Below are 56469 nucleotides of genomic sequence, written 5' to 3'. Positions count from 1 at the left end.
TTCGATGAAAAACGGTGGACATGGTGATCGGTTCCTGTGGTTGCGGCAAGCGCTTAGGCGCCGGCTTGTTCAGATGCCGTGCGGGCGATGAAGGTGTCGAATGCGCACTGCCCCTGCCGGTAAACTTTCATCGACACACCGGCGCCGCCGATGTCGAAGAGCACGGTGGCGAGTGTGTTTTCGTCGTCCGGATCGAGCGGGTCGTCGCGGTAGATCGGCAAGCCCGAAGGCGCGCGATCGTGCAATACGTCGAGCAAGGCGGCGGGTTGCAACGGGCGGGTGATCGCGGGCAACAAGGCATCCACGCGCAATTGACGGTCTCGCGAGGAATCCGTGACGATCTGCGCTTCGGCTTCGCAGCCGGGATGAATCATGTGGTTCGCGTGGCCGTAGAGGTGCGGCACCGTTCGCACGGAACATCGCTGCGCGCTCGCTTCGATGCTGAAGATGCGCGCGTCGCCCGCGCAGCCGAGCGTGTGATGAAAGCCGCTCGCGGCCGGCGTGTCGCGCAGGATATGCAACGCTTCGTCGAGCGAGGCGGCATCGAGTGCGGCACGCGCGAGGATCATGCGCGGCACGCCGGCAACGGGTGTGCGAATGCGCAAATTGTTGATCGCCTGCACGACGCCGGCGCGGCTCGCGGCGAAGGTGTGTCCCGGCAGCGATCCGGGGTAATAGAAGCTCACGAAGCCTGGCTTGCCGGCCGGCTGAACCTCGACCAGCGCGCAACGCTGGCGCAGAAACGGATCGCCGTCCTCGTTATGCGCGATGAAGCGCGTGTCGCCAACGGCCGCCGCCAACGTGGTGCACCCGTCCGGCGCGTTGTGAATCAGTTCGCCGCGGCAGTTCCAGAGAAACACGTCTTCCGCTGACCAGCCGAGGCCTGCCGCCATGCCGTCGAGCTCAGCCAACAACGCCGGGAAATGCGCCTGCGCCGCGTCGCGCAATTCCTGCACGAACGGAGCACCGCGCCAGCGCTGAACCGCCTGCCATGCGTTGCTCTGATTCATGTAATCGGCGAACACCGGCCGCGCGAATTCACCCAACCGGTAGCCGATGTCATACGGCTCGCCGCTTACCTGAAAAAGATTCAAACCCTGCTTCGACGCCACCATTCGCACCCACTCAACAATCGGTACGTATTTATACGTTAAAACAACATTTGTTGTCAAACGGTGCGATGCCGATCCAAATGGAGCGGAGCTGCGTCACGCACGAACTCCGCTCGATTCAGCCGGGAATATTCAAGGCACGTACGCGCCCTTCGCATGCAACGACTGCTCGGCGATGGCGAGCTGTTCGACCGCATCCGCGCCTTCCAGCGCAAGCAGATGCGCGACCAGCGATTCGGCCAGCGCCGTAGCCGCCACCAGCGAAGGAAAGAACGAAGGACTCTCGTGCGAAAAGATCAGCACCTTGTCGGCATTCAAGGCGATCGGCGACACGGCGCTGTCGGTAATGGCAATCAGCTTGCTGCCCTTCTCCAACGCGGCTTCAGCCACGCGCGCGGCTTCCACCGAATACGGCGCGAAGCTGATCACGATGGTCGCGCTATCGCGCTCGATCGTGCGCAGCTGCATTTCCAGCGTGCCGGCTTCGCCGTTGAGCAAGGACACCGATGAACGGAACAACCGGTAACCGTACACGAGGCCGAACGCCACCGCGTAACAGGAGCGGAAGCCGGCCACATGCACGTGCGGCACACGCCGCAACAGACGCGCCGCTTCGACGATCACGCGGCCGTTATGCGCGGCGGTGACCTCGAGATTGTGCTGCTGCGCAACGAGCAGATCGTTCGCCAGCGCGTCTTTGGATTTGACGAGCGAACGCGCGCGGCTCGTAAGCGGCTCGGGCCGCGTGCGCACGCGCGCGACGAACAGGTTGCGCAATTCGTTCCAGCCGGGGAAACCGAGTTGCTGCGACAGGCGCACCAGCGAAGCCGGTTGCACCTGCGCCCTTTCCGCCACTTTGCGCATGGACGAGACCGCGACCTCGTCGGGATGATCGAGCAGGAAACCCGCGCCCATCTGGAACTGCGGACTCAGTTCGGAAAAGCGCGCCCGGATCAGGGCGGCGAGCTGGTCGAAACTGTCTGGCATGCGGATGTACCGGGCGAACGGTCGATAAGGATGACAACAAATGTTACCACCCGGCACCTCGCATCCAACAGCAGTTCCAGCGTGCTCAGCGTACTTTTGACGCTTGTTTAAAGAAGCGCGATCACCCGCACGTCGCCCTGTTCCGCCGAGGCGACGACCTTATCGCCGATACGCCGGAACGTGATCGACACCGAGGCGTCGCCCACCCGCAAATCGCTCACTTCGAGCCAGTCGATGCCTTCGGGCAGCATCGGCTGTTCGATCAGCACTTCGCGCCGCTCGGCGTCGATCGTGATGCCCAGACACGCTTCGAGCATCATGAACGGCGAACCCGCTGCCCATGCCTGCGGCAGACAGGCGACCGGATAGGCGGTGGGCGGCTCGCCGCGCCGCCGTGGGAAACCGCAGAAGAGTTCGGGCAAGCGCATGTCGAAGTTGACCGCCGCCTGGAACAGCGCCTGCAAGAGCCGCACGGCCGCCGCCTTGCCGCCGTAGCGCGACAGGCCGCGCGCGCAGAGCGCGTTGTCGTGCGGCCAAACCGAGCCGTTGTGATACGCCATGGGGTTGAAACGCGACTGACTCGCCGCTAGCGTGCGCACGCCCCAGCCGGTGTGGAACAGCGTGGAGTCGAGCGCGCGCACCACCGATTCGCCGCGCTCGCGCGAAGGCAGACCGAAGGCCAGCAAGTGACCCGCGTTCGACGCCATCACGCGACACAGTTCGCCGTGGCCGTCGAGCGCAATGCCGTAGAAGCCGGCCTCTTTCATCCAGTACTTTTCTTCGACGCACTGACGGATTTTTTTCGCACGCTCGCTGTATTGCGCTGCCGCGTCATGCAGGCCGCGCAGCTTCGCGAAGTGAGCCATGGTGTCGAAGGCGGCGCTCGCATACGCCTGCACTTCGACGAGCGCAATCGGGCCGTCCGGGAAGCGGCCGTCAGCGTGAAAAACGGAATCGTGGCTGTCCTTCCAGCCTTGATTCGCCAGACCGCCGTCCGATTCGCGCTGATAGTCCAGCAGGCCAAAGCGGTTCTTGTCGCATACGCCCGCGACCCACTGCGCCGCGCGCTCGAGCGCCGGCCACAATTCGTCGATCAATGCGAGGTCGCCCGTGCGTGCTGCATACGCGCCGGCCAGCACCATGAACAACGGCGTGGTGTCGACGCCGCCGTAGTACAGCGCGAACGGCACTTCGCCGGTGGCGGCCATTTCGCCCTTGCGCATCTCATGCATGATCTTGCCGGGCGCGGCATCGCGAAACGGCGAGTTCTCGCGCGCCTGATGCTCGGCGAGAAAACGCAGCACGCCCGCGGCCAACTGCGGCTGCAGCCACAGCGTCTGCAGCGACGTGATGACGGCGTCACGGCCGAACGGCGTGGAGAACCACGGAATGCCGGCGTACGGATACGGACCGGTTACGAGGTCCGTGGTCAGCAGCCCAAGATCGGCGAGCGAGCGGTCGATCCATGCATTGAAAAGCGGATTGCTCGAACGCACGCGCGCGGTGGCGCGGCGGCGCTCGCGCATCACGAGGTGGGCGTCGACGAGCGCGGCGCGCACGGCAGCGCGGCCGACACGCGGACGCTCCGCGTCGATCTGCGACAGGTGCGCTTCGCTCAACGCATGCGTGGGCTGCGAGACGCCGGCAATCGGCTTGTCCGTCTGCGCGACGACCTGCACCGACACCGACAGATAAATCGACACACACGCCTGGGCCGGCAGCTTGACGGTGTAGTCGGCGCGGTCGGCGAAAAGTTTGTCCGGTTCCGGCGAGAAAGCGATCTGCACATTGCGCGCCACGTCATCGAGGCCCACATAGCCGAGCAGCACTTCCCGATTCTCGACGCGCGCCGGTTCGACACGGCCCTGCTTGTCGCGCTTCAGGCCGCGCACTTCGAACATGTCGCGGAAGTCGCTGGCGAACGAAATGGATAGCGGCACCACGGCGTCGCTGGTGCCGTAGTTGGTGAGTTCGATGGCTTCGTTGAGCACGGTGCCCGACAGCACCCGCACGCGCTCGACGTGGATCACGCCTTCGGGCGTGCTGTCGCCGCCGAGCGGCGGCAACGGACGGTTGGTCAGATGCGCGGTGAACGACGTGTTGTCGCTGCTGACGCTGCCTGATAACAGCGACGGCGCGCGTCCGCCGAAAGTGAGTCGCAGTTGCGAGAGAACACGTGTGTCGTTGACGAACAGGCCGTCGTCGTGGCCGGTAATATCGCCGAGCGGATCGTTGACGATGAAGGTGTCGCCCGACTTCAGCACGTGCTGAGTGGCGCTCGCGACATTGAGGTTTTCTGTCGGGATGAATACGCCGTCCGGCTCGGGTTCGCGGTGGTCGATTCCGCCCGAAAGGCCGCCGAGGGCTTCTGGCTGCTGCATCAGGGTCACTCCTATGGGTTCGCTTCTGCGTTCAGTGTCACATTCGGTTGGCGCGGGTGCTGCCCGGTCGCTTCCGATTGTAGAGGGTCTGTCCGCGTCAGACGAACTTATCACAGGGGAGTTTCGGATTTTTTCAGTGGCACAGGACGTGCAGAGGGTATCGCGCGGCGCTCCTCGTGAGAGCGCCGCGCGGGCGTCGGGCGGGTGGCCGCCGCGACGCTTTAGCGCTTCACCAGCGGCGCGGCTTCGCGTTGCGATTCGCCCACGAAAAGCTGACGCGGACGACCGATCTTCTGTTCCGGATCGGCGATCATTTCGTTCCACTGCGCAATCCAGCCGACCGTACGTGCCATCGCGAAGATGCACGTAAACATGGCCGTCGGAATGCCGAGCGCGCGCTGCACGATACCCGAGTAGAAGTCGACGTTCGGATAAAGCTTGCGCGACACGAAGTATTCATCTTCCAGTGCGATCTTTTCCAGCGCCATGGCGAGCTTGAACAGCGGGTCGTCGTGCAGGCCCAACTCTTCCAGCACTTCGTGGCAGGTTTCGCGCATCAGCTTCGCACGCGGGTCGTAGTTCTTGTAGACGCGGTGACCGAAACCCATCAGCTTCACGCCGGATTCCTTGTCCTTCACTTTCGCGATGAACTCGGGGATGTTGTCGACCGAGCCGATTTCTTCCAGCATGTTCAGTGCGGCTTCGTTCGCACCGCCGTGCGCCGGGCCCCACAGACACGCGATACCGGCTGCGATACATGCGAACGGATTCGCGCCCGACGAACCGGCGAGACGCACGGTCGAGGTCGACGCATTCTGCTCGTGATCCGCGTGCAGGATCAGGATACGGTCGAGTGCGCGCACCAGCACGTCGTTGACCTTGTACTCTTCCGCCGGGTTCGCGAACATCATGCGCATGAAATTCGCGCTGTACGACAGGTCGTTCTTTGGAAAAACGAACGGCTGACCCACGGTGTACTTGTACGCCATGGCCACCAGCGTCGGCAGCTTCGCGATCATGCGGATCGCGGAGATATCACGGTGCAGCGGATTATTGATGTCGAGCGAGTCGTGATAGAACGCCGACAGCGCGCCGACCGCGGCGACCAGAATCGCCATGGGGTGCGCATCGCGACGGAAACCGCGGAAGAAGAAATGCATCTGGTCGTGCACCATCGTATGCTGCGTGACGGTCTTGACGAACTCTTCCTTCTGCTTCGCATCCGGCAATTCGCCCTTCAGCAGCAGGTAGCAGGTTTCGAGGAAGTCGGCGTTCTGCGCCAGATTGTCGATCGGATAACCGCGGTACAGCAGCTCGCCCTTGTCGCCGTCGATATAGGTAATCTCGGAGTTGCATGCCGCCGTGGACATGAAACCCGGGTCATACGTGAACTTGCCGGTCTGGCCATACAGCTTGCGGATATCGATCACATCCGGTCCGAGCGTGCCCTGATAAATCGGCAGATCAATAGTCTGGTCGCTGTCGGAAAAGCTCAGCGTTGCGTGTGTCTTCGAGTTCATCTACACGTTCCTTTTACTTTCACATCGCACACGTGCCGGCATGCTCGATCGTCAAAGGGCGCGTTGGCATGCTCAGGCTCCGCCGTGCATTTTAAGGTCCTGCGGGCCCCGGATTGCGACGATTGACCGCAACAATGCATCTCGGCTGGCGCAACATTCGTTGCCGGCATTTCGTCTTACAAGGCTTGACGTCGCTGGGAAACTCGCAACGGCGCGGCGCGAGCAAGCCGGCCGCGCCCCGCCTGCACGCACTGCCAGCCAAATGAAAGTTGAGCACTTACTGCAACAATGTTTTGCTTCAGTCAAGCTGCGGAGGCACGGGTGCATCTGCGATACTGCATTCGTGTTTTGCTTCCCCTGCGAACACATCGCTGTGTTTGGCCCGCCGTCCTACGGCGGGCTTTTTTAATCAGCCAGAAGAACAGGAAGGACCACATGAACGCCTCGCTCGAAACGCTGTTTCCGGACCACGTCCACACTGACGAGAACATCGTCACCGCGCTGAATCACCAGGACATCGTCGTCGCGCTGTCGGCGGCGTTGAAGACGCAGGACGTGGCGGTGTTGCATATGCTCTACCCGCGCACGGACGCGCGCACGCATCGCAGCCTCGATACGCTCGTGAACGTGCTGCACGGCCACGGTCTGCATGAAGTCGCGGATCTGATCGCGCAGGAAGCGCACTATCTGCTGTTCAAAGATCCTGTGAAAGCGTGGAAAGCCTTCCACGAAATTCGCAACGACTCGCTCGCGATCGGCGTGCATCTGTACTATCACGGGCTAGTGGGCGAAGCGGCGGAACGCGCGCTCGACAAAGACGCGCATCGCAAGGCATGAGGTCGAGCATTTGAAGTGTCGCCGGGGTCGAGCCAGCCCGCGGATCATCGCCGCGAGCGCGAGCCACCCGGCACGGCGTCGTCGTGCATTCATTGCACGTTTATTACGCGCTCATTGCGCTCATTGCTCGCTCACTAAACGAATGAATTCGTCGACGTGGCGATTGAACGCCGACGGATGCGCGAGGTTCATTCCATGCGACGCGCCGCGCACCGTTTCGCGGCGCGCATCCGGCAACCAGTTTTGCAGCGCGGCTGCGGTACGGCGAAACATGTCCGGACTCTTTTCGCCGTCGATCAGCAGAACCGGGCAACGCACCTCGGCGGCTTCCTCGGGAACATAGGCGGGCAACGGATCGCGGAATTGACGCGCGAGCGTGTGCGCATTGTCGGTCGCCATCCGGCGAAAGCCCGGCGTGCTCATCGCCCAGAAACCGGGCCGGCTGACCGAGTCGACGAACAGTTGCAAGCCGGCCTCCACTTCCCCGCTTTCGATCAGTTGCGCCGCTTTCGCGCGCAACGCGTTGACCGGCTCCGGCAAACGCGCGGGCGGGCGTCCGGCAATCTGCAACGGACCGCCCGGGTCGGCTAGCGTCAACGTCCGCACTAGCTCAGGATGGCATCGCGCGAAATGAAACGCCACACAACCGCCGCGCGAATGTCCGACCACGTGCGCCGGTCCCACGCCGAAACGCTCGATGAATTCAGCCACTTCGTTGGCATGCTCGCTCCAGCTGAACGGCAGGCCGGGTTCGGTAGCCGCCGCCGGCCAATAGTGCGTAAGACTCACCGCGACACAGCGGTAGTGCTTCGACAGGCCCGCGAGTTGCGGTTGCCAGTAGCGGTAGTCGCACAACGAACCATGCACGAACAGCAGCAGTTCGCCCTCGCCGGCTTGCACGTAAGGCATGCGCAAACCGCTTCGCAGTTCGATGAAAGATGACGAAGATGACGAAGCGGAAACAGATTGATTCACGAGTGGTTCACGGACAGCGCGGCAACGCGCGAGTGCGGCGCTGCCGGCTTGAAATGGAATGAGGAGCGAAGGTACATCCCTGAATTTGGGACGCGAAGCCTATTGTCACATAGCCAGCCGATCAGCGTGGCGGCCTGCTTCAGCGAACGGACGCGACCGTTCAGACGGCGGCAGCAGCGCGGCAAGCCCCGCGCGAAATCATTCGTAAGCGAATTCGTCCAGCAGACCGGCTGTGGCAGCCGTGCCCGCGCCGCGCACCGCGCAGGTCAGCGGTTCATCGGCGACGCGCACGTCGAGGCCGATCTCGTTCGTCAGGCGGCGGCTCAGGTTGCCGAGCAGCGCACCGCCGCCCGTCAACACGATGCCGTTGTCGGCGATGTCGGTCACCAGTTCGGCCGGCGCCTCCTCGAGCCCGCGTTTCACCGCGCCGATCATCTGACGCAGCGGCCCCTCGATCGCATCGGCGATATCGTGGTTGCTCAGTTGAACGGTGCGCGGCAAGCCGTCGTCGACGCTGCGGCCGGTCGCGTTCATATGCTCGCGCGGCACGTCGCGCACGGCGGAGCCGATGCTCTTCTTGACGTGCTCAGCGGTCTGTTCGCCGAGCAGCACGCCGTACAGATTGCGCACGTAGCTCACGATCGCCATGTCGAAGCTGTCGCCGCCCACGCGGATCGAGCCGCTATAGGCCATGCCGCCGAGCGCGATCACGCCGACTTCCGTCGTGCCGCCGCCGATATCGACCACCATCGAACCGGTCGCCTCCGACACCGGCAGACCCGCGCCGACCGCCGACGCCAGCGATTCGCCGATCAGGCTCACCTTCCACGCGCCGGCCGCCACGGCCGCTTCCTTGATCGCGCGACGCTCGACCTGGGTCGCGCCGGCCGGCACGCACAACGTGAACGCGGCGCGACGGCTGAACAGCGGCCGAGGGCGCGCCATCTCGACGAATTGCTTGATCATGTGCTCGGCGGCGGAGAAGTTGGCGATCACGCCGTGGCGCATCGGCCGCACGGCTTCGAGGTTCGCCGGCGCACGACCCAGAAGCTGGCGCGCCTGGGTGCCGACGGCGGCGACGCGCTTCGGCCGGTCGGCGGCCTCTTTCTGGAAACACACGACGGACGGCTGGTTCAGCACGATGCCGCCGTCGTCGGTATAGATCAGGGTGTTGGCCGTGCCGAGGTCCACCGTCACGGATTGACGGAACAAGCGATCGAAAAGCGGGTAATGCGGCGTCGGTCTGGCCATAGGAAGGCTCTGATGTGTCGTTATCCGCCCATACCGGGCAGTCTGGAAAATGCGCCCCCGGTCACCCGAGCCGCTTGGGCCGCCCTGCTGGGCGTTCCGCGGTCCGCGCGGCGGGGGTGATTTTCATGCTTATGAGCAGTTAACGGCAAGCAGATCAGAATCTTTAGCGCCGCTTTTCGAGCAGAGCGTGTCAGTCGCGCGACAAAGCGCCCAGCGCGTGTTCCAGCGCCTCCTGGCCGAGCGCGACGCCGTCGGCGTTAATCGTGTGACCAATGCCCGGCAGCGCATAGGCGTCGACGGTATAGCCGGCATTGCTGAATGCGTCGGCGGCGTATTCGAGTTCCCGCACCGGGATCACTTCGTCGTCTTCGCCGTGGATCAGCGTGAGCGGCGTGCCGTTCTGCGCGACGATCACCGAGGCGAGCCGCCCCGAATACGCGACCACACCGGCCGCGCCTTCCGCGCTGGTCGCCACATGGTGCATCGCCATGATCGAGCCTTGCGAAAAACCGATCAGCGCAAGGCGCCCGAAAGAAACCTGCCAGTGCGCAAGCTCGGTTTCGAGCATGCGCCGCAACGCCGGATAGGCCGCGGCGACACGCGCCTCGCGATTGCCTTCGTTGACGTCGCGCAGACTGAACCACTGGCGCCCGCCGAAACCGCCGTCGAAGGCGTCGGTGCCGTCGAGCGAGGTGAAGGCCACATCGGGCAGGCTCTCGCTCCAGATGTCCGCGAGCGGCATCAGATCGCGCGCATTGCTGCCGACGCCGTGCATCAGCACCACCAACCCCTTGGCAGGCGCGTTCACCGGTGCGCGCCGCCAGCCGTGTTCGAATTGCTCCCAGGCCATATTCGTTCCTTCTATTTGTTGATTCGTGGATGGTCGTTCCGCACGCGCCGTGCCAGGCGCGGCGATGGATCGCGCCGTGCGGCCGTGTGCAGCCTCAGCCGCGAGCATACGCTGCCGGATTTGTTTTCGCCCTCGCCTTTGCACGCGCCGATGACGTCCAAACGTGAATACAGGTATGCTTTTGCGAGCATCAGCGGACCTGCGGCCCGGCGCATCGCGCGGGCACGAAATACAACACCCTCGCAGCATGTCCGCGGCACACCGATCCGGAGAACCGTTTGAGCCAGCCCACTTCCGCGCCTGCCTCGGCGCCACCCGCACCACCGCCGCCGCTGAAGGGCGGCCAACTGGTGCTGGCCACGATTGCCGTCGCGCTCGCCACCTTCATGAACGTGCTCGACACGTCGATCGCGAACGTTGCGATTCCAACCATTTCGGGCAACCTCGGCGTCTCGGTCGATGAAGGCACGTGGGTCATAACCGTGTTCGCCGCGGCCAATGCCGTGTCGATTCCTCTCACTGGCTGGCTCACGCAACGCATCGGCCAGGTGAAGCTGTTCGTCGGCGCGATCCTGATGTTCGTGCTGGCGTCGTGGTTGTGCGGCATTGCGCCGACGTTGCCGATCCTGCTGCTCGCGCGGATCTTCCAGGGCGCCGTGGCCGGCCCGCTGATTCCGCTGTCGCAAGCCATTCTGCTCGGCTCGTATCCGAAGGAGAAATCCTCGACCGCGCTCGCCTTATGGGCGATGACCGCGACCGTCGGCCCGATTGCGGGCCCGGCGCTCGGCGGCTGGATCACGGATAGTTACAGCTGGTCGTGGATCTTCTACATCAACATTCCGGTTGGCATTTTCGCGGCCGGCGTCACGTGGATGATCTACCGCACCCGCGAGTCGCCGACCCGCAAGCCGCCCATCGACGTGGTCGGACTGGGCCTCTTGATCACGTGGGTCGCCTCGCTGCAGATCATGCTCGACAAGGGCAAGGACCTCGACTGGTTTTCGTCGCCGGTGATCGTGATTCTCGGCATTACCGCGCTCGTCAGCTTCGCGTTTTTCCTCGTGTGGGAATTGACCGAGGAGAATCCGATCGTCGATTTGCGGCTCTTCCAGCAACGCAACTTTCTCGGCGGCACGATTGCGATTTCGGTCGCGTATGGCGTGTTCTTCGGCAACCTCGTGCTGCTGCCGCAATGGATGCAGGAATATCTGAATTACCGTTCCGTCGACGCCGGTCTCGTGACCGCGCCGCTCGGCATATTCGCGGTGATCCTCGCGCCGGTGATGGGCCGCGTGCTGCCACGCTCGGACGCGCGCGTGATCGCCACGCTGGCGTTTGTCGGCTTCGCGATCGTGTTTTACATGCGCTCGAAGTATGTGATCGAGATCGACACGTGGCATCTGGTGATACCAACGCTGCTGCAAGGCATTCCGATGGCGCTGTTCTTCGTGCCGCTGACCGCGATCATCCTGTCCGGCCAGCCGCCAGGCAAGATTCCCGCGGCGGCGGGTCTGTCTAATTTCGCCCGCGTATTTTGCGGCGCGGTGGGCACTTCGATCGCCGGCAACGAATGGAACAACCGCACAGTGCTGCATCACGCGCGGCTTACCGAGCAGGCCTCCATCAACAACCCGGCGTTCAATCAGCAGATCGATTCGACCCAGTCGCTGCTGCATCTGAATCCGCAATCCGCCCATGCGTTGTTCGATTTCACCGTGAACACGCAGGCGGCCATGATGGGACTGAACGATATCTTCTTCGTCTCGGCGGTCATCTTTATTCTGATCATTCCGCTGATCTGGATCACGCGGCCGAGCAAGGGCGGTGGTGGGCCGGATGCGGCGGGCGCGCATTGAGCGCGATGCCGATGGCGATGCGTCAGCGGAAATAACGTGCGGGCGTGTCGCCGAACGCGTCCCGAAACACCGCGATAAACGACGACACGTCGCTGTAGCCCACCTCGAGCGCCACCTGTGTGACGCTCGCGCCGGCGCCAAGGTGTTCCAGCGCCACCAGCAGGCGAAGTTGCTGGCGCCACTGTCCGAAGGTTTGCCCCGTTTCCTTGACGAACAGGCGCGCCGCCGTGCGGGCCGTCACGCCGGCGGCCGCGGCCAGGTCTTCGAGTACCGCGGCGTCGGCCGGGTTGGCGCTCAGTGCCTCGGCGATCCGTTCGGCACGCGGGTCGCGCGGCCAGTTCAACCCTAACGGCGCTGTGCGCAGACCCGGCAGACGGTCCAGCAGCACTTGCACGAGACGCGCAGCGGGTTCGTCGAACGGTTGGTCGTGCGGCAGATCGGCCGCGGCGCTCAGCAACGCAGCCACCAATGAGTCGGGCACGACGGCGCAGGTGTGCGGTGGGAGCGGCGCGGCGTCCATGCCGACATGGAGCGAATGAAACTCGACGGGACTGGCGGCGGACAAGCGGTGCAGCACACCCGCGGGCATCCACACCGCGTGACCCGGCGGCACGACCCAGCGCTCGGTCTCGGTGCGCACGATCAGCACCCCGGCGCTCACGTGGATCAGCCGCGCGCGACGATAGGCGCCCAACGGTTCGTCCAGCGTCTCGTACCGCTCCCCGGTCACGAAGACAGGTTGCTCGACGCCGTCTGGATCAAAAGTCTCCATCGTGGAGTCCGTTTTGGCCGGTTGTTGCCAGAAAGGCAGCAAGATTAGCATAGCCGGTCAAAGACGCTCGCTGAACGCCGCTCGTGCTAGGTCCCGACGCACGGCGACGTGCCGCACGAACAATTCGCTCCGGCTTGCCAGTGGAATCGCGAAGGGCCGGAAGCCGGCGGGAAAACGACAGACACGGCGACCATCAGTTGTGGTCGGCATCGAAATCGTCCGCGCCGCAGATGATTTCCAGCGCACGCGAGCGACCGGCCAGAGCGGAGAGCCATTCGGTTGCGCCGCCGCCGGGGACCACCGCCACGACTCGCTAACGCGTCGTGCGATGCGCCCTCGCTTGCTTCGCGACACCGTATGACAGCGCTGTATCGATGAAGCCCCGCACGCAAGGTGAATGCTCGCGAACGCGGTATGCGACCGCGAGTTCGACGTGATCTTCAAAGTCACTCAAAGGTTTGAACACGACGCCGGGTTGCGCGAATGCGCCGATGGACTGAGGCACGAGTGCCACGCCGTAGCCCGCCGAAGCCATGCTGACCGCCGTGATGAAATCGTTGACACGGTACTCCGGCTGCGCATCGAATCCACCGATGCGACCGAGTCTGGCGAGATCCTCGGCGAAACCGGCCGCCTCGTTGAACTGCGGCGCAATGAACGGCAGCTCCCGCAGCTGGGAAGTCTTCACGGACTTCACGCGCGCGAGCGGGCTGTCCGCCGGCAGAGCGATCAGCAGACGTTCGCTCTGAATGACCTTGGCGGTGACCCCGTCGGGATAGTGCGCCCGGGGCCGAATGAAACCGACATCGATGGTCCCATCCGACAAGCGCTCCAATTGGGTCGGCGTTTCCATCGCGACGACGTGCATGCGAACATCCGGACTCGCTGTCCGGAATGCTCTGAGCGTATCCGGCAACAGACCGGTTGTAACGGCCGAGCCTATATAGCCAAGCGCAACGTGACCTGCCTGGCCTCTAGCGGCCAGGCGCCCGATGCGGTCGGCGCGCTCCAGTTGTCGCAGCGCGGCCCTGGCTTCGACCAGAAAGACGCCGCCTGCGTCGGTCAGCGTGATCGCCGCGCGTTTATTGCGGTTGAGCAACCTCACGCCGAGATCGGATTCGAGCCTTTTGATCTGCTGGCTGAGCACCGATTGTGCGATTTCGAGCCGGTCGGCCGTCCGCGCGAAATGCAGGTCGTCGGCCAACGCGACAAACAGTTTGAGCTGCCGGCTGTCGATCATCTTTAATCTCGATTCGCGAATAAAAATTCAGTTTATACGTGTTTAACCAATCACAGATAAGAAGTCCAATAACTGCACTTTCTTCCAAGGGGACACCTTCATGAGCACCGTCACAGCGTTACCGTTGGCCGCAACGGCCGACACGCAACCGAGATTTTCGATCGACCGCCATCCACATCACGAACGCCTGCGTCATATCACGGTGCAGCATGACGCGTTGCGAAAGTTCTTCTCATCGGTCAAAGACATCGAACTCCAGAACCTCGAGTACGTACCGTTCATGCGCTTCATGGTCGCGAACGCGCTCGAGCGCGCGGTCGGCGACGGCTTTGCTGCCACGCTTCGACAACTCGTGCGGGACCGCTCCACCGGAGGATTCACGCTCGGCGTCCAGGACGCGACTGCGGATCATCGCGATTTCGTCCGCTTCGGAACGGCGGTCGGCTATCTTCTCGGACCGGCGAATCACGATGCCATGTCGGGTACGTACTACGCCCGCTTTCTCGTGAAAGATACGGACAACAGCGACTCGTATCTGCGTCAGGCATACCGTCTTTTCACGCTGCACACCGACGGAACCTTCGTCGACGAGCCGACCGAGTGGCTGCTCATGATGAAGTTCGCGGAAGAGAACGCCGTCGGCGGCGAGTCGCGCTTCATGCATATCGACGACTGGAGCGAGCGCGGCACTTTCCTCGACGATCCGCTCGGCACGCGGCCGTTTCTCTACAAGGCGCCGGGTTCCAAGAACGTCGACGCGCAAGTCGAACGCCCGGTGTTCTTCCAGAGCGAGTACGGTCTGGCGATGTCGTTCATCGATCAATTCGTGCAACCCCGTTCACCCGCTGAAGCCGTGTATCTGCATGACCTTTCGGCGTCGATGGAAGCGGCGTCCGCGACGCGCGAGGTGCCACTTCCCACGGGCGACCTCGTGGTCCTCAACAACTACTTCTGGCTGCACGGCCGGGCGCCTTTCCAGAAGCATCCGGCGCTGCATCGCGAACTGATGCGCCAACGCGGAGTGTTCTCCAAATGACGACCGTCCAGCATCACCGCGGGTACGACGCTGATGTGCTGATCGTGGGCGGTGGCATCGTCGGCGTCTCGACGGCCATGCAACTCATCGAACGACATCCGGGACTGAGCGTGCTGCTCCTCGAGAAGGAGGCCTCGCTTGCCGCGCACCAGTCCAGTCACAACAGCGGCGTGATTCACGCGGGCGTGTATTACGCGCCGGGAAGTCTCAAGGCCGATTTTTGCCGGCGCGGCGCGGCGGCAACCTACGCGTTCGCCCGCCGTCACAACGTGCGGGTCGAACAATGCGGCAAGCTGATCGTCGCGACCAACGACGTCGAAGTCGAAAGGCTGAATGCGCTGTACACGCGTTGCCAGCAGAATCAGCTCGAGCCGCAGATGCTCGGCGAAGCGGCGCTGCGCAAACTCGAGCCGCGCATCGCGGGGCGCGCGGCGATTCGCGTGGCTACCAGCGGCATCGCGGACTATCCGGGCATGACTGAGACGATGGCCCGGCTCGCGCGCGAGCAAGGCGCGCAGATCGTGCTGAATCAGCGCGTGGAGGCGCTCCACGAGGACGAAAACGGCATTACCGCGGAAACGTCGAATGGCCGCTTCCGGGCAAGGCATGCCATTGTTTGCGCGGGCTTGATGGCGGATCGCCTCGCGAAGATGTGCAAAGTCGATCTCGACTTTCGTATCGTGCCGTTTCGCGGCGAATACTACCGCTTGCCGTCGACGAAGAACGACATAGTGAAGCATCTGGTCTATCCGGTACCTGATCCCGCGCTGCCTTTTCTCGGGGTGCACCTGACACGCATGATCGGAGGATATATCACCGTGGGGCCAAACGCCGTGCTGGCGCTCGCGCGCGAGGGCTATCGCTGGCGCGACGCAAATCTGAAGGATCTCGCCGGCATGGCCGCTTTCCCGGGATTCTGGAAGATGCTCGGAAAACATGGACCATCCGGGCTCAGCGAGATGCGTAACTCGCTGTGGAAGCGGGGCTACCTCGAACTGTGCCGCAAGTATTGTCCGGAACTCGTGCTGTCCGACCTCGAACCCTACCCGGCGGGCGTGCGCGCGCAGGCCGTGATGGCGGACGGCAGCATGGTGCATGATTTCCTGATCCGCTCGTCGCGGCGCAGCCTGCACGTGTGCAACGCACCTTCCCCGGCGGCCACCTCCGCCTTGCCGATCGGCGCGCATCTCGTCGAAGCGTTCGACAAGCAATTCGATCTTGCTCCGCTCGTCGCGTCGCAATCGAAAAAGCAGGCATGCGGTCTGGCCATGGAATGACGGTCCAGGCAGGAACCGGGTCTGAAAAGACTACGCGGCGTTTCGCACGGGAACGCCGGTCAGCATGACGGCGCGTGCGGCACTTAAAGGTTATGCCCACGTCAAGCTGGGTCGATGCCTTCATCGGACTTCGCCGGATCAGGCTAATCAACCTATGTACTCACCCGTCGCGACATCCGACGCCTAACAGCCGCCGGAATCCAGAGCGAGTTTCAGTGCTACAACATCAACAGCTTTGAAACGATTGAGCGAATGATTCGCCGCGGCATCTACAAGGGGCCACTGGTGATGAACTGGGTGGCTATCAGCGGCGGCATGGATCAAGCGAACATATACAACCTGGCCAACTTCCTGCGTGCCGCGCCGGACGGCGCGGTGATCACGGTGGAGAGTTCGGTGCTGAATGTGCTGCCCGTGAATATGATAGGGATTGCCTTGGGCCTACATGTGCGGTGCGGCATTGAGGACGTGCACTGGAATCAGACCCGCACGGGCAAGATGAGCTCCGTCGAGCAGATCAAGCAGTTGGTGCGTATCGCCGGCGAGTTTGGCCGCCCCATCGCGACAGCGAAACAGGCACGAGAGATCATGAAGATTGGGGTCTTCTACGACACGGCGGAAGAGACGCTTCAGGCCAATGGCTTCGCGCCCAATCGTAACGGTGGCAACCATGGATTCCTACGCAAGCCGACCTGAATTGAAGCCGAATGAATGCCACGACAAACCCCGATTGATCCTGTCGATGAGTTGCGTCCCGGCAAGCGCAAAACCCTCTTTGTCGATGACGAGCGGTCAACTCGACGGCCATCTGTTGAGTTGACCGTCACACGGCTTACTTTTCGATTTGACGACAGTCTGTATGCACAGTGCGAGCGACTGATAGCGACCAGGCATCGTCGCGCCCATCATCGGGATGCCGAAATATCCTTCGGGATAGCGATAACTGTCCCAATCCAAGATCGCCACGATCGAACCGTGCCGCACACCGAGCGAAGCAAGCGCATTGGTAAGGCGGCCGATGCGCCGGTTCAGCATGGCGAACGTGAGGCGCGTGCCGCGTGAGTGCCCGTCAGCCCTCTTCGAGCAGACCGAGTACGAGCGCGCGACGCACCGCATGCTTGCGCGAGCTGGCGTCGAGCTTACCGAACAGGTTCTTCAGGTGCCACTTCACCGTGCCCTCCCCGACCGTCGCGGCCACGGCGATTTCCTTATTCGACAGATTGCGTGCGAGCAGTTCGAGGATCTCGCGCTCCTTCGGCGTCAGCACAATGCTCAGCACCGCGCGTGGATTGCCAGCCCCACGCAACGCAGGCGGCCGTGCAATGCGCGGCACGGCGATCGTGCGAGCGGTGTTGCCGGCATCGGCCTGTTCGGCGCTCACGCGCCTCGCCCAATCCGCCAGTGCCGGATGCGCGTCAGCCAGCGTACGCGTCAGATCGTAAGTCTGCGCGAGGTTCATCGCTTCACGCAGCAGCGGCAGGCCATTTTCGCCGGTCCGCTCGAGCGCGAAGGCGCGCAGTGCCATCAATTCGATCCTCTGCACACCCAGCTTTTGCGCCTGCGCGAGTTCCGCCGCGTCGGCGAGTGTGCGTAGCATGCTGTCGTTACGCCGGGCCGCCAGATCGGCGCGCGCGCGTGCGAGCACTTGCAGCAAGACGACCGAGCTCCGCCACAATGGCCCGCGCGGTGTCGCTGGCGCTGCCATGATCTCGTCAATGTCGCGCACCAGCGCGTCGCACGTCTCGGCTCGATAACGGCTCGCGTGGATGCGAACCTGTTCGGCGATACTCGCGATGCGCAAGCGTGGCAGGCGCCGCGCGACGCCCATTGCGTACAGCGCTTCGAGCAGATCGAGCGCGCGGTGCTCGCTGCCGCGCGCTCCGGCAATGCGTGCGGCCGTGCAGTAGGCGAGCATGACAGTCTCGGGCGTACCGCCCCGTTCAAGCACATCCAGCCGGTTGGCAAGCAGCGCGGCGGCCTCGTCGACGCGATCGGCTTCGTAACTAAGTGCCGCGCAGACTGCCGCAAACATGCACGTGAGCGGATGCCGCCGACCCAGATCGGCTTCGGCGCTCGTCAACGCCGGCACCACGACCTCTTCGGCGAGGCGCAACTGGCCTTCCCTCAAATAGCTCAAACCGACCGTGTGATCGCCCCAACGCGCGACATAACCGTGCCCGTTTCTCAATTCCGCGCGCGGCACGCGCTGCTGGATACGTCTCGCCTGCGCCGGCTCGCCGAACAGAACCGAGCGCGCCGACAGACGGTTCGCGTGGATCTGGGCAAGCCATGACGTCCCGTCGGGCAGATGGTCCGCCCACGGCTCGAACAGTTCGACAAAGCGATCAGGTTCGTCCGCGTAATAGGCGGCCGCGCTCAGAATCAGCGCGCACTCGTAGCGCAGTTCCGTCCCGACACCCGGCGCCGCGAGAACGCGCTCGACCTGGCAGCGCGCCTCCTCATGCCGCTGTCCGAGCGCAAGCGCCCATGCCGCCGCGAGCCGCAGGCGCGGTCGCTGCTCCAGTTCCGCTTCCGGTAGCCGGTCGAGCCAGTCCAGCACAGTGCCCAGATGTCCCTGCTTCACGGCATCGTGCAGCCAACGGTCCGCCAACTCGTAGGCGGTCTGGTGCTGCCCGGCCGCAAGTGCGTGATGCGCTGCCTCCTGCAACATGCCCTGAGCGGAGAGCCACCCCATCGCGCGTGTATGAAGCGTGGTCTGCTCGCCGGCGTCGAGCGCGAGGAAACGCTCACGCAGCACGTCGCGCACGAGCATGTGCAGCCGGCACCAGGGGCCGTCCTCGGACGTGATGAACACAGGCGTTTGCCGCACGAGACTCGAGAGCCGCTCGGGCGCGCCGGGGTCGCCCGTCAGCGCCGCGCAGAGATCGGGATGCAGCATGTCGACGACGCTGATGCGCGTGAGAAACGCCTCGTCTTCGAGCGATAGATTTGCAAGCAACGCGCCCACGAGTTGATCGCGCGCCTTGCCCGGACCGGTCGCCAGCGATTCGACCGTCTTGCGCGGGTCCGCCGCGTGTGCCATGGCCGCGAGCGCGAGTTGCAAGCCGAGCGGCCAGCCATCCGTCGCTTCGAAGAGCCGCGCGCAGGCGTCCGCGTCGACACGCGGGCCGAAGCGGTTGCCGATCAGCGCGATCGTCTCGTCGAGGCGAAAGCGCAGCGCCTCGGGGCCCACCAGCATCGCCTGCCCATAGGCAAGCAGATCGCCGAATGCCAATTCGAGGCCGCCCCGCGCGGCGACGATCACCCGCAGGTTCGGCGGCGCATTGTGCAGCACGTAGGCGAGCACCTCGGCGCCGTCGGCGGGCATCCGGTCAGCGTCGTCGATGAACAGCACGACGTCGAGCGGCAGCCGTGCCACTTCCGCAAGCCAGGCGGTCACGCTATCCAGGTCGCCCGCCACCGCCGTCGCGCCGTCGAGCAACAGGCGACCGAAGGCGGGCTGCGCGCAAGCCGTGCGCATCGCGTGGACGAGGCTGGGCAGAATGTGTTCAGCGTCGTCGCGTTCGTCGGCAAGCAGCCACGCGACTGCGGCGCCGACCGCCAGATGCTCGCGCCGCCACTGCGCCAGCAGCGAAGTCTTGCCATATCCGGCAGGCGCCTGCACGAGCACGATCGGCTGGTCATTGAACGACGGTCCCAGCGCGCTCAGGCGCGAACGCGCCAACAGATGGTGCGGTGCGCGCGGCGCGATCGTCTTCAGGACGATTTCTGTCGCAGCGGGTTCGTTGCCGAAGGAAGAGGAGGACATCTGGCGAGGTTGGTCGACGTTCCGGCCGGCAGGTGCGGGATGCTTTTACCGACAGCGCGTTTACAGGATGGGTCGGATTGTCCGCGTGCGTCAAGCCCCTCCCTTGACGGGAGGGGCGCCCGACGCACCGACGTACTACGCTGTGTCTTCAACAGGCATGCGGTGTCGCGAAGGTTTCATTTCCGCACGCCGATGTGCCCGGCCTGAAGCCTACTGCCGAGCAATATATCTCATGTACCGTCACCTTCTCGTCCCCGTCGACGGCACCGATGCGTCTATCGAAGCACTCGGCCAAGCGGTCGAGTTCGCCCAGTCGATTGGGGCTCGGATCACCTTCTGCCCGTTGCCGGCGTCGCTCATGGCGTCGAGCAACGATAAAAAACCCGACCGATGCGCGCAGCCGATCGACGACACGGTGACAGGAGAACTGCTCGCCCGTGCCGAAGCAGCGGCACGCGCGCAGGGCGTACCGTGCTCGCTGGCCTTGCCCGGCGTGGATGCGGCACCGTCCCCGATCGCCGCGACCGCGCGTGCACATGGCTGCGATCTGATTTGCGTCGCGCCGTGGCCGTTGGCGCCGTCGAATGGAACATCGGAGCACGGCATGGCTACGGTCGACGGCGGCGGCGTCGCGGTGTTGACGTGCGCGATCGATCCCCGCCCGGCAGTCGCCCAGGCGATCGGCATTCTGCTTGCCGGGCAACGCAAGGTCGCCGCGCACCTGCATGCCGCGCTGCGCGCTGCGCGGATAGCGTGCGGGTCGGGCCGCCCGCTCAAGGTGACAACGCTGCACCAGATTGCCAGCCGCCTGAAAGCGTTGCAGAGGCCGGATCATCACACGATGACAGAAGCCCTTTTTGCGCGACTTCGCACGCGCACTTCCGCCGTCGATGCGGAACTTGACGAACTGGGACGGCAGCATCAACGTGCCAATCAGATGTTCGAAGAATTAATCCGGCTGGTTGCACGCGACGATGAATCCGCCGCGACCGGCGTGAGGATCGAAGAGGGTCTGCGCGCGTGCGCACAATTCACCTGGGAGTATATCGGGCGTAAGGAAGGCGTCGTATTGCCTGCCGCGCGACGCGACTTGAGCGACACCGACTGGGACGCATTGGCGGAAGAGTTTTCCACCATGCCAACCGACAAGTCGCCGAGCCCCCCGACGTCGTAAAGAAACGGGCGCAAGGCCCCGCCGAAAAAATTGGAGACATGAATGGCACATGCAATACGAATGTACGAAACCGGCGGCCCGATGGCATCTCGTGCGAGACGGCTGGCTCGGCATTCATCTTGCCGATGCCATTCACGACGATGAACTGTTCGCTGCACTGCTGAAGCATCAATCCAACACCCCTACCGCCCCACCAACTCCGCCAGCACGGCCTCATAACCCGTCGCCCCGATCACCCGCTCATTCACCCCGTCCTCGAACTCGATCCACCCCGAGTTGAACCCATCGATCATCTCGATGCGCGGCGCCGGCCAAGCCGTGCCTTGCGCCTGGAACAGCGCTTCCCACTGATCGCGCGGCACCGCCTGAGCCTTCACCGACCGCCCGAGCACGCCGCCGAGCAGCGCGGCGATCTCGTGCTGGGTGTAGCGCTGCGGACCTTCAATCTCGATCACGCGACGGCCCTGCCACGACTGCGTCAGCGTGCCTGCGATCACACGGCCGATATCCGCGGTGGCGATCATTGGATACGCCCGCTCGAGCGGTTGCAGAAAGCTCGGCATCACGCCCGTGCCGCGGGCCGGGGCGATATCCCACAGCGAATTTTCCATGAACCAGGCGGGCCGCAGGATCGCCGTCGGAATGGACAGATCGGCGAGCGCCGTCTCAAGAATATGCACTTGCGTAATCAAGCCGAGGCCGGACTCGCGCTGCCCGCCGACCGACGACAACGCCGCGACGCGCGCCGGCCTCGCCTTCGTCAACGCCTCCTTCAGCGCGGTGGCAGCCGCGTGCGCGTTGGGATAACCCGGCTGTGGCGCGAAGTTCGGCGCCACCATCACGAAGACACCCGCCGTGCCGCGAAACGCGGCGGTGAGCGCGTCGGCGTCCTCGAACGAGGCGATCGCCACTTCGGCGCCCCGCTTCGCCCACTGCTCCGCCTTGCTTTCGTCACGCAACACGGCGCGCACCGCATGCCCCGCGTCCAATAGCGCGCGTGCCGCCGCGCCGCCAACCTGCCCTGTCACACCGGTAATTGCAAACATGCTCGTCGCTCCTGGAATACGGCCAATGCCGCGCTGCAAGCATTCTCGGCGTTTCCAACCGATTTCACGAGAGCATGAATGTCATTTGCTTAATGACAATTTGGCATGAAAAACGCCTCTCGGGATGAATATCGCAAAAAAGGAGTTTGACAAACTATCTTTAGATATATATCTTAAGACACATCTTAAGACACAAGCGGGAGTACCAAGATGCGTCATCAACACCGTTTTTCCCGTCCGCGCACGGCGGACGACAGCTTCTACACCAGCCATGACCGCGGGGCACTTCATGCGTTCTGGCATGCCTTTGCCCGTCACCACGACTATCGCGGCGAGCGCGGCGGCGAAGCACGCGGTGACGGCTTCGAAGGCCGTCGCGGCGAGCGCGGCCGCAATGACCGCGACGAATTCCGTGGCGACCCGCGTGGCGGCCCTGGCCGTCACGGCTACGACCGCTTCACGCTACACGCGCTGTGGCACGCCATCGGGCGTCATCACGAACATCGCGGCGGCGGGCGTGGCGGGCGCTTCGGCGGCGGCCCGGGCGGCTTCGGCGGCGACGGCGACGGTTTTCCGCGCGGCCGCAAATTCAGTTCCGACGACCTGCAACTGCTGCTCCTGTCGATGATCGGCACGCAGCCGAGCCACGGCTACGAGCTGATCAAGGCGCTCGAAACGCGCTCGAACGGCTTTTACAGCCCGAGCCCAGGCATGGTCTATCCGGCGCTCACGTATCTGGAAGAACTCGGCTACGTGACGGTGCAACTCGAAGGCAACCGCAAGCGCTACGAACTGTCGGAAACGGGCCGCGAATATCTGGCCGCCAACCGCGACCGCGTCGAATTGATGTTGGCCAAGCTGAGCCATATCGCCCGCAAGATGGATTCGGTGCGCCGCGCATTTGCCGGCGAAGAGCCGGCCGATATCAGCGAAGGCGGCTGGCTGCCCGAGCTGAACGAAGCGCGCCGCGCGCTGAAGCATGCGTTGCTGCGCCGTGACAACGCGCCGGCGGCGCAACAGCGTCGCATCGCTGAAATTCTGATGCGCGCGGCGAAAGAAATCGAAAGCGAAGTCAAACCGGACAGCAGCGAAAACGGCGACGGCGGCGAAGCGGCCCTTTGAAATCATGCCGCCCGTGCCTCGCGTGCGCTTGCGCGCCGGGAGCGCCGCCCGCGCGTGAGCGCGCGCCCATCGAACCCAAAGGAATACCACTCTTATGCCGACAAAAGACTACCAAGCCGACCATCAAACCGATCTCGCAGTCCGCCGCGTGCGCCATCCGCTGAAGTTCCGTCTGCTGCAAGTCAAGCAGGTGCGGGCGCTGACTCCGCATCTCATCCGCGTCACATTCACGGGCGAAGATCTGCACGACTTCGTCTCCGCTTCGTTCGACGACCACATCAAGGTGTTCTTCCCCGAACCCGGCGCGGACAAACCGGTGCTGCCCGAAGCGGGCCCCGACGGTCCGGTGTTTCCCGCCGGCCAGCCGCGCCCGATCGCACGCGATTTCACGCCGCGCCGCTTCGATCGCGAGGCGCGCGAACTCGACATCGAGTTTGCGATGCACGAAGCGGGCCCCGCGGCGACCTGGGCGGCGCAAGCCAAAGTGGGCCAGTATCTCGGTGTCGGCGGTCCGCGCGGTTCGCTCGTGATACCCAAGGGCTTCGACTGGCATCTGCTGATCGGCGACGATACCGCGTTGCCCGCCATCGCCCGGCGTCTCGAAGAGCTGCCGGCCGGCACGCGCGTCGCGGCGGTGATCGAAGTGGCCGATCCGTCGGCACAGCTCGAATTCACGACGCAGGCCGAGTTGCATCTCGTCTGGCGCTATCGCAGCGAAGCGGGTGTGCGCGGCGAAGCCTTGCTGCAGGCTGTGCGCGACACCTACCTGCCCGCGGACGGCGAAGGCTACGTATGGGCAGCCGGCGAATCCGCGACAATGCGCGCGGTGCGCTATCACCTGTGCACGGAACGCGGCGTCGACAAATCACGCATTCGCGCGGCCAGCTACTGGAAACAGGGCGCCGAAGCGGTGCACGAAACGCTCGACGATTGAGCGGGCCGCCGCTGGCGGATCGCCTGCGCCTCGGCGTACGCGAACTTGCGGCGGCGCGAGTCGCGCAAGCGGCGTGCTTCCAAAAACAACAACAAGGAATCGACCGATGTACTCAATAAGCGCAAAGCACGAACGCCGCCTGCTGTGGCTGCTCGCGCTGACGCAGTTCACCATCATCATGGACTTCATGGTGATGATGCCGCTCGGCCCGCAGATCATGCACGCGTTCGCCATCACGCCGGCCGCATTCGCGACGGCCGTGTCGGCGTATTCGTGGTGCTCGGGACTGTCGGGACTGTTCGCGGCGACCTATATCGACCGCTTCGACCGGCGCCGTCTGATGCTGACCATGTATGCGCTGTTCGCGCTGTCGAACCTGGCGTGCGCGCTGGCGAGCAGCTTTCTCTTGCTGCTCGCCGCACGCGCGTTCGCGGGGATCACGGGCGGCGTGCTGGGCTCGGTGATCATGGCGATCGTCGGCGATGTGATCCCGGTTCAACGCCGTGGCGCCGCCACCGGCACGATCATGACCGCCTTTTCCCTCGCGGCGATCGCGGGCGTGCCGGCCGGCGTGATGCTCGGCGCGCACTTCGGCTGGGCCGCGCCGTTCTTCCTGCTGGTGGCGTTGTCACTGCTCGTGTGGACGGCGGGACGGCAACTGGTGCCGTCGCTGGCGGAGCATTTGAGCCGCCGTCAGCCGCCGCTCGCGGAAGTGCTGCCGGATTTGTGGCGGCTCCTGAGCAACCCGCGGCATCTGAATGCGTTCGCGCTGACCTTCATGATGATGGTCGCGCACATGCTGGTGATTCCGTTCATTTCGCCGGTGCTGGTCGCCAATCACGGCGTGGCGCCCGAACAATTGTCATGGCTCTATATGGCCGGCGGCGCGGCGACGTTCTTTACTTCGCGCCGCGTGGGCAAGCTCGCTGACAAGTACGGCACGCGGCGCGTGTTCCGGATCGCGGCGGTGCTCGCGTTTGTGCCGGTGCTGTTCGTCACGCATCTGCCGAATCTGCCGTTCTACGCGCTGGTGATGTTCTTCCCGGTTTTCATGGTGCTGATGTCCGGGCGCATGGTGCCGATGCAGGCACTGCTGACCACGGTGCCCGAGCCTGCCCGGCGTGGCGCTTTTCTTAGCGCGAATAGTGCGCTCCAGGCGTTGGGCACGGGATGCGGCGCGTGGATCGGCGGCTTGATGCTCAGCAGCTCGCCGAGCGGGCAAATCATGGGTTACGGGACGGTCGGCTGGGCCTCGGTTGCGGTGGCGCTGGCCGGCGTGTTCTGGGTTTCCCGCGTGCGCGGCGCGCAAGGCGATGCGCCCGCGCCGGCGATGTTGCATGGCGAAGCGGTCGGCGAAAGTTGATTGCGTGTCTCGCTCGGCGCCCGCCCCACTTCACCCCTGCTGCGCGCCCAACGTGGCCAACGGATGCGCCTCGCTCTTCCACGGCGAAGCGAGGAAATGCCTGACGCGCTCCGGCCGCACCTCGGCGAGCGTGGCAGGCGCCCAGCGGGCTTTGCGATCCTTATCGATCAACTGGGCTCGCACGCCTTCGCAGAAATCGCCCTCCTCGATCACGCGTTTGACGATACCCAGCTCCATGCGGAAGCACTCCGCCAAGGTCATCTGCCGGCCGCGCAAAAGCGCCTCACGCGTGACGTAAAGCATGGTGGGTGAATGACCGGCCAGCGCGTCGTAGGTGGACTGCAACCACTGCTTCACCTCGCGCGGCGGCTCGCGCTCCAGGTCGTGCCGCACCGTCGCGACCATCCGCTCCACGCTCGAACGCCGGTCGAAATGCCGCAAGATCAGTTGCGTAAACGCCGCCAGCGGCGCGTGCGGAATGATGTTGCACGGCGGCTCGAACACGCCGCGCAAGGCGGCCATCAGATCGCCTTCGAGCGGCATGCGCTGCAAACGCTCTTCGAAACTGGCGAGCCATTCGGCCGGCACGCACAGATCCGCCAGTTGCAGGCGCAACGCGTCGGCGCCGGACAAGGTCGCGCCGGTCAGCCCGATATACAGTTCCATCTCCGCCGGCATCACGCTCAGAAAGCGCGTCGCGCCGACGTCGGGCAGAAAGCCGATGCGCGTCTCCGGCATGGCGATCTTGCTGCGCTCGGTCACGATGCGCAGCCGCGCCGCCTGGCCGAGTCCCATGCCGCCGCCCATCGCGATGCCGTCGAGCAGCGCGACCACCGGCTTCGGAAACGTGTGCAGCGCATAGTCGAGCCGGTATTCGTCGACGAAGAACGCGAGCCAGCGGCTGTCGCCGTTCTTCGCGAGCCGCTGCACTTCTCGCACATCGCCGCCGGCGCAGAAGCCCTTCGTGCCCGCGCCTTTCAGCACGAGCGCGACGATGCCGTCGTCGGTGCGGCAATGTTCGACCAGCACGGCAAGCTCGCGGACCATCGCGTGCGAAAGCGCATTGAGCGCGGCCGGCCGGTTCAGCGTGATGATCGCCACGCGATTCACCACGCGAAACAGGATCTCGCGTTCCGCTTCGAGGCTCGTGTCGGGTATGACGCTTTGCAATGCGCTCATCAATGCGTCTCCTGCTGCGAGGAGTCCGCGTGCGCCTCCTGCGTCACCTGCCAGCGCGGCGCGCGCTTTTCGAGGAACGCGTTGACGCCTTCGCGCTGATCGGCGCCGTCGAACAGATCGACAAAGCGCTCGCGTTCCAGCGCCAGAGCCGCCGCGCGCGGCACGCCGTTGCGTCCCTGATGAATCAGCGTCTTGCTGAAGCCGACCGCCTGCGGGCTCAACGTAGCGACACGCGCCGCCATGGTCAGCGCGGCCTCGCGCGCCGCGCCCTTCTCCACCACTTCTTCGACCAGACCGATGCGCAACGCCGTCGCCGCGTCGACGCGCTCGCCGGTGAGAATCATCCGCTTGGCCCAGCCTTCGCCGACCAGCCACGGCAGCGTCTGCGTGCCGCAACCGCAGGGCAGCAAGCCGACCGCCGTCTCGGGCAACGCCAGCAACGCATGCTGTTCCGCGATACGAATATCGCAAGCCAGCGCGCATTCGAGCCCGCCGCCCATCGCATAGCCGTTGATCGCCGCGATCACCACCGGCCGCGCGTTCTGCAAGGTTTCGAACGCCGCGCCGAAGCGCGCCGCCGCCGTGCGCGCGACTTCGCGGTTACCGTCGGCGAAGGTGTTCAGGTCGGCGCCCGCGCTGAAGAACTTGGGGCCGTCGCCGGTAATCACGATTGCTCGCACGCGCGCCTCGCCGTTCAAACGCTCGACGGTCTGCTGCAATTGCAGCAAGCCCTCCGGCGTGAACGCGTTGGCGGGCGGCCGCTTGAGCGTGAGTTGCGCGACGGCGCCGTCGTGCGCGTAGTCGAGTTCGATCATGCCGCGCCTCCCTCTTTGCCGTCCTGGCGATAGAGCTTGATGACCGCGGAAAAGTCGAGACGTCCCGCACCTTTCGTGCTCATCGTCTGGTAAAGCTGTTGCGCGAGCGCGCCGAGATAGACCGGTTGACGCGCGAATTTAGCGGCGTCGGTGGCGAGGCCCAGATCCTTGAGCATGAGATCCGTGCCGAACCCGCCGGTGTAACCGCGCGTGGACGGCGCCGTCTCGATCACGCCGGGCATCGGATTGTAGGTGTCCGAACTCCAGCAACGCCCCGTCGACGTATTGATGATGCCGCCCAGCACTTTCGCGTCGATGCCGAGCGCCTCGCCGAGCGACATGGCTTCGGCCACGCCCGCCATCGTGATGCCGAGCACGAGGTTGTTACAGATCTTCGCGACCTGACCCGTGCCGGTATCGCCGCAATGGACGATGTTCTTGCCCATCGCCGAAAGCACCGGCTTGACCTGCTCATACGCGTTCGCGCTGCCGCCGACCATGAAGGTCAGCGTGCCGGCCGCCGCGCCGCCGGTGCCGCCGGACACGGGCGCATCGACGAACGTATTGCCGTGTTGCTGCGCGAGTTCGGCGAACGCCTTGACGCTCGCGGGATCGATCGTGCTCGAATCGATGATGGTCACGCCCTTCGCGATGCCGGCGAAGATGCCGTCGTCCGCGGTCAGCACGCTGCGCACATGGGCCGCGGCGGGCAGCATGGTGATCACGCATTCCACGTCGGTCACCGCCGCTTTCGGCGAACCGGCCGCTTTCGCGCCCGCATCGACGAGCGACTGCACGGCTTGCGCGTTGAGATCGAACACGTTGACCGCGTGGCCCGCTTTGAGCAGGTTGTGCGCCATCGGCGCGCCCATGTTGCCGAGGCCAATAAAGCCTATTTTCATGATGTCGTCTCCAGTCTCCAGAAGCCGCGTGGACTCAGCGCAAGCTGATGGTCGTGTTAACGCCGTCGTTCACGGTGTCGTCGTCGAACCAGCGGGCGGTGACGGTCTTGGTCTGCGTGTAAAACTGCACGACCTGTTTGCCATAGGGGCCGAGATCGCCGAGCTTCGAACCGCGCGAACCGGTGAAACTGAAGGACGGCACCGGCACCGGAATCGGAATGTTGATGCCGACCTGGCCGATATCAATCTCGCTCTGGAATTTGCGTGCCGCCGCGCCGCTCTGCGTGAATAGGCCGACGCCGTTGCCGAACGGATTGCGGTTGACCAGCGCGATTGCGTCATCGAGCGTGGCCGCGTTCAGCACCACCAGCACCGGGCCGAAAATTTCCTGGCGGTAGATTTCCATTTCAGTGGTGACGTCGCTAAAGACCGTCGGGCCGATGAAATTGCCTTGCTCGTAGCCCGGCACTTTTACGCCGCGACCGTCGAGCGCGAGCGTCGCGCCTTCTTTCACGCCGGTTTCGATCAGGCCGAGAATGCGCTGCTTCGCCGCGCGCGAGACCACCGGGCCAATGTCCGTATTCGGTTCGTTGCCCGCGTTGACTTTCAGCGTCTTGGCCTTCGCCACCAGGTCCGGCAACCATTGCTGCGCCGCGCCCACCAGCACGACCACCGAGGTCGCCATGCAGCGCTGTCCCGCCGCGCCGAATCCCGCGCCGGCCAGCGCGTTCAGCGTTTGCTCGCGGTTCGCATCGGGCAGCACGACGGCGTGGTTTTTCGCGCCCATCATCGATTGCACGCGCTTGCCGTGTTCGCTGCCGAGGCGGTACACGTGCGTGCCGACCGCCGTCGAGCCGACGAACGAAATCGCCTTGACCAGCTCGTGCGTGCAAAGCGCGTCGACCACCTCCTTGCCGCCGTGCACCACGTTCAGTACACCCTTCGGCACGCCGGCTTCGAGCGCGAGTTCGACCAGTTGCATGGTCGAAAGCGGGTCCTGCTCGGAAGGCTTCAGCACAAACGTATTGCCGCACACGATCGCCATCGGGAACATCCACAGCGGGATCATCGCCGGGAAGTTGAAAGGCGTGATGCCGGCGCACACGCCGATCGGTTGCCGCAGCGTGTACGTGTCGACGCCGCCCGCCACGTTCTCCGCGAATTCACCCTGCTGCAAGGTACCGATCGAGCACGCATGTTCGACCACTTCGAGACCGCGGAAGATATCGCCTTCGGCGTCGGGAATCGTCTTGCCCTGCTCCGCGCTCAAGGTCTTCGCGATACGCGGCATATGCTCGCGTATCAGCGCCTGGTACTTCAGCATGATGCGCATGCGTGCGCCGATCGGCGTGTCCTTCCACGTCTTGAACGCGGTGTGGGCGGAACGGATCGCTTCGTTCACTTCATCGGCGGTGGCGAACGGCACGCGCGCCAGCACCTCTTGCGTGGCCGGATTGACGATGTCGCGCCATTCGGTGGTCTTCGATTCGACGAACTCGCCGTTGATCAGCAACTTGACGGTGGCAACGGCAGCAATTGCGCTCATGCTCAAACTCCTCTGCAGTGGCCGCGCGGCGGCCGGACAGTGACTGGAAATAAAAAGAATCAACGCAGATCCGGGAAATCTTCTTCCCAATACTCATCGGGCAGACGGGCGGGCTCGGCCTCGCGTTCCATTTCGCGGCGCCGCAATTCGACGCGGCGAATCTTGCCCGAGATGGTCTTGGGCAACTCGCTGAATTGCAGGCGGCGAATCCGCTTGTACGGCGCGAGCTTTTCGCGCGAGAACGCGAACACGGCGCGCGCGAGTTCGGGACCGGCTTCGTAACCCTGGCGCACGGTGACGAACGCCTTGGGCACCGACAAACGCAGCGCATCGGCGCTCGGCACCACGGCGGCCTCGCCGATCGCCTCGTGTTCGATCAGCACGCTTTCGAGCTCGAACGGACTCAGGCGGTAATCGGACGATTTGAAGACGTCGTCGGCGCGGCCGACATAGACGTAGTAGCCGTCGTCACGGCGCAGCGCCACGTCGGACGTGCGGTAGAAACCGTTGCGCATGGCTTGCGCGGTGGCGTTGTCGTTGTTCGCGTAACCGGTCATCAAACCGAGCGGCCGTTCGGCCAGCGGCAGCGCGATTTCGCCTTCGGTGACGGGCTGGTCGTCGGCATCGATGAGCTCGATGGTGTAACCCGGCAGCGGACGCCCCATCGAACCGGCCACGACCGGCTGGCCCGGCGAGTTGCCGATCTGGCAGGTGGTCTCGGTCTGGCCGAAACCGTCACGAATCGTGATGCCCCACGCGTGCTTCACGCGCTCGATAACCTCAGGATTCAACGGCTCGCCGGCGCCGACGATTTCGCGCAGCTTGACCGGATAGTCGGTCAGATGCTCCTGCACCAGCATGCGCCAGACGGTCGGCGGCGCGCACAGCGTGGTGATGTTGAAACGCACCAGCGCGTTCAGCGTGTCTTTCGGCACGAAGCGCGGGAAGTTGAAAACGAACACGCAGGCCTGTGCGTTCCACGGCGCGAAGAAGCAGCTCCACGCGTGCTTGGCCCAGCCAGGCGAGCTGATATTCCAATGGATGTCGTTCGGTTGCAGACCGATCCAGTACATCGTCGACAGATGGCCGACCGGATAGCTTTGATGCGTGTGTTCGACGAGCTTGGGCTTCGAGGTCGTGCCCGACGTGAAATACAGCAGCATCGGGTCGGTGGCCAGCGTGACGCCCTCGGGCGTGAATTGCGGCGATGCGTCATAGGCCGCCGCCAGATCGATCCAGCCGTCGCGCGGCGTGCCCACAGAGAGGCGCGTGAGCGGCGCTTCGAGCGCATCGAATTTGGCCAGTTCCGCGCTATCGACCACCGCGAAATTCGCGCCGCCGATCTGCACGCGATCGCGCACATCGTCGGCGGAAAGCTGGGTGGTGGCGGGCAGCACGATCGCGCCGAGCTTCATGGCCGCGAGCATCACGTCCCACAGTTCGACGCGGTTCGGCAGCATCAGCAGCAGACGGTCGCCGCGGCCCACGCCCACGCCGCGCAGGAAATTCGCCATGCGCGCCGACCGTTCCGACATCTGCGCGTACGACAGGCGCAGGCCGTCGGTGGCGGGATCGTCGACGATCCACAGGGCGGGATTGTCGTTATTGCGCGCGATTACGTCGAAGTAGTCGAGCGCCCAGTTGAACTCGCCTAGTGCCGGCCACGCGAATTCGCGGTACGCGCGGTCGTAGTCGGTTCGATGGCGCAATAACAGGTCGCGCGCGTCGAAAAAGGCTTTCGCTGCAGTCATCGTCGTCTCCTAATGGCGCGGTATGAGCTTCCGCTTTTTTGTCCCGCTGCTGCACTGCTTTCAATCCGGCCGCCGAGCTATTTTGCACTCAAACGCCGCTTCATTTGCATTTACACATGGCGCGCGATCAGCATGCGTTGCACCTCGCTGGTCCCTTCGTAAATCTGCGTGATGCGGGCATCGCGGTAGTGGCGCTCCACCGCGTAGTCCTCGAGATAACCATAGCCGCCGTGAATCTGGATGGCGTTCGAGCAGATCTCCTCGGCCAGTTCCGACGCGAACAGCTTGGCCTGCGAAGCCTCCGACAAACACGGCTTTCCCGCCGTGCGCAGCCGCGCCGCGTGATGCACAAGCAGGCGCGCGGCGTTCAGGCGCGTGGCCATGTCGGCAAGCATGTTGGCGATGGTCTGATGCTCCTTCAACGCCTTGCCGAACTGGATGCGTTCGTTTGCATAGAGACGCGCGGCATCGAACGCGGCCCGCGCGATGCCGATCGCCTGCGCGGCAATGCCGATGCGGCCGCCTTCGAGATTCGACAGCGCGATGCGCAAGCCTTCGCCCGGTTCGCCGAGCAGATTCGCTTCCGGCACGGCGCAGTCGTCGAGCGAAATCGGACAGGTGTCGGAGGCGCGAATGCCGAGCTTGTGTTCCGGCTTGCCGACGTTGAAACCCGGCGTATCGGTCGGCACGATGAAGGCCGACAGACCGCGTTTGCCGCGCTCGGGATCGGTGACGGCGAAAACGATCGCGAGATCGGCGCGTGAGCCGTTGGTCACGAACTGCTTGCTGCCGTTGAGAATCCACTTGCCGTCGCGCAGCACGGCGCGGGTGCGCAGATTGTTCGCCTCCGAGCCGGCCTGCGGCTCGGTCAGGCAGAACGCGCCGATGCGGCGGCCGGTCGCGAGGTCCTGCAAATAGCGGTCTTTCTGTGCTTCCGTGCCGAAGTTGAGGACCGGCCCGCAGCCAACCGAGTTATGCACGCTCATCAGCGTGGCGCAGGCGGCGCAGCCCGCGGCGATCTCTTCGAGCGCGAGCGCATAGGCTACGTAGTCCGTGTAGGAGCCGCCCCATTCCGCCGGCACGATCATGCCGAGAAAACCGAGCTCGCCCATCTGCTTGACGACCTCGGCGGGCAGTTGCGCGTCGCGATCCCATTGGCCGGCGTGCGGCGCGAGCCGCTCGGTGGCGAAGTCGCGAGCGGCGTCGCGGATCATCCGTTGCTCGTCGGTATAGAAGCTGTCCATGGCGCTCGGTCCTGTTTTATGCGTTTGATCGCGGTTCGTGTGCCGCCTCGTGGCGGTGTCTCCCACGCCAGGCTGTGCGCGATCGGTTGAGGCTCAGTGTAGGCAAGCCGCTGGACAGGTTCGATGCTCAGCCCGATCATTCTGACTGAGCGCAATTGCCATACTGGTACGATATGAGGCTCTATATATCCACGAATTCAGGCACTTGGCGAACCACCCCAAGGAAAACGTTGAGCGCTTTTGCCAGAGTCTCCGCAAAACAGGCCACGCATGAAGAACGATAAAGGGACGATTTCCGTCAGCATGGTCGAGGAAGCGCTCGCGCTGGCGCGCTCGCGCGGCCTCGATGCGTTGCCGCTTGCCGAAGCCGCCGGCATCGCGGCGCCGATGCTGACGTCGCCGAAAAGCCGGGTGTCGTCGGCGCAATACGGCGCGCTGTGGGCCGCAATTGCTCGCGCGCTGGACGACGAATTTTTCGGCCAGGATTCGCATCGCATGAAAAGCGGCAGCTTCATCGCCATGACGCAGACGGCGCTGACCGCGCGCAACGGCGCGCAGGCGCTTGCGCGCGCGGTCGGTTTCATGCGGCTGGTGCTGGACGATCTCGGCGTGCAGATCGAGACGGACGCGCAGCGCGTGCGTCTGCGCTTCGTCGAAAATGCCGGCACGCCGCCGGCCATGTTCGCCTACGCGACCTACTTCATCCTCGTGTACGGCCTGTTGTGCTGGCTGGTCGGGCGGCGCATTCCGTTGCTCGAGGCGCGCTTTCGCTGCGCCGAGCCGCCCGCCGCGCACGAATACCGGCTGATGTTCTGCGATCAGATGAACTTCGATCAGGCCGAGTCGTACGTGGACCTCGCGCCGGCGTTTCTCGACCTGCCCGTGATCCAGACGACCAAATCGGTCAAGCCCTTCCTGCGCGATGCGCCGGGCAGCTTCATCGTCAAGTACCGCAATCCCGGCTCGCTCGCGGCGCGCGTGCGCAAGATGCTGCGCGCCATGCCGATGGCGGGCTGGCCCGCCGCCGATCAGATGGCCGAGCGCCTACACGTCGCCGAGGCCACCATGCGGCGGCGTCTGAAACACGAAGGCTATACGTACCAGTCGATCAAGGACGACCTGCGGCGCGACATCGCGATCGGCGAGCTGCAGGACACCGACCGCACCATCGCCGACATCGCGACCTCGGTCGGCTTTGCCGAACCGAGCGCGTTTCATCGCGCGTTCCGCAAGTGGACCGGCATGCGGCCGACCGATTACCGGCCGGCGCGCGCGGATTTCACGCGCAAGACGGAATCGGACTAAGCTGTAAGGAGCAGGCCAGCCTTCTTTTGGGGTATCGGCCCGCGCCAGCCGATACATGTCGGCAGGGCGCGGCAGCCGTCAGCGATGAGCACGTATCCACGTCTCCCGTTCCGGCAGTCTGGCTCGCGCATGTCGCTTATCCGTGGCGATGTCGTGGGCCGGTTGATGCGCGGCATGACCGTGCTCGGCGTACTTTTGGCATTTGGGTTCGCGTCATGCGAATCGAATGTTCCGCTTCGTGCCGCCGTGGCGCCCAACAGCGTCGTGGTGATTCCGGTGAACGGAGCGATCAGCCCGGCCAGCGCCGACTTCATCGTGCGCAGCCTGCAGCGCGCCGCCGACGACCGAGCGCAGCTCGCCGTGCTGCAACTCGATACGCCGGGCGGCCTCGATACGTCGATGCGGCAGATCATCAAGGCGATTCTCGCCTCGCCGGTGCCGGTCGCCACGTTCATCGCCCCGAGCGGCGCGCGCGCGGCGAGCGCCGGCACGTATATCGTCTATGCCAGCCACATCGCGGCGATGGCGCCGGGCACCAATCTCGGCGCGGCGACACCGATCCAGATGGGCATCGGCGGCGCCGAGCCGCCTGCGGGCGGCGGAACGCCGGGCTTGCCCGGTATTGGCGGCGGCAGCGGCGGCAACAACTCGGCCAAACCCGCAGCGTCCGCGCCCACTGATTCCGCCAGCGCCCTTCCGCTCGATACCCAATCGACAGAGCTGCGCAAGCAGGTCCACGACGCCGCCGCCTACATCCGCGGCCTCGCGCAGATGCGCGGGCGCAATGCCGACTGGGCCGAGCGCGCGGTCCGCGAGGCCGTGAGCCTGTCGGCGGCGGACGCGCTCGCGCAGCACGTCGTCGACCTGAATGCGCGCGACGTGCCCGATCTGTTGCGCCAACTTGATGGCCGCATGGTCGTCACGAGCACGGGCAACGTCAAGCTCGCCACCGCCAGCGCCCCGATCGTCACGCTCGAAGCCGACTGGCGCAGCCACTTCCTCGCCGTAATCACCGATCCGAACGTCGCGCTGATTTTGCTGATGATCGGCATGTACGGCCTGTTCTTCGAATTCGCCAATCCGGGCTTCGTGCTGCCCGGCGTGGTCGGCGCGATCAGCCTGCTGCTCGGCCTGTTCGCCATGCAGATGATGCCGATCAACTACGTCGGCCTTGGCCTGATCTTTCTCGGCATTGCCTTCCTGATCGGCGAGGCGTTTCTGCCGACCTTCGGCTCGCTCGGCTTCGGCGGCGTGGTCGCGTTCGTGATCGGCGCGCTGATGCTGATCGATACCGACGTGCCCGGCTACGGCATCCCTTTACCGATGATCGCCGCCGTGGCCGTGTTCAGCGTGGTTTTCGTGCTGGGCGTGTCGCGACTCGCGCTGCACGCGCGGCGCCGGCCGGTGGTGACAGGTTCGGAAGCAATGATCGGCAGTGTCGGCGTGGTGCTCGACGGTGGCCTGTCGCCGGCGGACGTCACGGCGGACGGCGCGTTAGGCGGTTGGGCACAAGTGCATGGGGAACGCTGGCGGGTGTCCAGCACGGCCCCGGTCGCGGCGGGCCATGCGGTGCGCGTCACCGCGCGGCGCGGCCTGACGTTGACCGTGGTGCCCGCGGAAGCACGACAACAAGGAGAAAGCTCATGATCGGTTTCACATTCGGCTTCAGCAGCATTCTGATTCTGCTGGTGGCCGCGCTGATTGCTTCATCGATACGGATTTTTCGGGAGTACGAACGCGGCGTCGTGTTCATGCTCGGGCGCTTCTGGAAGGTCAAGGGGCCGGGCCTCGTGCTGATCATTCCGATCGTGCAGCAGGCCGTGCGCATGGATCTGCGCACCGTCGTGTTCGACGTGCCGCCGCAAGACGTGATCACGCGCGACAACGTCTCGGTGAAGGTCAACGCGGTGGTGTATTTCCGCGTGGTCGATCCGGAGAAAGCGGTGATCCAGGTGGCGCGTTACTTCGAGGCGACCAGCCAGTTATCGCAGACGACCTTGCGCGCGGTGCTCGGCAAGCACGAACTCGACGAACTGCTGGCGGATCGCGAGCAACTGAATGCCGATATCCAGAAGGTGCTCGACGCGCAGACGGATGCGTGGGGCATCAAGGTGTCGATCGTGGAAATCAAGCATGTGGATATCAATGAAACGATGATCCGCGCGATTGCCCGCCAGGCCGAGGCCGAGCGCGAGCGGCGCGCCAAGGTGATTCACGCGGAAGGCGAATTGCAAGCTTCGCAGCACCTGCTGGAAGCGGCACAGACGCTGTCGCGCCAGCCCCAGGCGATGCAGTTGCGTTACCTGCAAACGCTCACGACGATTGCCGCCGATAAGAATTCGACGATTGTTTTCCCGCTGCCGATCGATCTGCTGGGCGCTGTGCTGGACCGCTTCAGCAAGCCGTCGGCGCCCTGAGTCGCAGGATCATTCTGCCCAGTTTGATTCGCTGGGTGAAATGGTGCATTGCCTTCAATCGCCTTACTCGAAATGCATTCCAAAACTAAAATATCGGGGTCGTTTTTAACCGCTCCATAGGAGCTCGTCATGAAAATCGTTTCTCGAGTTGGACTCGGCGCGCTGTTGGCCGCCGTGAGCATGAGCACCGCGTTTGCGCAGACTTCGGCGCGGCCTTACGACCCGTCGGCACCGAAAACGCGTGCCCAGGTGAAGGCCGATCTGGCCGACTGGCGTGCCGCCGGCTACGATCCGCTCGACTGGATCGACTATCCGGAGAATGCGCAACGCGCGGGCCGCATCGTCGCGGCACGGCGGGCGCAGTCGGGTGGGACGATGACGCAGTAAGCGCCAGTTGCCGCGTGGCATGCGGGGCTGCCTGCGACTGCAACGGTCGCGGGCGCGGCGCGCCCCACATGCCTTTTCCGCTTTTCCGCTTTTCCGCTTTTCCGCTTTTCCGCTTTTCCGCTTTCCCGCTTTCCCGCTTTCCCGCTTTCCCGCTTCCCGCTTCCCGCTTCCCGCTTCCCGCAACATCGTAAATTCGCTTGCCGCGCCGCCCCGCGCGCTGGCAAGGTATCATCTCGCCCCTTCGACAACCCGCTGCCGGAATCTGAACCATGTCAATCTGGGTTGACGCCGACGCCTGTCCAGTCGTGATCAAGGACATGCTGTACCGTGCCGCGCGCCGCACCGGCACGACGCTGACGCTGGTCGCCAATTCGTTTCTGCGCGTGCCGCCCTCGCCGCTGATCCGCGCGATCCAGGTGCCGGCCGGTTTCGACGCCGCCGACGACCTCATCGCCGAACGTGTCGCCGCGGGCGATCTCGTGATTACCGCCGACATCCCGCTCGCCGCCGCCGTGCTGGCCAAAAACGCCCAGGCGCTCGATCCGCGCGGCAACTGGTACACGCCCGGCACGATCGAAGAACGGCTGCGCATGCGGTCGATGCTCGACCAGTTGCGCAGCAGCGGCGTCGATACCGGCGGCCCTTCGGCCTTCAGCCAACGCGACAGCAAAAGCTTCGCGGGCGAACTGGACCGCTGGCTGGCGCGCCAACGGCCGCAGCCTGATGCATCGGCGCCACAATCTCCCGACGCACCGCCCGCCGAATGAGCCTTTACACAGCCGCTCAGCCACACAATGCGGCACGCCGCCACCAATCCTGACTACAATCCGCCCGTAACCTCAGCGCCCGCAGCCCCGGCGACGCGGCGCCTTCACCGCTCCAATCACAACAAACGCTTTCTGAACGACGAGAGACCCGCCTCATGGACTCCATAAAACGCTACTTCGGCTTTGAAGCCGCCGGCACCAACCTGCGCACCGAAGTGCTCGCCGGACTGACCACCTTCCTGACGATGGCCTACATCATCTTCGTCAACCCGGCGATTCTCGGCGACGCCGGCATGCCGAAGGACGCGGTGTTCGTCGCGACCTGCATCGTGGCCGCCCTCGCCTCGCTGATCATGGGCCTCTACGCGAACTATCCGATCGCGCTCGCGCCGGGCATGGGGCTGAACGCGTACTTCGCGTACACCGTCGTCAAAGGCATGGGCTTCACCTGGCAGGCCGCGCTCGGCGCGGTGTTCATTTCCGGCTGCCTGTTCCTGATCGTCACGCTGTTCCGCGTGCGTGAGGTGATCGTCAACGGCATACCGCATTCGATACGCATTGCCATCACCGGCGGTATCGGCCTCTTTCTCGCGATCATTTCGCTGAAGTCGGCCGGCGTGGTGGTCGGCAGTCCCGCCACGCTCGTGACGCTCGGCGACCTGCACAACCCGCACGTGATTCTCGCGGTGATCGGTTTCTTCGCGATCGTCACGCTGGATCATCTGCGGGTGCGCGGCGCGATCCTGATCGGGATTGTCGGCGTGACGGTGCTGAGCTTTTTCTTCGGCGGCAATCAGTTTCACGGCATCGTCTCGGCGCCGCCGTCCATCTCGCCGACGCTGTTTCAACTCGACATTCGCGGCGCGCTGTCGGGCGGCGTGCTGAACGTGATTCTTGTGTTCTTCCTCGTCGAACTGTTCGATGCGACCGGCACGCTGATGGGCGTGGCCAATCGAGCCGGCCTGCTGGTGGAAGGCAAGATGCACCGGCTGAACCGCGCGCTGCTCGCCGACAGCACGGCGATCCTGGCCGGCTCGATGCTGGGCACTTCGTCGACCACCGCGTACATCGAGAGCGCGTCGGGCGTGCAAGCCGGCGGACGCACCGGCGTGACGGCCATCACCGTGGCCGTGCTGTTTCTCGCGGCGCTGTTTTTCGCGCCGCTGGCAGGCGTGGTGCCCGGCTATGCGACGGCGCCGGCGCTGCTGTATGTGTCGTGCCTGATGCTGCGCGAAATGCTCGACCTGCCGTGGGACGACGCCACCGAAGTCGTGCCGGCCGCGCTCACCGCGCTGCTGATGCCCTTCACCTATTCGATCGCCAATGGCGTCGCGTTCGGCTTCATCTCGTATGCGGGCCTGAAGCTGTTGACCGGCCAGGCGCGCAAGGTGAAGCTGGTGGTGTGGATCATCGCGGCGATTTTCCTGTTCCGCTATTTCTATCTCGGCAGCGAGTAGGCGCGGCGCGGACGCTCGTCGGCCAAACCCGGGTCTGGATCAACGACGGTTTTATTCACGGTGCCCATTCCGGTCGGGCACCGTTTATCATCTGACGATTTATAAAAACGATCGACCTGGACACGGGAGTCCCCTACATGTCTTACAGCCGCACCTCGGACCGCTATACGGCGCCCGCCATTTTCTTTCACTGGGCCATGTTTCTGCTGATCGCGCTGGCTTACCTGGCGATCGAGATTCGCGGGCCCAAGGGCAGCGACAGCCGCGCGTTCTGGAGCAGCGTGCATTTCTGGTGCGGCACGCTGGTGCTGGGGCTGGCGTGTTTGCGCCTGTTATGGCGACTGTGGGCCGGGGCGCCCGCCGAAGTCGATAGCAACCGGCTGGTCGCCTTTCTGGCGCGGGCCGCGCATCTCGCCTTGTACATTTTCATCTTCGTCCAGCCGCTGCTCGGCATCCTGATGATCAACACCGGCGGACATCCGGTCACGCTGGCGTGGCTCAATATCGATTACACGCTGGTCGGCGCCGATCCTGTCGCGCGGCCATTGCTCAAGACGGCGCATGAGTGGCTCGGCAACGCGTTCTACTGGGTGATCGGTTTGCACGCGCTGGCCGCGCTCGCGCATCACGTGGTGTTGAAGGATCGGACGCTGCGGCGGATGATTTGAGCGCGCTCGCGCTCAAATTCGCAAACCGGCGGCACGGCTGGCCGCGGACGGTTTGAATGATCGATGCCGCGCGTGGGTTTCCTGGGCTTCTGCTTCTTGCGCGGCTTTCCTGCTTGCGGCGTTGACCGACCGGACGTCGGAAACGCCTTCAGTCAATTACGCCAGTTGGCTTCGTAGAAGCGCACATAGCCGCTTCTCAGCACGAGACATTGCGCTCTCGTTTCCGATATCAGGCGTCGCGTGGCCGCTTCGATCCTGGCGCGGTGCGTGTCGAATGCGCCGACCATGTCCTCCAGACGCGGCGATGCGGCGCCGTAGTGGTCTTCCAGTGCCTCCGCCGTGATCATGCATTCCACCCTCTGCCCATCGACCATCGCCGGGAACGCCAAGGTGAGTTCGCGACCTGAATATTCAGGAGTTTCATTCGGGAATAGGATCTGCATGGGTGTTCACCTGGAAGGTAGGTGCTGCGCATGGTGTAGCCTGGTAGTGCGCACGCCGGTTGCGTCTGATCGCGTCGCTAGCGCCAACCTCCTTGTCCAATGCTGACGACGCGGGCTCGTCACCTGAATGCGGCGGCCGAATAGTTCGCGGCCCGCGGAGGTGATTTGATTCACTTTAGACGAGTTCGAGCGCCGCGCAAGTTTTCCTTTCCGTTTGCCTGATTTTGGTGCCCTGCGCGTTTTTTTGAGGCACGCCGCGCCGCGCCGCCTCCGTTTTTTCCCTGCCGTGCGCTGCGCGATTCGTCCTGTAATATCGGTGTTCGGCCGTGTGCGCGCATGTTGCGCTGCGGCATCGAGCGGAGGGCAACGTACCCGCCGTGTCCGTTTCACCGGAGACATGCCTTGACCCAACGTTCCGCCACGCCGCCCACTGTGGGTCGGCCCGATGTCATCGCGCAAGCTCATGCCCGCTCGCTCGAAATCGGCCTGCGCGCGTCGGAGACGCCGGACTTTCATCCGCTGCCGCGGCCGGCGCTGCGTCAGCTCGTCGATCGCAATCAATCGCTTTTTACGCATGCGCTTCCCGTCATGGAGACGCTGCATGCGCAGATCGTCGATACGCAAAGCATGGTGCTGCTCACCGACAATCACGGCGTGATCCTGCACAGTCTCGGCGACAGCGACTTCGTCGAAAAGGCCAATCGCGTCGCGCTGTGTCCGGGCGTGTCGTGGGCCGAAGCGGATCGCGGGACCAACGCGATCGGCACCGCGCTCGTCGATGGACAGCCGACCGTCGTGCACGCGGGTGAACACTTCCTGCACGCCAACCGGATCCTCACCTGCTCGTGCGCGCCGATTGCCGACCCGTTCGGACGCACCATTGGCGCATTGGACGTGAGCGGCGACACGCGCGGCTTTCACAAGCACACGCTCGCGCTCGTGAGGATGTCGGCGCAGATGATCGAGAATCATCTGTTCTCCAATCAATTCGTCGACGCGATTCGCGTGCATTTTCACGCGCGCGCGGAATTCATCGGCACGCTGTTCGAAGGGCTCGCGGCGTTCGCGGCGGACGGCACGTTTCTGTCGGCCAATCGCAGCGCGCTGTTTCAATTCGGGCAACCGCTCGCCGAGCTGCAACGGCAACCCTTCGATGCGCTGTTCGGCGTGGCCTTCGCGAGGCTGTTGCAGCAGATCGCGCGCGCGCCCGGCGAGAGCATTCTGCTGACGCTGCCGAGCGGCGTGCGCGTGGTGGCGCGCGGCGAATATACGCCGCCCCGCTATGTCGGACCGGCGGAAAGCCTGGCCGGCACAGTGCGCGCGCCATTGTCCGGCGACGCGCGTCATGCGTCGCGCTGCATCGATCCCGCGCCGCTAGCCACGCTTGAAACGCTCGACACCGGCGACGCGCAAGTCGCCGCGATCCTGCGGCGCGTCGCCAAACTGCGGGGCCGCGATATTCCGATTCTCGTGCTCGGCAAGACCGGCACCGGCAAGGAGTGGCTGGCGCGGGCCATCCATCACGATTCGCCGCGCCGGGCCGCGCCCTTCGTCGCGCTGAATTGCGCCTCGTTGCCGGATACGCTGATCGAGGCGGAGTTGTTCGGCTACGAAGACGGCGCGTTCACCGGCGCCAAGAAACGCGGCAGCGTCGGCAAGATCGTGCAGGCCGACGGCGGCACGCTGTTTCTCGACGAAATCGGCGACATGCCGCTCGCCCAGCAAGTGCGCCTGATGCGCGTGCTGCAGGAGCGCAACGTCGTGCCGCTTGGCGGAACCCGGGCGGTTCCGGTGGATTTGCGCATCGTCTGCGCGACCCACCGCAACCTGCGCGAGATGATCGAAGCCGGCACGTTCCGCGAGGACCTCTACTACCGCATCAATGGACTCGTCCTGACCTTGCCGGCGTTGCGCGAGCGCACCGATCTTCGCGCGCTCGTCACGCGCATGCTGGAATTGCAACCCGATGGCGAACGCTTGCCGCGGCGCGTCTCCGCCGAAGTGCTCGAACGATTCGCGCAATGCCGCTGGCCGGGCAATCTGCGGCAACTGGCCAATGTGTTGCGCACCGCGAGCATCATGGCCGAAGGCGCGGAGCAGATCGAACTCGACGATTTGCCCGAGGACTTCTTGCAGGATTGCGTCGACAGCGCGACTGAGCCATGCGTGCGGTCGCCGGCGGCGCGTGCGGGTTCAGAGGCTTACGACGAACTCCGCGCCACAGCGCAAACACAAGGGCAGCCGGCGTCCAGCAAGATGGAGGCGTGGCAGGCCACGTTGATCGCGCAAACGCTGGAACGGCTCGACGGCAATGTGTCGGCGGCGGCGCGCGAACTCGGATTGGCGCGCAATACGGTGTACCGCTATTTGCGACGCAACGGCACGACTCATTGAAGAGGCAACCGACGCGGCAACGTGTAAAGTGTGGCGCAACCCGTCACAGACTCACACGATGTCCGACTCTACCCGCCCGCCTCTCGTTCGCGTCGAGCCGCTCGGCCACAGCTTCGAAGCGCCCGATTCGCTCACGATTCTCGAAGCTGCCGGCTTCGCGAATCTGCGTTTGCCGCGCTCGTGCCGTAATGGGACGTGCCGCACGTGTCTGTGCAAAATGACTGCGGGACGCGTGCGCTACACGATCGAATGGCCTGGGCTCAGCCGGGAAGAAAAACAGGAAGGCTATATTCTGCCGTGCGTGGCGATCGCGGAATCCGATGTGGTGATCGAAGCGCCGGACGCGGTCGAATTGCCGCCGCTCAAATGAAGCGCGGCGCATGCGTGGCTCAGGGGCGCACGCACGCCGCTCGTCTCGAGCCTTAACGCCCGTTACTCATCGCCCGGGCGATTTTCCTGTCGGTGTTGTACTGGCTCAGCGCGTACACCGACCAGATCGCGGCCGGAATCCAGCCGATCAGCGTGATCTGCAGGATCAGGCAGATGATGCCCGCGAACGGACGGCCGATGGTGAAGAACTGGAACCACGGCAGAATGATGGCAAGCAGTAGACGCATGCAGATTTTCCGTTATTGATAATGGCTAGTTGATCGGTGCGAAGCGCGGCACCTTGGCGCCGTCGACTTCGACCAGTTCGAAAAATACCGAAGCCGGACGCGTCCAGATCGTGCCATTGCTGGCTTTGTAGACGATCATCGTGACCGTCGGATCCGGCTCGAGCGTGGCCTCGCAAACCAGTTCGTAAATCCCACCTTTGTAGTGCCGGTAACGCACCATTCTTATCCTCCCTGAATTGACCAATCTCGGCGGTTAAGCAACGGTCGAACCGTCAGCCGCCCTCTTTCATCTGCTTGAGAATCTTGTAAACGGTGGCGCGTCCCATCGTCAGCACGGCGGCCACGTAGTTTGCGGAACTGCGGCCGCGAAATGCGCCTTGTGCGTGCAGTGCCTCGACAATCTCCCGCTTGTGCTCGCGCGTGAGCGCATTGATGCCGATCTGCCGTTCCCGCAGCCACGTGTGCAGGTACGTGTTGATGCGGTCCTGCCAGTCGTCGCGGAACAGTTCCTCCGCGGGCGCGTCCGTCAGATTGCCGCCTTTGATGAACAGATCGAGCGTGGAACGCACATCCTCGAACACGGCGATATTGAAGTTGATGCACAGCATGCCGGCCGGCTTGCCGTCGTCGTCGAACAGGATGTTGCTCACGCAACGCATGCGCCGGCCGTCCCAGTTGAGCTTTTCGTACGGTCCGATGGTCTGGCCGCGCGCCGCGTAATGAACTTCGTCCAGCACCGACGGGCCGCCGACTTCGAGCTTCGACAGATTGTTCACGAGGTACGCGATGGTCTGATCGCGCAGGTCGTGAATCACCACTTCGGCGCACGGATAGAAAAGCGCCGCGATGCCGTCGGCGATGGGAGCGTAGCGCTCGAGCAGCAGGTCTTTCACGGGAGACACGTTTGGGTTGCGCATGGGCAGTCGCAATGTTCGAAGGATGCGGCAACTCGCCATTGTAGCCACCCGGCCCGGCCGCGGCGACTACGGCGCCAGCCACGCTTCTAAAAAAACGAACGCTGACGCCCTTCGGCATGCGGCGATTTTTGTCCGCTTGGCGAGCAATTTTTTTTCGTGCGATAAAAGACCCATCTATTTCACGGAGCAACAGATGGCCACGCTTGAAGCGTTTCGCGCCGTGCTCGATGACGAAGGCACGCCGGAAATCATCCGCAATCACATCATCGATTCGCTGCAATACACGCTGCGCAATCACGGACAGATCTTCACGTCGAAGGAAGTCGAATGGCTGGCCGGCTGGGATGACGCCCGCATTCCGCTGGCGGCATCGCGCGAGTTGCAGAAGCGTGTCGCCGAAACTTCCCGCTGAAGCACGAGTCTGTTGTTCGTTCAGCGCCCGCGCCGTCACGGCGCAACCCCTCACCCGGCGTGCCGCTCATGCCCCGGCACGCCGTTCGCGACGATCGCGTCGCTCGCAAAGCCCCGCCGGCCGGGCGGTTTGTCCCTGCGTGGAACTTTTTGCTATCCAATTAGCCCTATTTAGTGCATCATATTGGAATAGCTGTATCCCGCATTCGCCGCATTCGCGTTACCAGGCAACAACCGGCTTGATCAGGCAACACCGGGCAGTCTAAAACCGGCGTCTGCGCACCACCCCCGACTGTTCGACCGCCGCCTGTCGGCGATCCCGTCACTCCGGCAATGCGTCGCATGCATTCGCCGTCGCGAGTTGTGCAGCTGAGTGTTCAGCGTTTACGCGCCTGATGTCCGCGCGACATCAGCGTGTTTCTTCTCCATCGAATCCGCGATTTTGCGCGGCCGCGCTCAAGCCCTTGCCATCGGGCCTGTGCCAACCTTTTTCCATGGCGGCGCGCCCCAAGGCGCTGCGCTGCCCGGCCTGTCGTGCCGCGCGTAACACGCGTGACATGCCGGCCACGTATTACAGGACACGTGCTTCATGAATTCAGTTGTCAAGACGTACAAGGGTTATGAAATTCACCCGCTCGTCTATCCGCGCCGCCCGGCGGACGGTCAGACGAGCCGCAATCCGGACGCCGGCTACGACGCGTCGGTGCGCATCTGCCGCGTGGGCGCCAATCCGGCCGCCGACGGGCGTGTGTTCCGTCTGCAGTACCTGTTTCCGTTCGACGGCACGGGCAAGGCGCGCATTGCGTGCATGGCCCACGCCGAACAATTGATCGACGGCCGTGTAGACGGCCAGTCCGTCGCCGATCTTTGAGCGGTACTATCAGCGCATAGGCTGATGCCGCAGGACAGCGGGCTCGAAAAGCCCGCTTTTGCCCCCATCTGATGTTGTGCTGCCCGGCGTGGGCGACCAACACCCCTTATCCCATCGACCAGGAGTTATGCATGGCGAAAGAAGAACTGCTTGAACTTGACGGTATCGTCGACGAAGTACTTCCGGACAGCCGTTACCGCGTGACGCTCGACAACGGCGTCGTGGTTGGCGCTTACGCGTCCGGACGCATGCGCAAGAACCACATCCGTATTCTCGCGGGCGACCGCGTGACGCTGGAACTGTCCGTCTACGATCTGACCAAAGGCCGGATCAATTTCCGTCACAAAGACGAGCGCGCCACCGGTGGCGGCGGTGCTCGCAACACGCAATTCCGTCGCCGTTAAGGCTGGCGGCACGCTGACCGCGCCCCGCACGGTCCTGGCGTGATCCATTGCGACTAAGTTGTACGCGAAGCCATTCGCGCGCCTTCTCCGGCTTGACTCGCTGATCCATTGACTCGAGCCTGAGCGGCGCGCTGCGGCATCGCCTCGTTGCAGCCTGGTTTTGCCTGATTTTCTTCAGCGCCTGGCGCTTTCTGTTGCCAGCGGGCGTTTCACCGCCTTCCTCGCTTCCTCCATACGCGCGCTTAAAGCCCGAACACCGTCCCGAGATCCTCTCCGGCGGCGCTCTTGCGCACCTGCTCGACTACTCGTTCCTCCAGTTCCGCCAAATGGTCGCGCATAGCCGCCAATGCAACGTCGAGGTCGCCCGCGTCGAGTGCGTCGATGATTTGCGTGTGTTCGTCCGCGGAGCAGGTCGAACCCTTCGACGGGTCGAACAGCGCTTTATACAGCTCTGTTTTGGCGACCAGTTGCCCGACCAACCCGAGCAATTCCGTGCCGCCCGCCAACTCCGTCAGCAGCACGTGGAACTGGCCGGCAAGACGCACGGACTCTTCGACGGCGCCCGCGCTCAACGCCTTCTCCTCGCTGCGCACGTGCGCGCGCAAGCGCCGCTTGTGCTGCGCGCTCAACGCCCCACACAAAGCCGCGACGATACCCGCCTCGACGATCTGCCGCGCGCGATACACCTGGCGAATGTCCTCTTCCGATGGCGACGGCACGAACGCACCGCGATTCGCCTCCAGCACGAGCTTGCCCTCGAAGCCCAGCCGCGCCAGCACCTTGCGCAGCGCGCCGCGCGTGCAGCCGAACGCGGCGGCGAGATCGCGTTCGACGAGTTGCGCGCCCGGCCGCAGGCGCCCCTGCAACAACGCGGCGGTAATGGACGCGTAGATACGCTCTTCGACGCTGATCGAATCGTCGTCGCGTGCAGCTTGAATGGGCGCTTCGGTGTCGGTAGACGACGAACGCCGGGGACGTGGAGCCATGAATGATGTAATCGGGAAATGAGCGATATCGGCAGGCATTCTAGCGGCGGCGGACAGCCTGCGCCATCGTCTACGGTTCGTGCAAGTGGATGCCCATGAACAGACTTCTTCTTGCGTCTAAACCTCTAGCGCTCAGCGCCTTGCGTTTTCAATGGGAACGCCGAAGAGCCGCGGCGATGCTGCTGCGGCGGCACTTCGTGGTTTCGTTGAAGAGATGCGGGCTTCCGGCTTCGCGGCAGACTTTCTAACACAACGTGGGATCCGCCGGGGCGTCGACCGCACCGACGCGAAGGCCTCGAACCCGGTCGCCGGTCGCGCTTTTATTGCCCCGTGTTGAGCACAACCCTGAACCGTGCTGCGCCGCTCAGCATCCGGTCGTAGGCGTCGGCGGCTTTCGTTAGCGGGAATTCTTCGATCATCGGTTTGATGCCCGATAGCGCGCTGAAGGCGAGCGTGTCCTGAGAATCCGCCGACGTCCCCGACGGCCAGCCTTGCACCGAATTTCGCCCCATGATGAACTGCGCGATCGGCACCTCGACGGGCTCTTCGGAGAGTCCCACCATGATCAGCTTGCCGTTCAATCCCAGGCCGCCCACCACGGCGCTCATCGCTTTGCCGCTGGTGACGGTTGCCAGAATCACGCGAGCGCCGCCCAAAGCCTGCAATGCTTCTGCGACGTTCACCGCCGTGCTGTCGATGTAGTGATGCGCGCCAAGCTCTTTCGCCAGACTGGCCTTGTCCTGCCCGCGCGCGATGGCTACCGTGACGAACCCCATCTTTCGCGCGAACTGCACGCCGAGATGGCCGAGTCCGCCAATGCCCAGCACGGCGACCACATCTCCGGCACGCGCGCCGCTGTTGCGCAGCGCGTTGAATGTCGTGATGCCTGCGCACAGGAGAGGGGCGGCATCGACATCGGAAAGATCATCCGGAATACGCGCCAGCGCTTCGACCGGGGCCACCATGAACTCGGCATAGCCGCCGTCGTAGCTGATGCCAGGCACGAGTGCGCGCTGACACAGAACAAAATCGCCTCGACGGCAATGCTCGCACCGTCCGCAATGTCCGCCGTGCCAGCCGACACCGACGCGCTGCCCCGCCTGCCATCCTTCAACGCCCGCGCCGACGGTATCGATGACGCCTGCGATCTCGTGCCCGGGCACCCTCGGATATTCCAGGCCCGGCCACTGCCCTTCTTTTGTCAACACGTCACTGTGGCAGATACCGCACGCCTGGATCTTGATGAGCACCTGTCCAGCGCCGGGTCCCGGCACGTCCCGTTCGACGAGTTCCAGGGGTCCGCCAGCCTTTGCCACCTGCACTGCCTTCATCGTCCGCATCGCTTTCCTCCTTGTGCAAGAGACGAACGCGAGCCGACCGAACCCGGTTCGCGGATTTGCCGCCGACGTCACCCTCCGGTCGAGCGCTCAGCTTACGCCATATTGACGGCAGCGCGCCCCGGCCTTGTCAATCTGGCCATGAGCGTTGACTCTGTTTCGAACCGGTCTTGCAGGCGGGATCATGGTGGCGAATGGGGGCATGGTCGCCGTTGGAGAAAGCCGGGGTTCCAGGTCTGCGAACCGCATTGGGTTCCAGCCTGTGGCCGTGGGGACGAGTATTCAATCGGATCACCAAGAAGGCCGAGGTCGTTGAAGCGATGAGCTTAGCCCCCGGCCCTCTTCGCGCTGTGGCCGTATTTTTTTAGCGCCTCGATCACGCGCTCGCAATGGTCACCCTGCACTTCGATCACGCCATCCTTGACCGTTCCACCAGAACCGCAGGCCGTGCGTAACTGCTTGCCTAGCGTGGCCAAGGCAAGAGGTTCGAGCGCCAGTCCTTTAACGAGCGTCACGCTCTTCCCGCCCCTGCCCTTGGTCTCGCGAGTCACTCGCACCACGCCATCACCCACCGCTCGTGTTTTGGCGAGTGTCTTGCAGACACATTGCGCGAGCACCTGGCCGCATTCGGGACACATCCGTCCGCCATCGGTGGAATAAACAAGGCCGCCTTTTGAACTACTCTTCATGATTGGCTTACTCAAAGACATCTAAGTCGGGAATCACGACGAGTTTAGCAGGGGCGCCTGTACGACCCTCCGATGTTTAACCGCACTACCGGCGCCACGCTGCGCGATTTCTCGCATCCTGCCGTCGCACGGCAGTTCTGGGGCGATTGCCAATGCAGTAGAGATAGCCGCGGGTCCAGTGATAGCCATCCTTGCCGCGCGCTTCGGTGACGAGCGCGCCCGGGTCGGCTTACCGGGCCACGGGCATCGCGAATTCCGCACCTTTGGCGATGCTGTCGGGCCAGCGCTGCATGACGCTCTTGTAGTGCGTGTAAAAGCGCACCGCTTCCTCGCCGTACGCGTGATGATCGCCGAACAGCGATCGCTTCCAGCCCCCGAACGAATGCCACGCCGGCGGCACCGGACTCGGCACGTTGATGCCCACCATGCCGATGTGAATCTGCCGGGAGAATGCGCGCGCCGCGCCGCCATCGGATGTAAAAAGCGATACGCAGTTCCCCAGTTCGTGCGCGTTGACGAGTGCTATCGCACTCGCGAGATCAGGCACGCGGACAACCGACAGCACCGGCCCGAAAATCTCTTCCCGATAGATGCTCATATCGGGCTTCACGTCGTCAAAGAGCGAGCCGCCCAGAAAGAAGCCCTCTTCGTGGCCGGGCACGCTATGGCCGCGACCATCGACGACGAGCCTGGCACCTGCCGCGACGCCGGCGTCGATATAGCCCAGCACCTTGGCGCGATGCGCGGCACTGATGAGCGGCCCCATGTCCAGATCGGGCTCCATGCCGCCGCCGATCCTGAGCGAGCGCACGCGCGGCGTGAGACGCTCGATCAGCTCATCGCCGATACGCCCTACCGCCACCGCGACCGAGGTCGCCATGCAGCGCTCGCCGGCCGAGCCATACGACGAGGCGATCAGCGCATCGACCGCTTGATCGAGGTCGGCGTCGGGCATGACGACCAGATGGTTTTTCGCACTGCCCAACGCCTGCACGCGCTTGCCGCGCCTGGCGCTTTCGCTGTAGATGTATTCCGCGACCGGCGTCGAGCCGACGACAGATATCGCGGCCACATCGGGGTGTTCGATCAGCGCATCGACGACGGCCTTGCCGCCATGCACGACATTGAACACGCCTTTGGGAAAGCCCGCCTCGATAAACAACTCGGCAAGCCGGATCGATGCCGACGGCGTGCGCTCCGAGGGCTTGAGCACGAACGTGTTGCCGCACGCGGCTGCCATCACGAACATCCAGCACGGCACCACCATCGGGAAATTGAACGGCGTGACGCCTGCCGCCACGCCGAGCGGCTGACGTAGATTCCAGTTGTCGATGCCACCGCTGATCTGATCGGTGAAATCGGTCTTGAGCAGGTTCGGAATGCCGCACGCGAATTCGACGATTTCGATACCGCGCACTACTTCACCCTTCGCGTCCGAAAACAGCTTGCCGTGGTCGCGCGTAATGAGCTCGGCGAGTTCGTCCGAATGCGCCTCGAGCAGTTCCTTGAACTTGAACATCAAACGCGCGCGCTTGAGCGGCGCGGTTTCGCTCCAGGCCGGGAACGCGGCTTTCGCAGCGGCGACGGCGGCGTCGACTTCGGCTGCGTTTGCGACCGGCACGCGGGCCGCCACCCGGCCTTGCGCCGGATCGAATACGTCGCCGAACCGCCCGCTCGCGCCAGCGGCGCGTTGACCGTCGATAAAATGACTCAGCTCGCGCACCGCGCCTTGATTTGCTTCGCTCATGTGGACTCCTATGGCGGAATGCGGGCGCTGCCAGCGCCACGCCTCCTGATGTCTTCGAACATGGGTTGTCCGGCTTCAATGCCGATCGGGCCGACGGCTCCAATAGAGGCCAATGTAGGCGCATTGATTCGGATTTCGAACACCCGCATCCGACAAACAGTCTTGCGCAGCAGGAACAAATCGAAATTAGCGGGATCGCTTGGCAGGCCGGACATCAACGGTGACGTTCTGTGCAACGTAGCCGCGGGACTCGCTGAATGGTGGGCTCGGATCCAACAGCTGGAAAGGCTATGTCGGACTACGACCGACTTCTCAAGGGGACTAGGAAGCGAGCATCGCATCCTCGCGACGACGCTTCTGCTTCTGCGTTACTGGCACACTCGTTGCAACTGAATGGGCGTGAACCCCAACTGTTCACAAGTCGCCAACAGGCGATTCCTCACGAACGATGTGCAACAGCATGGAGAAACGTCATGAACAACCTTATCGTTAAAGACATCAACGATTGTGTGCCGATGGACAGCGAGGCAATGGCCAAAGTGTCCGGCGGCGCTGGGCGCAAGACCGTTCCTGAGGCCATTGCCGACACGATCCGTTTGTTGAATGGGATTCGTGACGGCTCAACCACCATTGGGGATCACGGTGGAATCACCGTGGAACACGGACCAGACTGATTACGCTCGCCCCTGCGCGTCGCACTTCGTCTGGCCGACGCGCACACTACTTCTCAATGGCACTTCAAGTTTGCGCAGGCGATCGTTCTCCTGGCGTTGCGCGCCGCGCCAATGGCCGTTAAGGCCGATGCAAGAGCATTTGCCCGTGACAAGCGGATCGTCGATCACGGGGCGGATCCGACGCGTTCAAAGCGATTGCAAGGCGAGCACGATGCCTGCACCCAAAGCGACAAGGAAGATTACCGCGCCTGTCGTCCGTCGGCGATTGAGCCCGGTCCAGAGCACCACGCCGGTGAGTGAGAGCAGCACGAGGCTTCCCGCCATCGAGTCCGCCAGCAGGATCCAGCCTGCTCGCGCACCTTCGGCCCGATGCAATCCTTCCAGCGTGTTGACGAGACCTTGATCGCGGCGTTCGACATCGATTGTGTTGCCGCCCTTCCAGTACTCCGCGCTGAGAAGGTAGCTCGGCGCGATGAAACGGATCTGCCAACGCTCGGGTTGCATCACGGACCGGTCACCCCAGGTGACAGCGTGAGCGGGTTCGCGGTTCGCCCGTTCCGCAGGACGGTCCAGTTTGAGTTCCGAGCGCAACCAGTTCGCCATGTCGCGCGGAGACTGGGGAGCCGGATCGGGCACCTGCAAATGTATCTTCGATACGGCCGGCGCGTCGCCGACGCGGATCTTCATGGTCGCCCGATGATTCTGCAGAAAACCCGTCACGCCGAAGAGCAAGCCAAGTACGGCGCCCCACAATCCAATCCAGCCATGAATCCGCCGCAACCATTTGAGAAAGACACCGCGACGGCTTGATGACTTGCCCTTTTGCGACAGCGGCTCGGCAGCTTCAGCGCGCGGCTCGTTTATTTCGGTTACCTGAGTATTCATGGTCTGCTTCCCATTGTCTGCTTGGAGTCTAGAAATCGAGCGTCGAGGTCAATTCAAGTGTGCGTCCGAGCCCCACGCCGAGCTGGTTGGAGCCGGCCGCGCTCCAGTACCGCTTGTTCGTGGCGTTCTCGAGGTTGGCCTGGAATGACACACGCTTGCCGTAGACCCGCGTCGAATAGCGCGCGCCTGCCGTAAAGAGCGTGTAGCCGCCAATGCTCGCCTGATCCGCGCTGTTGACCGGTCGCGAGCCGATGTAATACACGCCCGCGTTGACCGACAGCCCGGCGAGGACGGGAACCCGGTATTCGGCAAAAAGACTGGCGGTCACGTGCGGCGTGTTCTCGGGCGTCTTGCCGAGCAGAGTGGGGTCGGACGAATCGACCTGCTTTGCGTCGAGATAAACTGCGGACGCAGTCAGTGAAACGTCCCGCGTCACATCGCCCTGCACTGAAAACTCGACGCCGCGATAGCGTGCGTTACCGTCCAGCACATAGACGTTGTCGCTGTTGACCTCCGCCGATGGCTGGCGCAGATTGAACAGCGCCAGAGATACGAGCGTATTGCCGGGAAGACGCGTACGCACGCCAACCTCTTCCTGGCGGCTGACGACCGCGGGCAGTATCTGATTGGCGTTGTTCGCCGTCGCCGGAGCGCTGCCGGCCGATTCCAGCGCCTCGACGTAACTCGCGTAGACGCTCGTATTCGGCGTCAGGCGAAAGCTCACGCTGCCCGAGGGCGAAGTCCGACTAATGTCCGAGTTCGGCGTACCGGCCTGCGACGTGATGTATTCCGAGCGACGCACGCCCGCCACCACTTGCAGTCGCGAGGTGAGGTCAATCTGATCGAACGCGTAAACCCCGCTATTGCGGATGTGTTGTGCGAAAAACTGCTTCGGTGTCCCGCTCGGCGTGAGCTTCGTGATCGGAACGGGATTGTAGAGGTTCTGGTTCGCCGTGAAGAAGTTCGTCGTGAAGTCCGGCTGGAATAGCCAGTTCTGCGTGACGCCGACTGTCAAGGTGTGACCGATCGATCCTGTTTTGAAATCGCCGTTGACGTCCAGCCGAACGTTTTTGTTCTCGTACATCTGGCCGTTCTGCTGGCTCGCCTGCAGAGTGCCGGCCCCCGTGACGACGTTGTACTTCTGGAAGACCCATGCCCAACGGTCGCGCCGTGTTATCGACTGGCCGAGAGAAAACGTCGCGCTCCAGTGGTCGGAGAAGGCGTAGTCGGCGCGGAGCAATTGCGTATTGGCGCTGGCAAGTGTGGGCTGACTTCCGCTGACGAGGAGCTTCGTCGGATCAGGCAGGGCCGGAAGCGAGATGACACCGTTCTTCGGCGCCAGCGGCACGATACCCGCCTGCTCGACGATGCTCGTTTCGATATGCTCGAAGTCGTACTGCAGCTTGAGCTTGCTGTTCACGCGCCAGTCGAACGCCGCGCTGATGAACTTGCGATAGCCGTGGTCACCGTCGATAGGCGTCTCGACGTGTTCATCCATTGCGTTCACGCGAATGCCGAACTGGTCATCCGGGCCGAAGCGTCGCGCAATATCGGCGTGAGCACCATACGATCCATGCGAATCGCCGAGAAGCGAAATGCTGGTCACGGGTTCGGAGCCGGCCCGTTTGGTCACCATGTTGACAAGGCCGGCGGGAACCGTGAAGCCGTAGTACAGCGCGGATGCGCCCTTCAATACTTCGACGCGCTCCTTGTCCTCCATTGGCATCCAGATGTTGTTGTCGATCGGGAGAACGCCGTTGAAGTAGAAGCTCGAGCGGTTATCGAGCGGAATGCCGCGGATCGAGATGTTGTCATACGCAAGGCCGCTCAGTTGCTGGCGCGTCACACCGGCAACATTACGCAACGCGTCGTAAAGCCCGGTGTCGCCCTGAGCATCCATCACGCCTCGTGTGACGACGTTCACCGTTGCCGGCACGTCGAGTGCATCGAGTCCGCGGTAGGGGCCTGTTTCAATCGTCGTGGGAGCGAAGCCCTCCGCCTTCGTGCCTGTGACACGGACCGGGGCGAGTTGCTGCGGATCGGACGCCGCGGACGCCTCGCTGGCTGCATCGCCCGTTTCAGCGGCCTCGGCCAAGGCCGGCGAACCACCGATTATCCCCGCGGCCAGCAACGCATTGACCAGCAAACTTGTTGTGTCGAGCAATGAGACCTTGCTCGCGTTCCTGCGGCGAAACATATACCCCCCGATCAAGCGGACACCGTCCCTCTGACCAATCAGGCGAGGCGTTGGGTGTCGGCATGTTGCTTTCAAAAGGGCGCATGTTAATACGAATCGTTACTGTTTGCATTTATTCAAATTTTCGTCAATCTGACACATTCGGATTACCTTCTTAAAATTACAGTTTTCTTTCACGACAATCGTGAGCGACGTGCCTGGAGGAGGACCGAATGTCGTCTCTGCGAGACGCGCCGCGCGATTCACTGCGACGCACGCGGCGCGTTCGATACATCCGTCGACGGCTCGTCGCCTTCGACGTGCGCAAACGTCACGAGTTGTCCGGGATACAGTCTTCGAGAAAGTCCGTGATCGCATCACGGCCCGGGGTGAGGCCCTTCAACTGAAGAACGGCACCGGCATTGCCCCGGTGATAAGTGCCGTGCAGGCACACATGCAGAATGATTTCGCCTCGCCGCATGCGCGCCGGCTTTCCGCTAGTGAGGACGAAATCGACGGGCTGCTCGAAGTCGCTCTCCGTCAAACTGTCCACGTACTCCGCATACCAGTCGTCGACCTTTCGCGCACTGCTCGCCAGCACCTGGAGTTCCGGCATGCTCTCCGATCGCGGCGCCTGAAACGTGTGCGACAGTCCCTGCAGATGATGCTGGAAGATTCTGTCGACCACATGGATATGGTCGAGGATGCGGAGCATGATCGAGGAATCCTCACTGCTCAGCCGGTCGAAATTCTGGCTGACAGCATCGTAGAGGCCGCGATCGGCCCACCGTTTGACAGCAATAAGTTTTGAATAGGGCTGATAGATCATAAGACGTCTCCTTTCAGCGTCGAGGGTTACGATTCGCGTTCGATCCAGCGTGGCTTGTGCGTTGCCATTCGATTCGCGAGATGCATAATACGAGTGAAAACCCGTACTTACCTACTCGCATTTGGAGCGCGAGAAATGGCGCGAAAACCGCTCACGAAACCCAGGAAACACGCGTCTCAAGGCAGATCGCGCGTGACTGTCGATGCCTTGATCGAAGCAACCGCTCGCATTCTGGTCAGGGACGGGTTCGACAAAGCCAGCACCAACCGTATCGCCGAAAAAGCGGGCGTAAGTGTTGGTTCGCTCTACCAATATTTCCCCGGCAAAGAGGCGCTCGTGAGCGCCGTCATGGAGCGCCATAGTCAGGAAGTCATGCAGGTCGTCCGTGGCGCGCTGGCAGCGGCGGCGACACTGCCGATGGAGCAAGCGGTGCGTACGCTCGTCGCCGCGTCGATCGAGGCGCATCGCATCGATCCGGAGCTGCATCGTGTGCTCTCGGAACAGACTTCGCGCACAGGGCGGCTTGAAAATACGGCACTGCTGAACGGGGAAACCTATGCGCTGTTCAGGACCTTCCTCGAGGCACACCGCGATGATTTTCGCGCACTCGACCTCGAGCTTGCGGCGTTTGTGTGCGTGACATCCATCGAGGCGCTGACCCACACAGCGGTCGTGCATCATTCTGAAAGTCTCTCGGACGAAGCGTTTGCAGCGCTCGTCGACGAGGCCACGCGGCTCATAGTCCGGTATCTGCAGTAGTCGCCGTGGTTGACGGAAGTCCAGCGAGCACTCGCGGAGAGTTTCCTGCGAGTGAGTGTCTCCTTTCCGGCTAACGCATCGCCTTCCTTCGCTCACGCATCCACCTCGAACAAGATCCCGAGCGACTCTCTATCCGTCCGACGCACGACGCCTCGCAGGTCGCGAGATGTCGCCATGCCCCACATCGTGAGCGGCGCAAGCTGAAGCTGCGCAAACAGTTCCGCGATCACGTATTGCGCTCGGCACGCAAAGTCGAGAACAGCCCCTATGCTGCGCGCTATACCGGACATTATGAAAATGGTTAACCATTTTTTGTTATTATGGTTGACCAAAACCGAGCCTCACACGGTTTTTCACGCCGCCCGTCCCTCGCCACCAGGACCATTGTGA

Annotated in this window: 54 protein-coding genes and 2 pseudogenes (2 of these 56 only partly in view); 25 read left to right on the top strand and 31 right to left on the bottom strand. The window is 63.7% G+C overall.

Translation table 11 applies throughout. The features are described 5' to 3' along the window. The 5 genes from PQR42_RS01630 to gltA all read right to left on the bottom strand — a co-directional run. On the bottom strand, positions 1 to 22 hold the 5' portion of the coding sequence (locus tag PQR42_RS01630) for an aspartate aminotransferase family protein (RefSeq protein WP_408384746.1). The gene continues 1307 nt to the left of window position 1, outside the view; 22 of the gene's 1329 nt are visible here — the first part of the coding sequence; it begins with the start codon at positions 20 to 22; its stop codon lies beyond the left edge, outside the window. Between the two features lie 31 nt (positions 23 to 53). Continuing rightward, on the bottom strand, positions 54 to 1115 hold the full coding sequence (locus PQR42_RS01625) for a C45 family autoproteolytic acyltransferase/hydrolase (RefSeq protein ID WP_408384748.1): 1062 nt from the start codon (positions 1113 to 1115) through the stop codon (positions 54 to 56). A gap of 129 nt (positions 1116 to 1244) precedes the next feature. After that, the gene (locus tag PQR42_RS01620) at positions 1245 to 2099 is read right to left on the bottom strand and encodes a MurR/RpiR family transcriptional regulator (RefSeq protein WP_408217698.1); all 855 of its coding nucleotides are present in this window, start codon (positions 2097 to 2099) and stop codon (positions 1245 to 1247) included. Positions 2100 to 2206: 107 nt separating this feature from the next. Next, the gene (locus tag PQR42_RS01615; RefSeq protein WP_408217696.1) at positions 2207 to 4480 is read right to left on the bottom strand and encodes an amylo-alpha-1,6-glucosidase; all 2274 of its coding nucleotides are present in this window, start codon (positions 4478 to 4480) and stop codon (positions 2207 to 2209) included. Between the two features lie 221 nt (positions 4481 to 4701). Beyond that, positions 4702 to 6000: a citrate synthase gene (gltA, locus tag PQR42_RS01610; protein WP_408384750.1), complete on the bottom strand. Its 1299-nt coding sequence runs from the start codon at positions 5998 to 6000 to the stop codon at positions 4702 to 4704. A gap of 435 nt (positions 6001 to 6435) precedes the next feature. Here gltA and PQR42_RS01605 point away from each other — a divergent pair, with 435 nt between their 5' ends. Beyond that, positions 6436 to 6837: a hypothetical protein gene (locus PQR42_RS01605; RefSeq protein WP_132377429.1), complete on the top strand. Its 402-nt coding sequence runs from the start codon at positions 6436 to 6438 to the stop codon at positions 6835 to 6837. A 120-nt stretch (positions 6838 to 6957) separates the two neighbouring features. On the opposite strand, the gene PQR42_RS01600 is transcribed toward PQR42_RS01605, so the two are convergent. The 3 genes from PQR42_RS01600 to PQR42_RS01590 form a co-directional block, all read right to left on the bottom strand. After that, the gene (locus PQR42_RS01600) at positions 6958 to 7746 is read right to left on the bottom strand and encodes an alpha/beta fold hydrolase (RefSeq protein ID WP_408384752.1); all 789 of its coding nucleotides are present in this window, start codon (positions 7744 to 7746) and stop codon (positions 6958 to 6960) included. Between the two features lie 264 nt (positions 7747 to 8010). Next, complete coding sequence (locus PQR42_RS01595) at positions 8011 to 9063, bottom strand: rod shape-determining protein (RefSeq protein WP_408209327.1); 1053 nt, start codon at positions 9061 to 9063, stop codon at positions 8011 to 8013. A 190-nt stretch (positions 9064 to 9253) separates the two neighbouring features. Then, positions 9254 to 9913: an alpha/beta hydrolase gene (locus PQR42_RS01590; RefSeq protein ID WP_408384754.1), complete on the bottom strand. Its 660-nt coding sequence runs from the start codon at positions 9911 to 9913 to the stop codon at positions 9254 to 9256. Between the two features lie 278 nt (positions 9914 to 10191). Here PQR42_RS01590 and PQR42_RS01585 point away from each other — a divergent pair, with 278 nt between their 5' ends. Next, on the top strand, positions 10192 to 11769 hold the full coding sequence (locus PQR42_RS01585) for a DHA2 family efflux MFS transporter permease subunit (RefSeq protein ID WP_408209333.1): 1578 nt from the start codon (positions 10192 to 10194) through the stop codon (positions 11767 to 11769). A 22-nt stretch (positions 11770 to 11791) separates the two neighbouring features. Here PQR42_RS01585 and PQR42_RS01580 read toward each other — a convergent pair whose 3' ends face one another. Both PQR42_RS01580 and PQR42_RS01575 read right to left on the bottom strand, forming a co-directional pair. Then, entirely contained in the window at positions 11792 to 12541 is a 750-nt protein-coding gene (locus PQR42_RS01580; RefSeq protein WP_408384756.1) for an AraC family transcriptional regulator, read from the bottom strand. Positions 12542 to 12854: 313 nt separating this feature from the next. Next, positions 12855 to 13781, bottom strand: a complete 927-nt coding sequence (locus PQR42_RS01575) for a LysR substrate-binding domain-containing protein (protein WP_408384758.1) — start codon at positions 13779 to 13781, stop codon at positions 12855 to 12857. Positions 13782 to 13881: 100 nt separating this feature from the next. Between PQR42_RS01575 and glaH the strand changes: the two genes are divergently transcribed. From glaH to PQR42_RS01560, 3 genes and pseudogenes are all read left to right on the top strand, one after another. Continuing rightward, entirely contained in the window at positions 13882 to 14817 is a 936-nt protein-coding gene (glaH, locus tag PQR42_RS01570; RefSeq protein ID WP_408384760.1) for a glutarate dioxygenase GlaH, read from the top strand. After that, positions 14814 to 16094: an L-2-hydroxyglutarate dehydrogenase gene (lhgD, locus tag PQR42_RS01565; protein WP_408384762.1), complete on the top strand. Its 1281-nt coding sequence runs from the start codon at positions 14814 to 14816 to the stop codon at positions 16092 to 16094. Before glaH ends, lhgD begins: the two co-directional genes overlap by 4 nt. 174 nt (positions 16095 to 16268) lie before the next feature. Further along, positions 16269 to 16790 (top strand): annotated as a pseudogene (locus PQR42_RS01560) (3-keto-5-aminohexanoate cleavage protein); the annotation flags it as partial. A gap of 96 nt (positions 16791 to 16886) precedes the next feature. Here PQR42_RS01560 and PQR42_RS01555 read toward each other — a convergent pair. After that, on the bottom strand, positions 16887 to 17129 hold the full coding sequence (locus PQR42_RS01555; RefSeq protein ID WP_408493544.1) for a hypothetical protein: 243 nt from the start codon (positions 17127 to 17129) through the stop codon (positions 16887 to 16889). A gap of 34 nt (positions 17130 to 17163) precedes the next feature. Then, the gene (locus PQR42_RS01550; protein ID WP_408384765.1) at positions 17164 to 19863 is read right to left on the bottom strand and encodes a winged helix-turn-helix domain-containing protein; all 2700 of its coding nucleotides are present in this window, start codon (positions 19861 to 19863) and stop codon (positions 17164 to 17166) included. A gap of 232 nt (positions 19864 to 20095) precedes the next feature. On the opposite strand from PQR42_RS01550, the gene PQR42_RS01545 reads away from it, so the two are divergent. Continuing rightward, complete coding sequence (locus PQR42_RS01545) at positions 20096 to 21037, top strand: universal stress protein (RefSeq protein WP_408384767.1); 942 nt, start codon at positions 20096 to 20098, stop codon at positions 21035 to 21037. Between the two features lie 182 nt (positions 21038 to 21219). Here the strand turns inward: PQR42_RS01545 and PQR42_RS01540 are convergent, their stop codons facing one another. After that, complete coding sequence (locus PQR42_RS01540; RefSeq protein ID WP_408384769.1) at positions 21220 to 22083, bottom strand: NmrA family NAD(P)-binding protein; 864 nt, start codon at positions 22081 to 22083, stop codon at positions 21220 to 21222. A 210-nt stretch (positions 22084 to 22293) separates the two neighbouring features. On the opposite strand from PQR42_RS01540, the gene PQR42_RS01535 reads away from it, so the two are divergent. From PQR42_RS01535 to PQR42_RS01525, 3 genes are all read left to right on the top strand, one after another. Then, positions 22294 to 23205 carry a PadR family transcriptional regulator gene (locus PQR42_RS01535; RefSeq protein ID WP_408384770.1) on the top strand — a complete coding sequence of 304 codons (912 nt, stop codon included), beginning with the start codon at positions 22294 to 22296 and terminating at the stop codon, positions 23203 to 23205. Between the two features lie 94 nt (positions 23206 to 23299). Next, on the top strand, positions 23300 to 24139 hold the full coding sequence (locus tag PQR42_RS01530) for a siderophore-interacting protein (RefSeq protein ID WP_408384772.1): 840 nt from the start codon (positions 23300 to 23302) through the stop codon (positions 24137 to 24139). 106 nt (positions 24140 to 24245) lie between these two features. Then, complete coding sequence (locus tag PQR42_RS01525) at positions 24246 to 25502, top strand: MFS transporter (protein WP_408384775.1); 1257 nt, start codon at positions 24246 to 24248, stop codon at positions 25500 to 25502. Between the two features lie 30 nt (positions 25503 to 25532). Here PQR42_RS01525 and PQR42_RS01520 read toward each other — a convergent pair whose 3' ends face one another. The 6 genes from PQR42_RS01520 to PQR42_RS01495 all read right to left on the bottom strand — a co-directional run bounded on the left by PQR42_RS01520 (position 25533) and on the right by PQR42_RS01495 (position 32939). Then, positions 25533 to 26681, bottom strand: a complete 1149-nt coding sequence (locus PQR42_RS01520) for an enoyl-CoA hydratase/isomerase family protein (protein ID WP_408209366.1) — start codon at positions 26679 to 26681, stop codon at positions 25533 to 25535. Continuing rightward, entirely contained in the window at positions 26681 to 27496 is an 816-nt protein-coding gene (locus PQR42_RS01515; protein ID WP_408209368.1) for an enoyl-CoA hydratase, read from the bottom strand. The genes PQR42_RS01520 and PQR42_RS01515 overlap by 1 nt, the downstream gene beginning before the upstream one ends. Further along, the gene (gene mmsB / locus PQR42_RS01510) at positions 27493 to 28398 is read right to left on the bottom strand and encodes a 3-hydroxyisobutyrate dehydrogenase (RefSeq protein ID WP_408384777.1); all 906 of its coding nucleotides are present in this window, start codon (positions 28396 to 28398) and stop codon (positions 27493 to 27495) included. The genes PQR42_RS01515 and mmsB overlap by 4 nt, the downstream gene beginning before the upstream one ends. Before the next feature lie 34 nt (positions 28399 to 28432). Further along, the gene (locus PQR42_RS01505) at positions 28433 to 29944 is read right to left on the bottom strand and encodes a CoA-acylating methylmalonate-semialdehyde dehydrogenase (RefSeq protein WP_408384779.1); all 1512 of its coding nucleotides are present in this window, start codon (positions 29942 to 29944) and stop codon (positions 28433 to 28435) included. Positions 29945 to 30003: 59 nt separating this feature from the next. Then, positions 30004 to 31695 carry an AMP-binding protein gene (locus tag PQR42_RS01500; protein WP_408384781.1) on the bottom strand — a complete coding sequence of 564 codons (1692 nt, stop codon included), beginning with the start codon at positions 31693 to 31695 and terminating at the stop codon, positions 30004 to 30006. Between the two features lie 110 nt (positions 31696 to 31805). Further along, complete coding sequence (locus PQR42_RS01495) at positions 31806 to 32939, bottom strand: acyl-CoA dehydrogenase (RefSeq protein WP_408384783.1); 1134 nt, start codon at positions 32937 to 32939, stop codon at positions 31806 to 31808. Between the two features lie 270 nt (positions 32940 to 33209). Here PQR42_RS01495 and PQR42_RS01490 point away from each other — a divergent pair, with 270 nt between their 5' ends. From PQR42_RS01490 to PQR42_RS01460, 7 genes are all read left to right on the top strand, one after another. Then, positions 33210 to 34244, top strand: coding sequence for an AraC family transcriptional regulator (locus PQR42_RS01490; RefSeq protein ID WP_408209382.1), 1035 nt, complete (start codon positions 33210 to 33212; stop codon positions 34242 to 34244). Between the two features lie 84 nt (positions 34245 to 34328). Beyond that, positions 34329 to 35891 carry an NfeD family protein gene (locus PQR42_RS01485; RefSeq protein WP_408384784.1) on the top strand — a complete coding sequence of 521 codons (1563 nt, stop codon included), beginning with the start codon at positions 34329 to 34331 and terminating at the stop codon, positions 35889 to 35891. Beyond that, complete coding sequence (locus PQR42_RS01480) at positions 35888 to 36661, top strand: slipin family protein (RefSeq protein ID WP_408131477.1); 774 nt, start codon at positions 35888 to 35890, stop codon at positions 36659 to 36661. The genes PQR42_RS01485 and PQR42_RS01480 overlap by 4 nt, the downstream gene beginning before the upstream one ends. A 129-nt stretch (positions 36662 to 36790) precedes the next feature. Beyond that, complete coding sequence (locus PQR42_RS01475; RefSeq protein ID WP_408209387.1) at positions 36791 to 37048, top strand: DUF4148 domain-containing protein; 258 nt, start codon at positions 36791 to 36793, stop codon at positions 37046 to 37048. 269 nt (positions 37049 to 37317) lie between these two features. After that, positions 37318 to 37815 carry a YaiI/YqxD family protein gene (locus PQR42_RS01470; protein WP_408209390.1) on the top strand — a complete coding sequence of 166 codons (498 nt, stop codon included), beginning with the start codon at positions 37318 to 37320 and terminating at the stop codon, positions 37813 to 37815. A gap of 155 nt (positions 37816 to 37970) precedes the next feature. Further along, positions 37971 to 39272 (top strand): NCS2 family permease, encoded by a 1302-nt coding sequence (locus PQR42_RS01465; RefSeq protein WP_408209392.1) that lies wholly within the window; start codon positions 37971 to 37973, stop codon positions 39270 to 39272. 137 nt (positions 39273 to 39409) lie between these two features. After that, the gene (locus tag PQR42_RS01460; protein ID WP_408209395.1) at positions 39410 to 39940 is read left to right on the top strand and encodes a cytochrome b; all 531 of its coding nucleotides are present in this window, start codon (positions 39410 to 39412) and stop codon (positions 39938 to 39940) included. A gap of 152 nt (positions 39941 to 40092) precedes the next feature. Here the strand turns inward: PQR42_RS01460 and PQR42_RS01455 are convergent, their stop codons facing one another. Next, positions 40093 to 40383: a DUF1488 family protein gene (locus tag PQR42_RS01455; RefSeq protein WP_012427513.1), complete on the bottom strand. Its 291-nt coding sequence runs from the start codon at positions 40381 to 40383 to the stop codon at positions 40093 to 40095. Between the two features lie 402 nt (positions 40384 to 40785). Between PQR42_RS01455 and PQR42_RS01450 the strand changes: the two genes are divergently transcribed. Together PQR42_RS01450 and PQR42_RS01445 are read left to right on the top strand one after the other, a co-directional pair. Continuing rightward, a complete protein-coding gene (locus PQR42_RS01450; RefSeq protein ID WP_408384786.1) occupies positions 40786 to 42777 on the top strand; it encodes a sigma-54-dependent Fis family transcriptional regulator in 1992 nt (663 codons plus the stop codon). 58 nt (positions 42778 to 42835) lie between these two features. Then, positions 42836 to 43147 carry a 2Fe-2S iron-sulfur cluster-binding protein gene (locus PQR42_RS01445; RefSeq protein ID WP_408209401.1) on the top strand — a complete coding sequence of 104 codons (312 nt, stop codon included), beginning with the start codon at positions 42836 to 42838 and terminating at the stop codon, positions 43145 to 43147. A gap of 52 nt (positions 43148 to 43199) precedes the next feature. Here the strand turns inward: PQR42_RS01445 and PQR42_RS01440 are convergent, their stop codons facing one another. Genes PQR42_RS01440 through PQR42_RS01430 form a run of 3 tightly spaced genes read right to left on the bottom strand, consistent with a single transcriptional unit; the run spans position 43200 to position 44311 of the window. Next, a complete protein-coding gene (locus PQR42_RS01440) occupies positions 43200 to 43394 on the bottom strand; it encodes a YqaE/Pmp3 family membrane protein (RefSeq protein WP_408209404.1) in 195 nt (64 codons plus the stop codon). Between the two features lie 25 nt (positions 43395 to 43419). Further along, positions 43420 to 43614 (bottom strand): DUF1653 domain-containing protein, encoded by a 195-nt coding sequence (locus PQR42_RS01435; protein ID WP_310818226.1) that lies wholly within the window; start codon positions 43612 to 43614, stop codon positions 43420 to 43422. A gap of 52 nt (positions 43615 to 43666) precedes the next feature. After that, positions 43667 to 44311, bottom strand: coding sequence for a helix-turn-helix transcriptional regulator (locus tag PQR42_RS01430; protein WP_095421107.1), 645 nt, complete (start codon positions 44309 to 44311; stop codon positions 43667 to 43669). Between the two features lie 193 nt (positions 44312 to 44504). Here PQR42_RS01430 and PQR42_RS01425 point away from each other — a divergent pair, with 193 nt between their 5' ends. The 3 genes from PQR42_RS01425 to infA all read left to right on the top strand — a co-directional run bounded on the left by PQR42_RS01425 (position 44505) and on the right by infA (position 45997). Next, on the top strand, positions 44505 to 44723 hold the full coding sequence (locus PQR42_RS01425) for a hypothetical protein (RefSeq protein WP_106277571.1): 219 nt from the start codon (positions 44505 to 44507) through the stop codon (positions 44721 to 44723). Positions 44724 to 45311: 588 nt separating this feature from the next. Further along, positions 45312 to 45593: a hypothetical protein gene (locus PQR42_RS01420; protein WP_035557986.1), complete on the top strand. Its 282-nt coding sequence runs from the start codon at positions 45312 to 45314 to the stop codon at positions 45591 to 45593. A 131-nt stretch (positions 45594 to 45724) separates the two neighbouring features. Beyond that, the gene (gene infA / locus PQR42_RS01415) at positions 45725 to 45997 is read left to right on the top strand and encodes a translation initiation factor IF-1 (RefSeq protein ID WP_012427521.1); all 273 of its coding nucleotides are present in this window, start codon (positions 45725 to 45727) and stop codon (positions 45995 to 45997) included. 242 nt (positions 45998 to 46239) lie between these two features. Here infA and PQR42_RS01410 read toward each other — a convergent pair whose 3' ends face one another. After that, on the bottom strand, positions 46240 to 46983 hold the full coding sequence (locus tag PQR42_RS01410) for a GntR family transcriptional regulator (protein WP_408384788.1): 744 nt from the start codon (positions 46981 to 46983) through the stop codon (positions 46240 to 46242). 148 nt (positions 46984 to 47131) lie between these two features. On the opposite strand from PQR42_RS01410, the pseudogene PQR42_RS01405 reads away from it, so the two are divergent. Next, positions 47132 to 47384, top strand: a pseudogene (locus tag PQR42_RS01405) (hypothetical protein); the annotation flags it as partial. On the opposite strand, the gene PQR42_RS01400 reads toward PQR42_RS01405, so the two are convergent. From PQR42_RS01400 to PQR42_RS01390, 3 genes are all read right to left on the bottom strand, one after another. After that, positions 47304 to 48323 carry an alcohol dehydrogenase gene (locus tag PQR42_RS01400; RefSeq protein WP_408384790.1) on the bottom strand — a complete coding sequence of 340 codons (1020 nt, stop codon included), beginning with the start codon at positions 48321 to 48323 and terminating at the stop codon, positions 47304 to 47306. The pseudogene PQR42_RS01405 and the gene PQR42_RS01400 overlap by 81 nt on opposite strands. Positions 48324 to 48646: 323 nt before the next feature. Then, on the bottom strand, positions 48647 to 49009 hold the full coding sequence (locus PQR42_RS01395) for a translation initiation factor Sui1 (protein WP_408384792.1): 363 nt from the start codon (positions 49007 to 49009) through the stop codon (positions 48647 to 48649). A gap of 229 nt (positions 49010 to 49238) precedes the next feature. Continuing rightward, positions 49239 to 50756 (bottom strand): CoA-acylating methylmalonate-semialdehyde dehydrogenase, encoded by a 1518-nt coding sequence (locus PQR42_RS01390; protein WP_408384794.1) that lies wholly within the window; start codon positions 50754 to 50756, stop codon positions 49239 to 49241. A 473-nt stretch (positions 50757 to 51229) separates the two neighbouring features. On the opposite strand from PQR42_RS01390, the gene PQR42_RS01385 reads away from it, so the two are divergent. Then, positions 51230 to 51430 carry a hypothetical protein gene (locus tag PQR42_RS01385; protein WP_408384796.1) on the top strand — a complete coding sequence of 67 codons (201 nt, stop codon included), beginning with the start codon at positions 51230 to 51232 and terminating at the stop codon, positions 51428 to 51430. Here PQR42_RS01385 and PQR42_RS01380 read toward each other — a convergent pair whose 3' ends face one another. The 4 genes from PQR42_RS01380 to PQR42_RS01365 form a co-directional block, all read right to left on the bottom strand. After that, complete coding sequence (locus PQR42_RS01380; protein WP_408209421.1) at positions 51431 to 51598, bottom strand: hypothetical protein; 168 nt, start codon at positions 51596 to 51598, stop codon at positions 51431 to 51433. An 18-nt stretch (positions 51599 to 51616) separates the two neighbouring features. Continuing rightward, positions 51617 to 52315, bottom strand: coding sequence for a PepSY-associated TM helix domain-containing protein (locus PQR42_RS01375; RefSeq protein ID WP_408209424.1), 699 nt, complete (start codon positions 52313 to 52315; stop codon positions 51617 to 51619). A 28-nt stretch (positions 52316 to 52343) separates the two neighbouring features. After that, positions 52344 to 54479, bottom strand: coding sequence for a TonB-dependent siderophore receptor (locus PQR42_RS01370; RefSeq protein ID WP_408384799.1), 2136 nt, complete (start codon positions 54477 to 54479; stop codon positions 52344 to 52346). 343 nt (positions 54480 to 54822) lie between these two features. Then, positions 54823 to 55320: a DinB family protein gene (locus PQR42_RS01365; protein WP_408384802.1), complete on the bottom strand. Its 498-nt coding sequence runs from the start codon at positions 55318 to 55320 to the stop codon at positions 54823 to 54825. Positions 55321 to 55527: 207 nt separating this feature from the next. Here PQR42_RS01365 and PQR42_RS01360 point away from each other — a divergent pair, with 207 nt between their 5' ends. Continuing rightward, positions 55528 to 56079 (top strand): TetR/AcrR family transcriptional regulator, encoded by a 552-nt coding sequence (locus PQR42_RS01360; protein WP_408493543.1) that lies wholly within the window; start codon positions 55528 to 55530, stop codon positions 56077 to 56079. Between the two features lie 386 nt (positions 56080 to 56465). Beyond that, positions 56466 to 56469: the 5' end (the start) of a cyanate transporter gene (locus PQR42_RS01355; protein WP_408384806.1), read on the top strand. It continues 1241 nt past the right edge of the window; the window shows 4 of its 1245 coding nt (coding positions 1-4); it begins with the start codon at positions 56466 to 56468; the stop codon falls past the right edge of the window.

This window comes from Paraburkholderia sediminicola (assembly GCF_046027355.1).
GTDB classification, from domain to species: domain Bacteria; phylum Pseudomonadota; class Gammaproteobacteria; order Burkholderiales; family Burkholderiaceae; genus Paraburkholderia; species Paraburkholderia sediminicola_B.
Note: the sequence above shows the minus strand (reverse complement) of the source record. Positions and strands in the feature narration are given on the sequence as shown.

Coding starts and splice junctions, on each gene's coding strand:
- PQR42_RS01465 (WP_408209392.1), top strand. CDS start 37,971: ATGGACTCCATAAAACGCTACTTCGGCTTTGAAGCCGCCGGCACCAAC.
- PQR42_RS01525 (WP_408384775.1), top strand. CDS start 24,246: ATGTACTCAATAAGCGCAAAGCACGAACGCCGCCTGCTGTGGCTGCTC.
- PQR42_RS01615 (WP_408217696.1), bottom strand. CDS start 4,480: ATGCAGCAGCCAGAAGCCCTCGGCGGCCTTTCGGGCGGAATCGACCAC.
- PQR42_RS01475 (WP_408209387.1), top strand. CDS start 36,791: ATGAAAATCGTTTCTCGAGTTGGACTCGGCGCGCTGTTGGCCGCCGTG.
- lhgD (WP_408384762.1), top strand. CDS start 14,814: ATGACGACCGTCCAGCATCACCGCGGGTACGACGCTGATGTGCTGATC.
- PQR42_RS01625 (WP_408384748.1), bottom strand. CDS start 1,115: ATGGTGGCGTCGAAGCAGGGTTTGAATCTTTTTCAGGTAAGCGGCGAG.
- PQR42_RS01400 (WP_408384790.1), bottom strand. CDS start 48,323: ATGCGGACGATGAAGGCAGTGCAGGTGGCAAAGGCTGGCGGACCCCTG.
- PQR42_RS01460 (WP_408209395.1), top strand. CDS start 39,410: ATGTCTTACAGCCGCACCTCGGACCGCTATACGGCGCCCGCCATTTTC.
- PQR42_RS01395 (WP_408384792.1), bottom strand. CDS start 49,009: ATGAAGAGTAGTTCAAAAGGCGGCCTTGTTTATTCCACCGATGGCGGA.
- PQR42_RS01595 (WP_408209327.1), bottom strand. CDS start 9,063: ATGGCCAGACCGACGCCGCATTACCCGCTTTTCGATCGCTTGTTCCGT.
- PQR42_RS01540 (WP_408384769.1), bottom strand. CDS start 22,083: ATGTTTGCAATTACCGGTGTGACAGGGCAGGTTGGCGGCGCGGCGGCA.
- mmsB (WP_408384777.1), bottom strand. CDS start 28,398: ATGAAAATAGGCTTTATTGGCCTCGGCAACATGGGCGCGCCGATGGCG.
- PQR42_RS01600 (WP_408384752.1), bottom strand. CDS start 7,746: ATGCCTTACGTGCAAGCCGGCGAGGGCGAACTGCTGCTGTTCGTGCAT.
- PQR42_RS01505 (WP_408384779.1), bottom strand. CDS start 29,944: ATGAGCGCAATTGCTGCCGTTGCCACCGTCAAGTTGCTGATCAACGGC.
- PQR42_RS01500 (WP_408384781.1), bottom strand. CDS start 31,695: ATGACTGCAGCGAAAGCCTTTTTCGACGCGCGCGACCTGTTATTGCGC.
- PQR42_RS01435 (WP_310818226.1), bottom strand. CDS start 43,614: ATGGTGCGTTACCGGCACTACAAAGGTGGGATTTACGAACTGGTTTGC.
- PQR42_RS01375 (WP_408209424.1), bottom strand. CDS start 52,315: ATGAATACTCAGGTAACCGAAATAAACGAGCCGCGCGCTGAAGCTGCC.
- PQR42_RS01550 (WP_408384765.1), bottom strand. CDS start 19,863: ATGTCCTCCTCTTCCTTCGGCAACGAACCCGCTGCGACAGAAATCGTC.
- PQR42_RS01620 (WP_408217698.1), bottom strand. CDS start 2,099: ATGCCAGACAGTTTCGACCAGCTCGCCGCCCTGATCCGGGCGCGCTTT.
- PQR42_RS01580 (WP_408384756.1), bottom strand. CDS start 12,541: ATGGAGACTTTTGATCCAGACGGCGTCGAGCAACCTGTCTTCGTGACC.
- PQR42_RS01515 (WP_408209368.1), bottom strand. CDS start 27,496: ATGATCGAACTCGACTACGCGCACGACGGCGCCGTCGCGCAACTCACG.
- PQR42_RS01545 (WP_408384767.1), top strand. CDS start 20,096: ATGTACCGTCACCTTCTCGTCCCCGTCGACGGCACCGATGCGTCTATC.
- PQR42_RS01495 (WP_408384783.1), bottom strand. CDS start 32,939: ATGGACAGCTTCTATACCGACGAGCAACGGATGATCCGCGACGCCGCT.
- PQR42_RS01420 (WP_035557986.1), top strand. CDS start 45,312: ATGAATTCAGTTGTCAAGACGTACAAGGGTTATGAAATTCACCCGCTC.
- PQR42_RS01385 (WP_408384796.1), top strand. CDS start 51,230: ATGAACAACCTTATCGTTAAAGACATCAACGATTGTGTGCCGATGGAC.
- PQR42_RS01530 (WP_408384772.1), top strand. CDS start 23,300: ATGCCGACAAAAGACTACCAAGCCGACCATCAAACCGATCTCGCAGTC.
- PQR42_RS01455 (WP_012427513.1), bottom strand. CDS start 40,383: ATGCAGATCCTATTCCCGAATGAAACTCCTGAATATTCAGGTCGCGAA.
- PQR42_RS01430 (WP_095421107.1), bottom strand. CDS start 44,311: ATGCGCAACCCAAACGTGTCTCCCGTGAAAGACCTGCTGCTCGAGCGC.
- glaH (WP_408384760.1), top strand. CDS start 13,882: ATGAGCACCGTCACAGCGTTACCGTTGGCCGCAACGGCCGACACGCAA.
- PQR42_RS01485 (WP_408384784.1), top strand. CDS start 34,329: ATGAGCACGTATCCACGTCTCCCGTTCCGGCAGTCTGGCTCGCGCATG.
- PQR42_RS01445 (WP_408209401.1), top strand. CDS start 42,836: ATGTCCGACTCTACCCGCCCGCCTCTCGTTCGCGTCGAGCCGCTCGGC.
- PQR42_RS01535 (WP_408384770.1), top strand. CDS start 22,294: ATGCGTCATCAACACCGTTTTTCCCGTCCGCGCACGGCGGACGACAGC.
- PQR42_RS01520 (WP_408209366.1), bottom strand. CDS start 26,681: ATGAGCGCATTGCAAAGCGTCATACCCGACACGAGCCTCGAAGCGGAA.
- PQR42_RS01390 (WP_408384794.1), bottom strand. CDS start 50,756: ATGAGCGAAGCAAATCAAGGCGCGGTGCGCGAGCTGAGTCATTTTATC.
- PQR42_RS01590 (WP_408384754.1), bottom strand. CDS start 9,913: ATGGCCTGGGAGCAATTCGAACACGGCTGGCGGCGCGCACCGGTGAAC.
- PQR42_RS01425 (WP_106277571.1), top strand. CDS start 44,505: ATGGCCACGCTTGAAGCGTTTCGCGCCGTGCTCGATGACGAAGGCACG.
- infA (WP_012427521.1), top strand. CDS start 45,725: ATGGCGAAAGAAGAACTGCTTGAACTTGACGGTATCGTCGACGAAGTA.
- gltA (WP_408384750.1), bottom strand. CDS start 6,000: ATGAACTCGAAGACACACGCAACGCTGAGCTTTTCCGACAGCGACCAG.
- PQR42_RS01575 (WP_408384758.1), bottom strand. CDS start 13,781: ATGATCGACAGCCGGCAGCTCAAACTGTTTGTCGCGTTGGCCGACGAC.
- PQR42_RS01365 (WP_408384802.1), bottom strand. CDS start 55,320: ATGATCTATCAGCCCTATTCAAAACTTATTGCTGTCAAACGGTGGGCC.
- PQR42_RS01490 (WP_408209382.1), top strand. CDS start 33,210: ATGAAGAACGATAAAGGGACGATTTCCGTCAGCATGGTCGAGGAAGCG.
- PQR42_RS01410 (WP_408384788.1), bottom strand. CDS start 46,983: ATGGCTCCACGTCCCCGGCGTTCGTCGTCTACCGACACCGAAGCGCCC.
- PQR42_RS01480 (WP_408131477.1), top strand. CDS start 35,888: ATGATCGGTTTCACATTCGGCTTCAGCAGCATTCTGATTCTGCTGGTG.
- PQR42_RS01470 (WP_408209390.1), top strand. CDS start 37,318: ATGTCAATCTGGGTTGACGCCGACGCCTGTCCAGTCGTGATCAAGGAC.
- PQR42_RS01555 (WP_408493544.1), bottom strand. CDS start 17,129: ATGCTGAACCGGCGCATCGGCCGCCTTACCAATGCGCTTGCTTCGCTC.
- PQR42_RS01605 (WP_132377429.1), top strand. CDS start 6,436: ATGAACGCCTCGCTCGAAACGCTGTTTCCGGACCACGTCCACACTGAC.
- PQR42_RS01440 (WP_408209404.1), bottom strand. CDS start 43,394: ATGCGTCTACTGCTTGCCATCATTCTGCCGTGGTTCCAGTTCTTCACC.